The sequence below is a fragment of the Kitasatospora sp. Xyl93 genome, from assembly GCF_055383135.1.
On record NZ_AP029185.1, the window covers coordinates 3912477 to 3967198 of the forward strand.

55 protein-coding genes, 1 tRNA gene and 2 pseudogenes (1 of these 58 only partly in view) are annotated in these 54722 nt (G+C 73.2%); 37 read left to right on the top strand and 21 right to left on the bottom strand.

The genetic code is table 11. The features are described 5' to 3' along the window. Together ACZ5GH_RS17430 and ACZ5GH_RS17435 are read left to right on the top strand one after the other, a co-directional pair. Nucleotides 1-110, top strand: partial view of an STAS domain-containing protein gene (locus ACZ5GH_RS17430; RefSeq protein WP_464336840.1) — the 3' portion only. The gene continues 430 nt to the left of window position 1, outside the view; 110 of the gene's 540 nt are visible here — the last part of the coding sequence; its start codon lies beyond the left edge, outside the window; its stop codon occupies nt 108-110. A gap of 132 nt (nt 111-242) precedes the next feature. Continuing rightward, nucleotides 243-353 (top strand): annotated as a pseudogene (locus ACZ5GH_RS17435) (DUF6296 family protein); the annotation flags it as partial. A 100-nt stretch (nt 354-453) separates the two neighbouring features. On the opposite strand, the gene ACZ5GH_RS17440 reads toward ACZ5GH_RS17435, so the two are convergent. Next, a complete protein-coding gene (locus tag ACZ5GH_RS17440) occupies nt 454-879 on the bottom strand; it encodes a CBS domain-containing protein (RefSeq protein ID WP_387752406.1) in 426 nt (141 codons plus the stop codon). Between the two features lie 257 nt (nt 880-1136). Between ACZ5GH_RS17440 and ACZ5GH_RS17445 the strand changes: the two genes are divergently transcribed. Further along, nucleotides 1137-1583, top strand: a complete 447-nt coding sequence (locus ACZ5GH_RS17445; protein WP_464336841.1) for a DUF5994 family protein — start codon at nt 1137-1139, stop codon at nt 1581-1583. A 215-nt stretch (nt 1584-1798) separates the two neighbouring features. Further along, nucleotides 1799-2377, top strand: coding sequence for a DUF5994 family protein (locus ACZ5GH_RS17450; RefSeq protein WP_464334697.1), 579 nt, complete (start codon nt 1799-1801; stop codon nt 2375-2377). Between the two features lie 39 nt (nt 2378-2416). Here ACZ5GH_RS17450 and ACZ5GH_RS17455 read toward each other — a convergent pair whose 3' ends face one another. Then, entirely contained in the window at nt 2417-2668 is a 252-nt protein-coding gene (locus ACZ5GH_RS17455; protein WP_387752398.1) for a hypothetical protein, read from the bottom strand. 126 nt (nt 2669-2794) lie between these two features. Here ACZ5GH_RS17455 and ACZ5GH_RS17460 point away from each other — a divergent pair, with 126 nt between their 5' ends. From ACZ5GH_RS17460 to ACZ5GH_RS17470, 3 genes are all read left to right on the top strand, one after another. Next, complete coding sequence (locus ACZ5GH_RS17460; RefSeq protein ID WP_387752395.1) at nt 2795-3151, top strand: PRC-barrel domain-containing protein; 357 nt, start codon at nt 2795-2797, stop codon at nt 3149-3151. 30 nt (nt 3152-3181) lie between these two features. Continuing rightward, a complete protein-coding gene (locus tag ACZ5GH_RS17465; protein ID WP_167352938.1) occupies nt 3182-3349 on the top strand; it encodes a hypothetical protein in 168 nt (55 codons plus the stop codon). 146 nt (nt 3350-3495) lie between these two features. Then, nucleotides 3496-4104, top strand: a complete 609-nt coding sequence (locus tag ACZ5GH_RS17470; protein ID WP_387752393.1) for a DUF5994 family protein — start codon at nt 3496-3498, stop codon at nt 4102-4104. 69 nt (nt 4105-4173) lie between these two features. On the opposite strand, the gene ACZ5GH_RS17475 is transcribed toward ACZ5GH_RS17470, so the two are convergent. The 5 genes from ACZ5GH_RS17475 to ACZ5GH_RS17495 all read right to left on the bottom strand — a co-directional run bounded on the left by ACZ5GH_RS17475 (nt 4174) and on the right by ACZ5GH_RS17495 (nt 8629). After that, nucleotides 4174-4419 carry a hypothetical protein gene (locus tag ACZ5GH_RS17475; protein WP_387752390.1) on the bottom strand — a complete coding sequence of 82 codons (246 nt, stop codon included), beginning with the start codon at nt 4417-4419 and terminating at the stop codon, nt 4174-4176. A gap of 55 nt (nt 4420-4474) precedes the next feature. Further along, nucleotides 4475-4966 carry a DUF5994 family protein gene (locus ACZ5GH_RS17480; RefSeq protein ID WP_464334698.1) on the bottom strand — a complete coding sequence of 164 codons (492 nt, stop codon included), beginning with the start codon at nt 4964-4966 and terminating at the stop codon, nt 4475-4477. A gap of 156 nt (nt 4967-5122) precedes the next feature. Then, nucleotides 5123-6319: a PP2C family protein-serine/threonine phosphatase gene (locus tag ACZ5GH_RS17485; protein WP_464334699.1), complete on the bottom strand. Its 1197-nt coding sequence runs from the start codon at nt 6317-6319 to the stop codon at nt 5123-5125. A gap of 436 nt (nt 6320-6755) precedes the next feature. Continuing rightward, a complete protein-coding gene (locus ACZ5GH_RS17490; RefSeq protein WP_387752382.1) occupies nt 6756-7742 on the bottom strand; it encodes an aldo/keto reductase in 987 nt (328 codons plus the stop codon). A 110-nt stretch (nt 7743-7852) separates the two neighbouring features. Beyond that, nucleotides 7853-8629 (bottom strand): SDR family oxidoreductase, encoded by a 777-nt coding sequence (locus ACZ5GH_RS17495; RefSeq protein ID WP_464334700.1) that lies wholly within the window; start codon nt 8627-8629, stop codon nt 7853-7855. A 187-nt stretch (nt 8630-8816) separates the two neighbouring features. On the opposite strand from ACZ5GH_RS17495, the gene ACZ5GH_RS17500 reads away from it, so the two are divergent. Beyond that, entirely contained in the window at nt 8817-9680 is an 864-nt protein-coding gene (locus ACZ5GH_RS17500) for a helix-turn-helix domain-containing protein (protein ID WP_464334701.1), read from the top strand. A 162-nt stretch (nt 9681-9842) separates the two neighbouring features. Continuing rightward, nucleotides 9843-11171, top strand: a complete 1329-nt coding sequence (locus tag ACZ5GH_RS17505) for a S28 family serine protease (RefSeq protein WP_464334702.1) — start codon at nt 9843-9845, stop codon at nt 11169-11171. Nucleotides 11172-11299: 128 nt separating this feature from the next. Here the strand turns inward: ACZ5GH_RS17505 and ACZ5GH_RS17510 are convergent, their stop codons facing one another. Continuing rightward, on the bottom strand, nt 11300-12814 hold the full coding sequence (locus ACZ5GH_RS17510) for an MFS transporter (protein WP_387752371.1): 1515 nt from the start codon (nt 12812-12814) through the stop codon (nt 11300-11302). 229 nt (nt 12815-13043) lie between these two features. Between ACZ5GH_RS17510 and ACZ5GH_RS17515 the strand changes: the two genes are divergently transcribed. Next, nucleotides 13044-13808: a TetR/AcrR family transcriptional regulator C-terminal domain-containing protein gene (locus tag ACZ5GH_RS17515; protein WP_387752368.1), complete on the top strand. Its 765-nt coding sequence runs from the start codon at nt 13044-13046 to the stop codon at nt 13806-13808. A gap of 106 nt (nt 13809-13914) precedes the next feature. Here ACZ5GH_RS17515 and ACZ5GH_RS17520 read toward each other — a convergent pair whose 3' ends face one another. Together ACZ5GH_RS17520 and ACZ5GH_RS17525 are read right to left on the bottom strand one after the other, a co-directional pair. Beyond that, entirely contained in the window at nt 13915-14688 is a 774-nt protein-coding gene (locus ACZ5GH_RS17520; protein WP_464334703.1) for an isocitrate lyase/PEP mutase family protein, read from the bottom strand. Continuing rightward, nucleotides 14685-16151: a cytochrome P450 family protein gene (locus ACZ5GH_RS17525; RefSeq protein ID WP_464334704.1), complete on the bottom strand. Its 1467-nt coding sequence runs from the start codon at nt 16149-16151 to the stop codon at nt 14685-14687. The genes ACZ5GH_RS17520 and ACZ5GH_RS17525 overlap by 4 nt, the downstream gene beginning before the upstream one ends. A 163-nt stretch (nt 16152-16314) precedes the next feature. On the opposite strand from ACZ5GH_RS17525, the gene ACZ5GH_RS17530 reads away from it, so the two are divergent. Continuing rightward, entirely contained in the window at nt 16315-17010 is a 696-nt protein-coding gene (locus ACZ5GH_RS17530) for an ArsR/SmtB family transcription factor (RefSeq protein WP_387752362.1), read from the top strand. A 95-nt stretch (nt 17011-17105) separates the two neighbouring features. Here ACZ5GH_RS17530 and ACZ5GH_RS17535 read toward each other — a convergent pair whose 3' ends face one another. The 4 genes from ACZ5GH_RS17535 to ACZ5GH_RS17550 form a co-directional block, all read right to left on the bottom strand. Further along, nucleotides 17106-17615 carry a DinB family protein gene (locus ACZ5GH_RS17535; RefSeq protein ID WP_387752359.1) on the bottom strand — a complete coding sequence of 170 codons (510 nt, stop codon included), beginning with the start codon at nt 17613-17615 and terminating at the stop codon, nt 17106-17108. 66 nt (nt 17616-17681) lie between these two features. Continuing rightward, on the bottom strand, nt 17682-18479 hold the full coding sequence (locus tag ACZ5GH_RS17540) for a VOC family protein (protein WP_464334705.1): 798 nt from the start codon (nt 18477-18479) through the stop codon (nt 17682-17684). Nucleotides 18480-18622: 143 nt separating this feature from the next. After that, nucleotides 18623-21136 carry a terpene synthase family protein gene (locus tag ACZ5GH_RS17545; protein ID WP_464334706.1) on the bottom strand — a complete coding sequence of 838 codons (2514 nt, stop codon included), beginning with the start codon at nt 21134-21136 and terminating at the stop codon, nt 18623-18625. A gap of 240 nt (nt 21137-21376) precedes the next feature. After that, entirely contained in the window at nt 21377-21724 is a 348-nt protein-coding gene (locus tag ACZ5GH_RS17550) for a DoxX family protein (protein WP_401105854.1), read from the bottom strand. 264 nt (nt 21725-21988) lie between these two features. Here ACZ5GH_RS17550 and ACZ5GH_RS17555 point away from each other — a divergent pair, with 264 nt between their 5' ends. Continuing rightward, nucleotides 21989-22633, top strand: a complete 645-nt coding sequence (locus ACZ5GH_RS17555; protein ID WP_464334707.1) for an HhH-GPD-type base excision DNA repair protein — start codon at nt 21989-21991, stop codon at nt 22631-22633. Between the two features lie 108 nt (nt 22634-22741). Here ACZ5GH_RS17555 and ACZ5GH_RS17560 read toward each other — a convergent pair whose 3' ends face one another. Beyond that, the gene (locus ACZ5GH_RS17560; RefSeq protein WP_464334708.1) at nt 22742-24220 is read right to left on the bottom strand and encodes an MFS transporter; all 1479 of its coding nucleotides are present in this window, start codon (nt 24218-24220) and stop codon (nt 22742-22744) included. A gap of 100 nt (nt 24221-24320) precedes the next feature. On the opposite strand from ACZ5GH_RS17560, the gene ACZ5GH_RS17565 reads away from it, so the two are divergent. Further along, nucleotides 24321-25286: a helix-turn-helix transcriptional regulator gene (locus tag ACZ5GH_RS17565; RefSeq protein ID WP_464334709.1), complete on the top strand. Its 966-nt coding sequence runs from the start codon at nt 24321-24323 to the stop codon at nt 25284-25286. A 29-nt stretch (nt 25287-25315) separates the two neighbouring features. On the opposite strand, the gene ACZ5GH_RS17570 is transcribed toward ACZ5GH_RS17565, so the two are convergent. Together ACZ5GH_RS17570 and ACZ5GH_RS17575 are read right to left on the bottom strand one after the other, a co-directional pair. Further along, entirely contained in the window at nt 25316-26206 is an 891-nt protein-coding gene (locus tag ACZ5GH_RS17570; RefSeq protein WP_464334710.1) for a hypothetical protein, read from the bottom strand. A gap of 3 nt (nt 26207-26209) precedes the next feature. Beyond that, entirely contained in the window at nt 26210-26728 is a 519-nt protein-coding gene (locus tag ACZ5GH_RS17575; RefSeq protein ID WP_387752322.1) for a YbhB/YbcL family Raf kinase inhibitor-like protein, read from the bottom strand. Nucleotides 26729-26811: 83 nt separating this feature from the next. Here ACZ5GH_RS17575 and ACZ5GH_RS17580 point away from each other — a divergent pair, with 83 nt between their 5' ends. Both ACZ5GH_RS17580 and ACZ5GH_RS17585 read left to right on the top strand, forming a co-directional pair. After that, complete coding sequence (locus ACZ5GH_RS17580) at nt 26812-27498, top strand: rhomboid family intramembrane serine protease (RefSeq protein WP_387752319.1); 687 nt, start codon at nt 26812-26814, stop codon at nt 27496-27498. Between the two features lie 98 nt (nt 27499-27596). Next, nucleotides 27597-28763, top strand: coding sequence for a hypothetical protein (locus tag ACZ5GH_RS17585; protein WP_464334711.1), 1167 nt, complete (start codon nt 27597-27599; stop codon nt 28761-28763). A 74-nt stretch (nt 28764-28837) separates the two neighbouring features. Here the strand turns inward: ACZ5GH_RS17585 and ACZ5GH_RS17590 are convergent, their stop codons facing one another. Beyond that, nucleotides 28838-30415 (bottom strand): helicase HerA-like domain-containing protein, encoded by a 1578-nt coding sequence (locus ACZ5GH_RS17590; RefSeq protein ID WP_464334712.1) that lies wholly within the window; start codon nt 30413-30415, stop codon nt 28838-28840. A 202-nt stretch (nt 30416-30617) separates the two neighbouring features. Here ACZ5GH_RS17590 and ACZ5GH_RS17595 point away from each other — a divergent pair, with 202 nt between their 5' ends. Both ACZ5GH_RS17595 and ACZ5GH_RS17600 read left to right on the top strand, forming a co-directional pair. Next, entirely contained in the window at nt 30618-30914 is a 297-nt protein-coding gene (locus ACZ5GH_RS17595) for a type II toxin-antitoxin system VapB family antitoxin (RefSeq protein ID WP_030061387.1), read from the top strand. 274 nt (nt 30915-31188) lie between these two features. Next, nucleotides 31189-31863: a LytR C-terminal domain-containing protein gene (locus tag ACZ5GH_RS17600; protein ID WP_387753172.1), complete on the top strand. Its 675-nt coding sequence runs from the start codon at nt 31189-31191 to the stop codon at nt 31861-31863. 75 nt (nt 31864-31938) lie between these two features. On the opposite strand, the gene upp is transcribed toward ACZ5GH_RS17600, so the two are convergent. Further along, nucleotides 31939-32574, bottom strand: a complete 636-nt coding sequence (gene upp / locus ACZ5GH_RS17605; protein ID WP_387752309.1) for a uracil phosphoribosyltransferase — start codon at nt 32572-32574, stop codon at nt 31939-31941. A 162-nt stretch (nt 32575-32736) separates the two neighbouring features. On the opposite strand from upp, the gene ACZ5GH_RS17610 reads away from it, so the two are divergent. The 8 genes from ACZ5GH_RS17610 (at nt 32737) to ACZ5GH_RS17645 (ending at nt 37840) form a co-directional block, all read left to right on the top strand. Further along, nucleotides 32737-32973, top strand: a complete 237-nt coding sequence (locus tag ACZ5GH_RS17610) for a hypothetical protein (RefSeq protein ID WP_387752306.1) — start codon at nt 32737-32739, stop codon at nt 32971-32973. A 335-nt stretch (nt 32974-33308) separates the two neighbouring features. Continuing rightward, nucleotides 33309-33866, top strand: coding sequence for a tRNA adenosine deaminase-associated protein (locus tag ACZ5GH_RS17615; RefSeq protein ID WP_387752303.1), 558 nt, complete (start codon nt 33309-33311; stop codon nt 33864-33866). Nucleotides 33867-33916: 50 nt separating this feature from the next. Further along, on the top strand, nt 33917-34444 hold the full coding sequence (gene tadA, locus ACZ5GH_RS17620; RefSeq protein WP_464334713.1) for a tRNA adenosine(34) deaminase TadA: 528 nt from the start codon (nt 33917-33919) through the stop codon (nt 34442-34444). Between the two features lie 66 nt (nt 34445-34510). Continuing rightward, a tRNA-Ser gene (locus tag ACZ5GH_RS17625) sits at nt 34511-34597 on the top strand. A 484-nt stretch (nt 34598-35081) separates the two neighbouring features. Further along, nucleotides 35082-35246 carry a hypothetical protein gene (locus tag ACZ5GH_RS17630; protein ID WP_199823286.1) on the top strand — a complete coding sequence of 55 codons (165 nt, stop codon included), beginning with the start codon at nt 35082-35084 and terminating at the stop codon, nt 35244-35246. Between the two features lie 88 nt (nt 35247-35334). Continuing rightward, nucleotides 35335-35628, top strand: coding sequence for a Dabb family protein (locus ACZ5GH_RS17635; protein ID WP_380699755.1), 294 nt, complete (start codon nt 35335-35337; stop codon nt 35626-35628). A 316-nt stretch (nt 35629-35944) separates the two neighbouring features. Continuing rightward, nucleotides 35945-36790 (top strand): RNA polymerase sigma factor SigF, encoded by an 846-nt coding sequence (locus ACZ5GH_RS17640; RefSeq protein WP_387752299.1) that lies wholly within the window; start codon nt 35945-35947, stop codon nt 36788-36790. A gap of 144 nt (nt 36791-36934) precedes the next feature. Beyond that, nucleotides 36935-37840 (top strand): RNA polymerase sigma factor SigF, encoded by a 906-nt coding sequence (locus ACZ5GH_RS17645; protein WP_464334714.1) that lies wholly within the window; start codon nt 36935-36937, stop codon nt 37838-37840. On the opposite strand, the gene ACZ5GH_RS17650 is transcribed toward ACZ5GH_RS17645, so the two are convergent. Further along, a complete protein-coding gene (locus tag ACZ5GH_RS17650) occupies nt 37827-38831 on the bottom strand; it encodes a tyrosine-protein phosphatase (protein WP_464334715.1) in 1005 nt (334 codons plus the stop codon). The two genes, ACZ5GH_RS17645 and ACZ5GH_RS17650, sit on opposite strands and share 14 nt — an antisense overlap. A gap of 354 nt (nt 38832-39185) precedes the next feature. Here ACZ5GH_RS17650 and ACZ5GH_RS17655 point away from each other — a divergent pair, with 354 nt between their 5' ends. From ACZ5GH_RS17655 to ACZ5GH_RS17690, 8 genes and pseudogenes are all read left to right on the top strand, one after another. Further along, entirely contained in the window at nt 39186-41552 is a 2367-nt protein-coding gene (locus ACZ5GH_RS17655; RefSeq protein WP_464334716.1) for a hypothetical protein, read from the top strand. A gap of 111 nt (nt 41553-41663) precedes the next feature. Continuing rightward, nucleotides 41664-43178 carry a GT4 family glycosyltransferase PelF gene (gene pelF / locus ACZ5GH_RS17660; RefSeq protein ID WP_387752289.1) on the top strand — a complete coding sequence of 505 codons (1515 nt, stop codon included), beginning with the start codon at nt 41664-41666 and terminating at the stop codon, nt 43176-43178. A 100-nt stretch (nt 43179-43278) separates the two neighbouring features. Next, on the top strand, nt 43279-44799 hold the full coding sequence (locus ACZ5GH_RS17665; RefSeq protein WP_464334717.1) for a hypothetical protein: 1521 nt from the start codon (nt 43279-43281) through the stop codon (nt 44797-44799). A gap of 137 nt (nt 44800-44936) precedes the next feature. Continuing rightward, on the top strand, nt 44937-45929 hold the full coding sequence (locus tag ACZ5GH_RS17670) for an SDR family NAD(P)-dependent oxidoreductase (protein ID WP_387752283.1): 993 nt from the start codon (nt 44937-44939) through the stop codon (nt 45927-45929). A gap of 75 nt (nt 45930-46004) precedes the next feature. Then, nucleotides 46005-46706: pseudogene (locus ACZ5GH_RS17675) on the top strand (nucleotidyltransferase family protein); the annotation flags it as partial. A 125-nt stretch (nt 46707-46831) separates the two neighbouring features. Next, complete coding sequence (locus ACZ5GH_RS17680) at nt 46832-47749, top strand: NAD-dependent epimerase/dehydratase family protein (RefSeq protein ID WP_464334718.1); 918 nt, start codon at nt 46832-46834, stop codon at nt 47747-47749. After that, nucleotides 47746-48441 carry a spherulation-specific family 4 protein gene (locus tag ACZ5GH_RS17685; RefSeq protein WP_387752278.1) on the top strand — a complete coding sequence of 232 codons (696 nt, stop codon included), beginning with the start codon at nt 47746-47748 and terminating at the stop codon, nt 48439-48441. Before ACZ5GH_RS17680 ends, ACZ5GH_RS17685 begins: the two co-directional genes overlap by 4 nt. 22 nt (nt 48442-48463) lie before the next feature. Next, entirely contained in the window at nt 48464-49480 is a 1017-nt protein-coding gene (locus ACZ5GH_RS17690; protein ID WP_464334719.1) for an endo alpha-1,4 polygalactosaminidase, read from the top strand. A gap of 54 nt (nt 49481-49534) precedes the next feature. On the opposite strand, the gene ACZ5GH_RS17695 is transcribed toward ACZ5GH_RS17690, so the two are convergent. Further along, nucleotides 49535-49735, bottom strand: a complete 201-nt coding sequence (locus ACZ5GH_RS17695; RefSeq protein WP_387752272.1) for a hypothetical protein — start codon at nt 49733-49735, stop codon at nt 49535-49537. Between the two features lie 154 nt (nt 49736-49889). Between ACZ5GH_RS17695 and ACZ5GH_RS17700 the strand changes: the two genes are divergently transcribed. From ACZ5GH_RS17700 to ACZ5GH_RS17715, 4 genes are all read left to right on the top strand, one after another. Then, the gene (locus tag ACZ5GH_RS17700) at nt 49890-50843 is read left to right on the top strand and encodes an aldo/keto reductase (RefSeq protein WP_387752269.1); all 954 of its coding nucleotides are present in this window, start codon (nt 49890-49892) and stop codon (nt 50841-50843) included. A gap of 194 nt (nt 50844-51037) precedes the next feature. Beyond that, the gene (locus tag ACZ5GH_RS17705) at nt 51038-51433 is read left to right on the top strand and encodes a WXG100 family type VII secretion target (RefSeq protein WP_387752267.1); all 396 of its coding nucleotides are present in this window, start codon (nt 51038-51040) and stop codon (nt 51431-51433) included. Between the two features lie 13 nt (nt 51434-51446). Then, complete coding sequence (locus tag ACZ5GH_RS17710) at nt 51447-53660, top strand: PPE domain-containing protein (protein ID WP_387752264.1); 2214 nt, start codon at nt 51447-51449, stop codon at nt 53658-53660. Beyond that, a complete protein-coding gene (locus ACZ5GH_RS17715; protein ID WP_387752261.1) occupies nt 53657-54715 on the top strand; it encodes a hypothetical protein in 1059 nt (352 codons plus the stop codon). Before ACZ5GH_RS17710 ends, ACZ5GH_RS17715 begins: the two co-directional genes overlap by 4 nt. Nucleotides 54716-54722: the final 7 nt, after the last annotated feature.

Here is a 54722-nt window from a genome sequence, read left to right on the forward strand (position 1 = left end):
CCCCGCCGCCCCAGACCATGCGATTGCTGGAGATCACCGGCACCGACGAACTCTTCACCGTTCGGAGCGATGTGCGCGTCGCCCTGGCAGGTGCCAGGGAGATCGGGTGAGGAGCTCCGGACGGACACTCCGTCTCGCTACGCGGTGACCCCTCCGGGTGTACCCGGCAGGCACAGTCCGATCGAGGTCGTCGTCGTTCATGCCACGGACGAGGTGACCGCGGACGGGGCCCTGGTTACGCGGACAAGGCCGGGACCTTCCGCGTAGGGATCATCGAGGAGACGGCCCGACCGCTCGCCGAGCCGACCGGACAGGGACGGCACACCTGCCTGCACGCCACCCCGCTGCCCTGACCTCGCCGCAGTTTCGTTCCGGGCGTGGCCCGACCTGCCACCGTGCTCGATTCCCGGCGGGCGCAAACAGCCCAGGACTCTCGACCGCGGGCACTCCGCCTCAGGCAGCCTTGCCCGCAAGGAGGCTGGTGACACGGTCGGCCATGAGGACACCGAGGATGTAGCCGTCCTCGTCGACGACGGGCCAGACCGCCAGGCGCTTGACCCGCATGGCGATCGCGGCCAGGGCCAGGCCCATGGTCGGCCAGGCGAACGGGCCGCGCTGGTGGGTGGTGGCGCTGATCGCGGTCCGTCCGGTGTACCAGGAGCGGTTCAGGAACGGATGGAGTCCGGTGCGGGTGACCAGCCCCTCGCACCGGCCGTCGTGGTCGCGGACCAGCAGGTAGTCGAGGTGGGCGCCGCGGAGGACGTCGTCGGCCTGGTCAACGGTGCTGTCGTCGGCTATCTGGTAGTCGCAGGGGTCCATGGCGTCGGCGACCGTGAGGCCGTGGCCGGGCCGCACCGACTGCGGGGAGTGGGTGGTCACGGTGCTCACCGTTCCCGTCTCCGGCCGCCCCCTGGGGGCTGCCGAGCTTTCCTTCACCCAGAACGAGGCCGGAACGGTTACCGGAATGCGTGATGCCCTGGATGCCTACGACCCTACTCCGGTGGCGAGCGGCCCGGAGCAGCCCGCTGCGGAGTAGCTTGGGAGACAACCGAGGACATATCGCACACCGGCATCAGCGTCGACGTCGCCCTGGGTCATGACGGGTCCCTCGCGGACCGGACGGGCGGCTTCGCATGATGCCGATTCCTTTCCCCACCTCTTCCTCTCCTGGGCCGTGGACGGCACCCGGCGCCCCGCTGCTGCCTCGCCTGGTGCTGGAACCGACGATGTCACGGGAGGGCGTCTTCGACGGCGCCTGGTGGCCCCGCTCGAACCACGTCCTCGCCGAACTGCCGGACCTGATCACCGCGCTCGGTGCCCACGTCGGGCGCATCGTCCGGGTCGGCCTCGACACCTCGGCCTGGGACGGCGTGCCCCGGTCCGTGGCGGCGAACGGCCTGACGGTCAGAATCAACTGGTGCACCGGCAGCGACGCGACGATCAGCGTCACCCGGGGGTTCCAGGACCACTTCCTGCTGCTGGTGGTACCGCCCGGCACCAAGTCGGCAACGGCCGCCTCGGCGATGGCCGGCGCCTCGGCGACCGGCAACCACACCCCGGCGGCAGAACTCCTGCTCGGCTGAGCGGCCCGGGCACGGTCCCGGTCTCGGCTGCCGCTTCGAGAAGGCGGCAGCCGACGCCGCGTCCAGACCGGACCGGACCGGACCGGACCGGACCGGAGTAGCCTGGACATCACCGAAGGCACTTCGCATGCCGGCACCGGATACTGGCGTCGTCTCCGGCGAACGGCAATGCCGGACCCGGTCTCTCGGCCGGGCCCGGGGACAGGTCTCTGATCATGACCACGACCCTCGATCGTGCGACGACGCCCGCCGCCACGGATTCCACGGCACGGCTCTCCCTCACGCCCGGTGGCGTGCGGCCCGGCCGTCTGGACGGAGCCTGGTGGCCGCGCTCGCGCGATCTTCTTCTCGAACTCCCCGCCCTGGCCGCCGAGATCGACGAGCGGTGGGGCCGGATCACCCGGATCACCGTGAACCCCGCGCAGTGGCCTGTCATCCCCCGGCGGATCCCGGTCACGGGTCACACCGTCCACGCGGGCTGGTTCACCATCGAACAGGACCAGCACACGATCATGGTCTGTTCCTATGCCCCCCGCCGGCTGAGCCTGCTGGTCGTGCCGCCCCAGACGGACGCCGTCGAGGCCGCCCGGCTGATGGCCGAGGCCGCCGATCCCGCGAACACCAGGACCGCGAGCGAACTACTCAGCGCCGAGCCGAGCACCGGTGCGACCGGGCCGGAACTCGGTTCCGATTTCCTGCCGTCGGCCGTCACACCCTCCACCGGGCTTGGCGAGGCCGACCGGCGAGCCGATCTCGCCCGGAGCCGGGCCGCCTCCTGGCCGGCATCCGCGTAGGCGGCCGGCGGGAGCTGCCCGGGCCGGGGTCGGGCTGTCTCACTCGCGTGACCACTCGGTCTCGGCCTGGGGTTCACCGTCGGTACCAGTCCCTTCCCAGAGCCGGACCCTGACTGCCCGAGGGCCCGGCGCGGGTCGGGAGAGGGTGCGAACGAACACGTCCCGGAGATGGTTGGCCGCCCGCTGCGGCGGACCGTCGTACTCCAGCGGATTCGACATCGTCGTGTCGTCCTGCCGGGACCAGCGGCCGTCGTCGTCCTGGGTCTCCAGAATCCACCGGTAGCGCTGCATCGTGCCCTCCTGTGACAACCCTCCTGCCCTGACACGACCGTACGAGGCGAGCGGGCGGAGGGCGACCGGGGATGTCGACCGGCAGCCCCGGTACCACAATGGAACCAGGAGCGGAGGAGGTGGCCGATGTTCGAGGCAGGCGACATCCGGGAGTGGCGCGGCCATGACGTGGTCGACGCCGACGGACACAAGATCGGCACGCTGGAGTCCGTCTACGTGGACACCGCGACCGATCAGCCGTTCTTCGCGACGGTCATGGTCGGCCTGCCCACCCGCCGCCGCCTGGTGTTCGTCCCGCTGTCCGACGCGACGGTAGGTCCCGGTTACCTGAAGGTCCCCCGGCCCAGGAGCCAGGTGAAACACGCCCCGGCCATCGACACCGACGGCGAACTCCCCGCCGAGGACGAGGCAGCCGTCTTCGCCCACTACGGGCTGGACTACGCACCGGGCACGGGCGGGGAGCGCCGCCTGGCCCGCCGCTAGGAGCCCTCCGGACCATGAAGGAGGCCGACGATGGCCCTGGTACTGTTCCTCGTCATCGTGGCGATCGTGCTCGGACTGGTCGGTGTCGTCGCCGAGGGCCTGAAGTACCTGCTGTTCATCGGCATCGCCGTACTGATCGTCGCGCTGATACTCTCCGCCGTCCGGTTCCGGCGCGGTGGCCGGTCTGTGAACCGCTGAGTACCGTGCCGGGTCCGGGCCGGACCGGGAGTAGCCTGGACATCACCGAAGGCACCCCGCATGCCGGCACCGGACACTGGCGTCGTCTCCGGCGAACGGCAATCCCGGACTTGGCACCGGCCAGGCTCGGAGACGGGTCCTTGATCATGACTGTGATCGACGGCGCGACGCTTGCCACCCCCGAACCCGCCCTGCGGCTCTCCCTGGCACCGGACGGCCCGCGAGCCGGACGGCTGGACGGGGCCTGGTGGCCCCGATCGCATGACCTTCCTTCCGAACTCCCTGCCCTGGCCGCCGAACTGGACGAGCGATGGGGTCGGATCGCCGGAATCGCCGTGAACCCCGCCCAGTGGTTGACCGTCCCCCGACGGATCCCGGTCGCGGGCCACACCGTCCATGCGAGCCACACCGTCCACGCGAGCTGGTTCACCGCCGTGCAGGACCAGCACACGATCTCGGTCCGCTCGCACCCTGCCCGTCGGCTGACCCTGCTGGTCGTCCCGCCGCGGACGGGAGCCGTCGCTGCAGCCTGGCTGATGGCCGAGGCCGCCGATCCCGGGAACACCAGGACCGCGAGCGAACTGCTCGCCGACGAGCCGTCCGCGAAGATGCCCGACCGGCGGGGGATCGTCTGGCCGGTACGCGACCCCTTGGTCTCGGCCTGGGGCTCCGCCCGGTGGGGCGGGCCGTCGTCCCCGCCCGGGCGCTCCGGCACTGGCCCCCGACCGGCCACCGGTGCCGCCGACCACCGGTGACGCCGCTCCCGATCGTTCGCCGACTCGCTCCCGGCGGCTCGCCGTCAGTACCTTCGGTGCTCGGCACCGTCAGTACTCGGCGCCGCGTCGCAGGTAGCTGCCCACGACCTGGAGCCACGCCCCCGGGCCGAAGCAGACCTCGATCCGGTACGGCGTGTCCTCGAAGACGCGCAGGACGCGCAGCGCACCGCTCGGGTGCAGGTCGTACTCGAAGGTGACGCCGTCCGCACCGTCCTCGTACTGCATGTCCAACGGCCCCTTCGACGGCTCCGCCGGCGCCCGGGCCTCGGCCGAGAGTTTCACGTAGACGGACATCTCTCCGTCCCGCCTTTCCTGTCTGCCCGAGGAACCCGGCTTGCGGGGCCGTCCCTCAGGACGCTTCGGCCGACGGCTCGGGACCGATGCCGGTGGCGACGAGGATCTGCCCTGCCGAGTCGGTTCCGCCGGCCTCGACCGCGCGTGCCATCGCGGCCAGGGCCGCCTCCCGGCTCGCCTGCGGGGGTACGACGAGCAGGCTGAAGTGATCGCGGTCACCCCGCGTGACGATCACCGTGTCGTCACCGACCGGATACCGGTCGATGTGCACCGACCGGCCGTCGACGACCAGCCGGGCCGGCACGTCGTCCCAGGCATCCGTATCCAGGCCGACGCTCGCCACGGGGCCGAGGTGTTCGGCCAACGCCCTGACCAGACCGGGGAGTTCGGCGCCGACGTCGCGTGAACGCGGCCACCACGCACCGTCGAGCGCACCCTCGCGCGACTGTGTGGTCTCCAGGCGCAGCAGCACCGTCCCCGGCTTCGCGGCCTGCCGGAACCGGCCCGGCAGGAGTCCCGGGAGCGCGGCGCCGGGTTCGTCCGACATGACTCGCCACCTGTTCCGTGGACGCGGACCGACCCCACGGGGCGAGGGCCGACCATCGGGGAACGGCCGTCGGGCCGCCCCGATATCCCCACGGTACTCCGCCCGCGCTTCGCCGACCCGGCCGGTCACGAGAGCCCGCGCGGGGTACCGGCCCTCTCAGCGCCACTCGATCAGGAACAGGGTGGCGTCGTCGCTCGTGCGACCGCCCCGCTTCTCCTTCAGGACGTGGGAGAGCGCGCGCACCACGGCCCGCACCGCGCCCTGCGAACGCTCGACGCGGTTGACCCAGTCGATGAGCTGCTCCTCCCCGAACTGCTCCCCGCCGGGCTCGCGCTCCTCGACCAGGCCGTCGGTGAAGCACAGGACCCGGTCACCGTGCCGCAGCACCCGTTCGCTGATCACCGGCTGCTCGCCGCCGAACCCGACCGGCAGGGTGGTGGCGCTCTCCAGCCGCTCGACGACGACGTGGTCGCGGATCAGCAACGGCTGGGGATGACCGGCGTTGACCCACTGCAGGTGGCCGGTAACAGTGTCCAGGCGCATCATCTGCGCGGTGACGAAGTGGTCCGGCCCGAACTGCTCCGCGACGGCCCGGTCCATGAACGCGTAGATCTCGGCCAGCCCGATGTCGGCGCGCCGGGCGTGCCGGTACGCGCCGATGGCCACGGTCGCCATGGTCGCGGCGTCCAGCCCGTGGCCCATCGCGTCGATCGTGGCCACGTACAGCACCTCGTCGTTGAGCGCGTAGTCGAAGCTGTCCCCGGCCACCTGGTAGGCGGGTTCGAGGATGCCCGCCACCGCGACCCGGGGGACGGTCATCGACAGCGGTGGCAGCAGCGACCACTGGATCTCCGCGGCGACGCTCATCGGCTGGAGGCGCCTGGCCTGGAAGATCCGGTCGGTGTAGCCGGCCTTGGTCACCAGCAGGTCCGCGACCAAGCAGGCGAACCGGCGAAGGAGCCGCCGGTCGTCGTCATCGACGCCGTCCAGCGTGAGGGCCAGCACCCCCACCTCGTCGCCACCGTCCAGCAGCGGCAGGTACACCCGCACCCCGTCGGCCAGCGGTTCCTCGACGGGTACACCACGCAGGAAGGCCGCGCCCGCAGGCGAGCCGTCGATCGGCACCGGCTCACCGCCAGCCAGTCCCCGGCCGGGCAACGGCACCAGCGCCAGCTGGCCGTAGTCCTGCAGCAGGACGGCCGGGGCACGGCCGCCGGCCCTCGTCACCGCTTCGGCGACCAACGGACCGATGAGCCACGGCGGCAGCTCATGGGCCTGATCGAGCAGCGCGCCCAGCAGGTGCTCGCCGAATCCCTCCGCCCGGCCAGGTCGGCACTCGCCACCGCTGCTCACCGCCGCGTCCTCCCTGCCTCGCGCCCGTCGACGCGGCCGCGATCAACCCCGAACAGCCCGGTGCGGTTCGCCGGACCGGTACTTCCATTACGCCCGACGGCAGCGCGTTGCGCCCCCCGGTCACGATCTCGGGCCGCCGCGGAGCACGGCCGACCCCGGTCGCGGGTCCGGCTGCGGTCACTCCCGTCCAGCCCCGTTCCGAGATCGGCCGACGGATCGCTCCGCCGCAGGCCAGGGCGGACACGGGCCTCTCCGGACAGCCGGACGAACAGGCGGAGGGCGTGTCGGAGGCACCCCCTCACGAGTTCGGATCCCGTCTCCTCCGCCTCTGTCCACCAGGGCGGGCGAAGGGCCCGACCGCACGGCGGTCGCACCCTTCGTCGTTCCGTGGGTGCGCGCGTCGGCGGACTGGGCGTCGGCAGGTGGCGGCGGCTGGTCAGGAGTCGATGAGTCGCATCTCCGCGGTGTCGTAGCGGGCACCGGTCACCCGTCGGGCGACCGCGTTCAGCTGCTCCAGGTCGGCGCTGCTCAGGCGCAGGTCGTCCGCGGCGGCGTTCTCCTCCAGCCGGCGGCGGTGCCGGGTGCCGGGGACGGGCACGACGTCGTCGCCCTGGGCCAGCAGCCAGGCCAGGGCGAGCTGGGCCGGAGTGCTGCCGGTCGTGGCGGCCAGCCGCCTGAGTTCGTCGACCAGGCGCAGGTTCGCGGTGAAGGCGTCGCCGGTGAGTCGGGGCACGTGTCCGCTGCGGCGGAAGTCGTCGGGGGCGAGCTGGGCGGGGTCGCTCAGCCGACCGGTGAGGACTCCACGGCCGAGGGGGCTGTAGGGGACCAGCGCGATGCCCAGCTCGCGCAGCACCGGCAGGACGGTGTCCTCCACGCCGCGCTCCCACACGCTGTACTCGGTCTGCACCGCGGTGATCGGGTGCACGGCGTGCGCGCGGCGGATCGTGTCGGCCGCCACCTCACTGAGACCGAGATGGCGCACCTTGCCGGCGGCCACCAGCTCGGCCATGGCGCCGACGGTGTCCTCGATCGGTACGTCCGGGTCGACACGGTGCAGGTAGTACAGGTCGATGTGTTCGACGCCGAGTCGCCGCAACGAGGCGTCCGCGGCCCGACGGACGTGGGCCGGACTTCCGTCGACGCCCCGCACGGCGCCGTCCTCGTCCCGGACGAAGCCGAACTTGGTGGCGATGAAGGCCTGCTCCCGGCGGCCGGAGAGTGCCGCGGCGAGCAGCTTCTCGTTGCCTCCGCAGGCGTACATGTCCGCGGTGTCGAACATGGTGACGCCCAGTTCCAGGGCCCGCCTGATCGTGGCGACGGCCTCGCCCTCGTCGCCGGGGCCGTAGAACTCGCTCATTCCCATGCAGCCGAGTCCCAGGCCGCCCACCTCCGGCCCGCCCGGACCCAGGGTGCGGGTACGCATGATCGCTCCTCCAATTTCGGTCGATACCGGATTCGATCGCAGCGGGCCCCGGGGCGACCGCCGCGGACGCGGGCCTGCCGGTAGGCCGGCAGGCCCGCGCCTGGTGCGGGTCAGCTGAGCTGGCCGGTGGGCATGACGGTGACCTGCTGGAGGTTCACCCGCGGCGGCAGCGAGGCCAGGAAGCCGATGGTCTCGGCGACGTCCTGCGCGGTGAGCCACTCCATGGTCGCCTTCGAACCGGCCAGCCAGTCCCGCGCACCCTGGTCGGTGACGTGGCTCTGCAGCTCGGTGCCGACGATGCCCGGCTCGATCGCGGCCACCCGCACGTTCTTCGGGCCCAGCTCCGCGCGCAGGTGGCGGGAGAAGTGGGTGACGTACGCCTTCGTGGCGGAGTAGACGGCGAAGTTGGGGAAGATGTTCTGCGCCGCGATCGACGAGGTGTTGATCAGGTCGGCCACGCCGCGCTCCCCGGCGGTTCGCACCAGCTGCGGGACGAACGCGCCGGTGACGTTCATCAGACCGGCGATGTTCAGGTCGATCTGGTGCTGCCACTGGTCGGTCGCCAGCTCCTCGACGGGGGCGGGCAGCATCACGCCGGCGTTGTTGAACAGCAGGTCGGCGCCGCCCAGTTCGGCCTCGACCCGGTCGGCCGCCGCCTGGACGGCCGCCTTGTCGGTCACGTCGGCGGCGATGGCCACGGCGCTGCCGCCGTTCTTCTCGATCCGGGCGACCAGTTCCCCGAGCCGCTCGGCCCGGCGGGCCAGCACGACGACGCGGGCCCCGAGTTCGGCCAGCCTCTCGGCGGACGCCTCGCCGATGCCGCTGGAGGCTCCGGTGACGACGGCGACGCGGCCCTGAAGTGCCTTGGTGTTGTTCAGCGTGGACATGGTGCGGGTACCTTCCGGACGAAGCAGACGGGGTGAGGGTCGGTGCCGTCGGGCTGCTCCCGGGCACAGCTCAAGCACACCAGCCCGCCGCCCCCGCCGGGGCGCCACAACAGGCCCTGGCCAGGCAGGTACTGGCAGGGCCACCCTGGGGCTCCCCGGAGCGACACCGACGATCCACACTGGGACCATGGACCGCAGCAAGGAGATCGCCGACTTCCTCCGGAGCCGTCGCGCCGCGATCAGGCCGGACCTCGCCGGGCTTCCCGCCGACGGGCGGGTCCGCCGCGTCCCGGGCCTGCGCCGGGACGAAGTCGCACGTCTGGCGGGGGTCAGCACCGAGTACTACACCCGGCTGGAACAAGGGCGCGCCCGCAACCCCTCCGCCGAGGTCGTCGCGGCCCTGGCCCAGGCCCTGCAACTCGACGCGTCCGAACGCGAGCACCTCGCCGACCTGCTGCTGCCCGACCCGCAGGCGGCACGCCGCACCCCGAACCGGCCCCAGCGGGTCCGGCCCGGCCTGTACCTGATGCTGGAGACGCTGAGCCGCGTACCGGCGTTCATCCTCGGTCGCCGCACCGACGTGCTGGCCGCCAACCACCTCGCCAGGGCCGTCCTCACCGACTTCGAAGCCCTGCCGGCCACCCGGCGCAACCTCGCCCGCTACTACCTCCTGGACCCGCAGGCCCGCGAACGCGTCGGCGACTGGGAACGGATCGCCGCGGAGACGGTGGCCATCCTGCGGCTGGAGGCCGGCCGCTACCCGGGCGACCGCCGGCTCGCCGACCTGGTCGGCGAACTCACCCTGGGCTGCCCGGAGTTCTCGACCTGGTGGAACGACCACAAGGTGCTGCGCCGCACCCACGGCGCCAAGCACTACGTCCACCAGGTCGCGGGCGAACTCCACTTCTCCTACGAGTCGTTCCAGGTCCCCGGCGACACCGAGCAGACCCTGTGCGTCTACAACGTGGAACCCGGCTCCGACACCGCCCGGGCACTGCAGCTCCTGAGCAACTGGACGGCGCCCGACCTCGCCGCCCCGTCCACCGGCTGACGCCCCACAGCTCCGCACGCGGGCCGGGCGGGGTCGTCCAGCAGCGGCCGAGGCAGGCCGTCGTGCCTCCCTCCCGGGAGGGAGGCACGGCCCCGCCCCGGCGGGATCCGCGGCGTCCGCCGTTCCGGTTGACTCGAGGCATCGACGACCGGGGAGGCGAACATGCTGCGCAGGCGAATCGGACGGGTGCTGGCTCAGGCCGGGGTGGCGGTCCTGCTGGCCTGCACGGCCGCGGTGCCCGCCGGGGCCGCGGAGGGGACGGGGCCGGCCGACATCCGGGCGGCCATCGAGGCGGTGCCGGGCCTGCGCGTCGTGGAGGAGAAGCCGGCCGCGCCCGGATTCCGGTTCTTCGTCCTGGCCCTGCACCAGCCCGCCGACCACGACCACCCGGAGAAGGGCGGCTTCGAGCAGCGCCTCACGCTCCTGCACCGGGGCACCGACCGGCCCACCGTGCTGTTCACCAGCGGATACACCGTCCCCGGCACGCAGTTCCGCTCGGAGCCCACCGAGTTGCTGGACGCCAACCAGGTGAGCACCGAGCAGCGGTTCTTCGGCGCCTCCCGGCCCGAGCCCGCGGACTGGACCGACCTCGACATCCGGCAGGCCGCGGCCGACCACCATCACGTGGTGGAGGCCCTGCGCCGGGTCTACCGGGCGGCCTGGATCTCCACCGGCGGCAGCAAGGGCGGCATGACCACCGTCTACCACCGCCGCTTCTACCCGCAGGACGTGGCCGGCTCGGTCGCCTACTCCGCGCCGAACAACGTCGACGACCACGAGGACTCCGCCTACCTCGACTTCCTGCGCACCGTCGGCACCCCCGAGTGCCGTGACGCCCTCCAGGCCGCGCAGCGGGCCCTGCTGGAACGCCGCACCGCCCTGGTCGCCGGGTACCAGGCCTGGGCGGACTCCCGGGGCGACGGCTTCCAGCTGGTCGGCAGCGCCGACAAGGCCTTCGAGATCGCCGTGCTGCGGGCCCCGTTCATGTTCTGGCAGGGCCGCGGCCAGGCCGCCTGCCCGGCCGTACCGGCCCCGGACGCCACCGACGACGCGCTGTACGCCTGGCTCTCCGACGTCGCCCAACTCCCGGTCTACGCCGACTCGGTGGCGAACCAGTTCGTCCCGTACTTCTACCAGCTGGGCACCCAGCTGGGGTACTTCCCGGTCGAGACGGCCCACCTGGCCGACCTGCTCCGACACCCCGGCGCCACCGAGCCGCGCACCTTCGTCCCCCGCGACGTCCCGCTGCGCTATCGGCCGCAGGCGATGCGCGACGTGGACCGCTGGGTCCGCACCCGCGGTGACCGGCTGATGTTCGTCAACGGCGCCGCCGACCCGTCGGTGGCCGAGCCGTTCCGGTTGGGACAGGGCACCCGGGACTCCTACCTGTACCAGGTGCCGGGCGGCACCCACGCGGCACGCATCGCCCAACTGCCCGCCGCCGACGCCGCGGTGGCGACGGCCACGCTGCGCCGCTGGGCGGCGGGGTAGCGCCCGGAGGCGGTGCGCGGGGCAGGGCGGGGCGGGAGCGGGGACGCCGACGGCCCCGGCCGCACGAGGCAGCCGGGGCGGGACAGTCGGGGCACGAGCGCCGCAGCCGTAAGCCGTAAGCGCCGGGCTCAGCCGACCGGCTCGGCCGTGGGCTCCGCCGGCACCCCGGCCTCCGCGGCGGCGGTCTTCCGTCCGTCGCGCATCAGCACCAGGGTGAGCGCCGCGGCCGCGACGACCGCGATGCCGCCCACCGTGAAGGTGGTGGAGGTGGCGGTGTTGAACGCCTCCCGGGCGGCGGCGACCAGTCCGCCGTCCCCGGTGGAGCCGGCCACCGCGAGCGCACCGGTGATGTCGTGGCGGGCGGCGTCGGGGGCGGCGTCGGGCATCGCGCCGGTGTAGGTGCTGGAGAGCACGGTGCCGAGGATGGCCACGCCGAGCGCCGCGCCGGACTGCTGGATGGTGTCGTTGAGCGCGGAGCCGACGCCGGCGTGCTCGCTGGGGATGGCGCCCATCAGGGCGTTGGCGGCGGCCGGCATGCCGAGGCCGGAGCCGACGCCGAGCACCAGCATGGCCGTGGCGACCTTGGTGAAGCCGTCGCCCACCGAGAGGGTGGCCAGCAGGCCGAAGCCGCCCGCGATGATCAGCATGCCGATCGAGGTGAGCGCCCGCGCCGGGACCTTCTTGCCGAGCACCGCGCCGAGCGCGTTGAACACCAGCGAGGCGACGGCCAGCGGGATGAAGGCGAGGCCGGTGTCGGTGGGCGAGAACTCCAGCACGAACTGGAGGTACTGGGTGAGGACCAGCATCAGCCCGCCGGTGGCGAAGGTCAGCAGGACGAGCGAGAAGCTGGCGCCGGTGAAGACCCGGTTGCGGAAGAGCTTGATCGGGACCATCGGCGAGTCGGTGCGGACCTGCCGGACGGCGAAGCCGGCCAGCGAGGCCACCGCGAGCAGGAGCGCGCCGAGGGTGCTCGCGCTGGTGAAGCCGTCCCGGGGCAGCACGATGATCGACCAGACCAGCGCCGTCATGCCGACCATCGACAGCACCATGCCCGGCAGGTCGGGGCGGCGCCACGGTCCCTTGGACTCCGGCATCAGCAGCATCGCGGCGACGATGGCGACCGCCGCGATCGGCACGTTGAGCAGGAAGACCGCGCCCCACCAGAAGTGCGCGATCAGCGCGCCGCCCAGTACCGGACCGCCGACCAGGCCGATCATGGCCACCGCGCTCCAGGCGGCGATCGCCTTCGGGCGCTCCTCGTCGTCGAAGACGGTGATCAGGATGGAGAGCGTGCTCGGCATGACCAGCGCGCCGCCGACGCCCATCAGGACGCGCCCGGCGATCAGCTCACCGGGGCTGCCGGCGTACGCGGCGACCAGTGAGGCGGCACCGAACAGCACCAGTCCGACGATCATCACCTTCCGCCGGCCGAAGCGGTCGGAGAGGCTGCCCGAGGTGAGCAGCAGGCCGGCGAAGACCAGGATGTACGAGTCGATGATCCACTGGATGTCCTGCGCCCCGGCCTTGAGGTCCTCCGCGATCGGCGGGATGGACACCGTGAGCACCATGTTGTCGATCACCAGCACCAGGCTGCTGAGGCAGAGCACGACCAGGATGAGCCAGCGCTGCGGATGCCGTTCCACGGCGTTTCCCCCTTCGGACTACGGATTCGGTGCGGGCACACCGCCCTCCGTCCCCAGGGGAACGGTGTGCGCCGCTCCGAACACTGTACGGACACCGCACACTGTTCGCAATGCCGTACGCCGTTCGATCTCCGCACAGCGTTCGCTCCGCCGTACACTGTTCGCATGAACCTGTGGCGAGCGGCGCCACGGACCGGACCCGGTCCGGACGACTGGTGAGGAGAGTCCGATGACGGCCAAATCAGAGGACGGAACGCCCCCCGGCATCCCCACGCCGTGGAACCGCCCGCAGCGACGGCGGGAACAGCCCGCCCTCAGCCGCGAGCAGATCGTCTCCGAGGCCTTCGCGCTGCTGGACTCGGACGGCATCGAGGCGCTGAGCATGCGCAAGCTCGCCGCCCGCCTGAACGCCGGCGCGACCTCGCTGTACACCCACGTCGCCAACAAGGACGAGCTGCTCGCCCTGGTCGTCGACCAGATCTTCGGCGGCCTTCCCCAGCCCAACGCCGAGGGCTGCGAGGCGTCCGAGGTCTGGCGCGCGAAGGTCATGGAGCTGGCCGAGGGCATGCGCGCGGCCGTCATGCGCCACCCCTGGATGGTCTCGGTGATCGGCGACGTCGGGATGATCTACCTCGGCCCCAACTGGATGCGGCTCTCCGAGACCTTCCTGGCCGTGATGGAGACGGCCGGCTTCGACACCGGCGAGGCCAACGACGCGATGAGCGCGGTGATGGGCTACACCATCGGGACCGCCTGCGTGGAGGCCTCCTGGGTGCGCGCGCTGGCCCGCAGCGGCCAGGACGAGCAGGAGTGGATGAACCGGCTCCTGCCCGCCGTCATCGAGGCCACCAAGGAGTTCCCGCGACTGCACCGGCTGTACACCACCGAGGTGCCGGACGAGGTCGCCGCGGGCCGGGACCAGGGCTTCGCCCGCGGGATCAACGTCATCCTGGACGGGGTCGAGGCGTCCCTGGCCGTCCGGCGCCGGGGCTGAGCGGCCGCACCCGGCTCCGTCGAGTGCGGCCGTCCGGGGCGACGCCGTACTGGCGCTCCGGTTCGCTCTCGACCGGCAGGGCGGCGTCGCCCCGGGGCGGACCCGCTCAACTCCCGCTGAGCGCCTGCACCTCCGCGTAGCCCGGCACCGGCCCGACCGGCTCGCCCGCCGCGACGGCTGCCGCCGTGGCCACCGCCGCCGCCAGCGCCGCGCGGTACAGCAGCGAGCCCAGGCTGACCCGGGCCACCCCGAGCGCGGCCAGCTCGGCGAGGCCCGGGCCGCCCGGCGTCCAGAGGATGTTGAGCGGGACGGCGACCGCGCCGACCAGCCGGCCGATGACCGCCGGATCGGCCAGGCCGGGGACGAACACACCGTCCGCGCCCGCCTGCTGGTAGGCGTCCAGGCGCCGGAGCGCCTCCGCTTCGGGGGCGTCCCGGCCGCACCAGTAGGCGTCGGTGCGGGCGTTCACGAACAGCTCCGGTACGGCCGCCTTCACCGCCGCGACCTTCGCGGCGTGCCGGGCGGACGCGGTCAGCGTGCCGTCCGCCCGGCCGTCCTCCAGGTTGATGCCGACCGCTCCGGCCCTCGCCAACTCCACGGCCAGTTCGGCAACTTCGTCCGGGTCGTCGCTGAACCCGGACTCCACGTCGACGCTGAGCAGGAAGCCGCGGCGGCCGAGCCTGCGCGCCAGCCGTACGGTCTCCGCACGGGTCGCGGCGGCACCGTCGGGCAGACCGGCGACGGCCGCCACGCCCAGGCTGGTGGTGCCGATCGCGGGGTGGCCCTGGGCGGCGAGGGCGACGGCCGAGGCGTGGTCCCAGGCGTTGGGGAGCAGCAGCGGCCGGCCGGGGCGGTGGTGCAGGGCGGCGAAGGGGGTCATCGGACCGTCTCCACCGGGTCGTTCGCGAGGTCTCCGGTCGCGCCGAGCGGGCCGCGCGTAACGTCCGTCGGGCCGCCGGTCGTGTTCGCCGCGCCGCCGGTCGTGTTCGCCGCGCCTTCGGCCGGTTCAGTCGCGCTTTCGGTCGGTTCAGTCGCGCCGCCTGCCTGGTCGGCCAGGTGCCCGAGGGAGTCCGCGTAGTAGTACCCGGCCTCGGAGACGTGGCAGACGATCTGCCGGAAGCTCCAGCCCGTCCCCGGCGAGTCGTCCAGCCGCTCGTCCGGCAGCGCGGCGACCCGCCGGGACCAGATCCCGGCCAGTCGGGTCAGCCGGCTGCGGGCCTCGTCCAGGTCGGCGATGGTGAACGGGGCGAGGTCGGCCGGGGTGGTGATGCCGGAGGCGTGCCAGCGGTCCGGCTCGGTCGGCTCGCCGGCCAGCCGGGCCTCGAACTCGGCGAGGTGGTCGATGAGATGGTCGGTGATGCGGCGAAGTGCCTTGTGCGGCGCGTAGGTCCGGCCGTCGCCGTTGACGGTCGGGCGGCCGTCCCAGGCCGTCCAGCCGGCCGCCCGAGCGAGCACGTGGTCGACCATCTCCGGTACCAGGGCGGCGAGTTCGGCCTTGCCAAGGTCCGGCGCCGGAGGCGTTTCGGTGTCCGCCGGATCGGAGGCGCCGTACTGGATGCCCTCGGCGATCGCCAGGGCCTGCGAGCGGCCCGGGCAGCTCCGGGGCGGGGCGCCGAAGGTGAGCGCGACGCCCTCCGGCGCACCGGCCTGGGCGGCCGCGATGTCCAGCAGGACCAGCGTCCCGGCCGGTACCGCGACCCCGCCGACCTCGGTCGCCCGGGCGGCGAGCCGCCGCATCGCCCGGACCGGCGGGTCCGAGCGCAGCACGCCGGCCGGCCCGTCACCGTGCCGGCGGGCGGCCTCGACCAGCGCGGCGGTGGCGTCGCAGGCCTGGACGAGCAGGCCGATCCGGTTCGCGGCCGACTCCTCGTCCCCGTCCCCCATCGCGGGCAGCAGCCGGGCCACCGCCGCGTCCGCCGAAGGGTCCGCCGCCGGGCCCCCCGCCGGGCCGGCCGGGGTGTCGGCGAAGTACGCCCGGGACACCGCCGCGACGTCCCGGGCCACGGCCTCCGGGTCGGCCAGGCCGAGCTCCGCCGCGAGCACCCGGACCACCCGCAGCCGCACGTCGGGCTCGAAGCCCCCGGCGGCGGCCACCCGCAGCCGGGCCGGGTCCAGCCGCTCCAGGTCGGCCAGCACCAGCGCCCGGCGCCGGGCGTGCGGTTCGCCGGAGCTGAACCGGGCGACGGCGGACCGCAGCCAGGCCACCGTGCCGGGGCCGGCGCCGGGCGCGAGGGGCGCGGCGGGCAGCGGGACCAGCGCCGGGTCGGCCAGGGCCGCCGTCACGTCCTCGTAGCGGGAGAAGGTCATGGTCGCGGGGTCGGAGACCACCGTGGGTTCGCTCATGCCGTCATCGTGGCCCCGGGTCGTTTCGGCGCCGGCCGAACCGTGCCGGGGCGACCCTGGAGGCATGTCCCCGGCTCCGCTCCCCCACGCGGCCCCTCATCCGCCTCCTCGTCCGCCCCTCCACCCGTCCCCCGAAACGTCCCCGTGCCCCGACCATGGAGGCATGACGCTCGCCGCCTTCGCCGCCCTGCTCGCCGACCCCACCCGCGCCGCCTTCTGCACCGCACTGCTCGACGGCCGTGCCTGGACCGCCGGCGAACTGGCCCGGCACGCGAGCGTCGCGCCGTCCACGGCCAGCGAGCACCTGTCCCGGCTGATCGCGGGCGGGCTGCTGGCCGAGGAACGGCAGGGCCGGCACCGGTACGTCCGGCTGGCCACGCCCACGGTGGCCACGCTGATCGAGGACCTCACCGTCTTCGCCGAGTCCGGCCCCCGCCCCGCGGCCGCGCCCCGCAGCCTGGGCGAGGCCACCCGGCTGAGCGCCGAGGCCCGCGCCCGTACCTGCTACGACCACCTGGCCGGGCGCCTCGGCGTGGCCGTGTCGGACGCGCTGCTCGCCCACGGCCTGGTCACCGAGGTGGGCGGGCTGGCCGTCACCGAGCGCGGCCGGGACTGGCTGGCCGCGCAGGCGATCGAGCTGCCGCCGCGCGCGGGCCGCCGGGGCGGACGCCCGGTGGTGCGCGGCTGCCTGGACTGGACGGAACGCCGCACCCACCTGGGCGGGGCGCTGGGCGCGGCGCTCTGCCGGGCCGCGCTGGACCGGGCCTGGGTGGAGCGGATCGGCTCCGGCCGGGCCCTGCGGGTCACCCCGGACGGCGGCCGGGCGCTGCGCGAACTCCTGGGCGTGGAGCTGCCTTGACGGTCGTCCGGGCGGCGGAGAGCTGTCCGACCGGCCGGCCGACCACCACCGGCGAGAGCTGCCCGGCCGGCCGGCCGACCACCACCGGAGCCCACTCAGCCCATCGACTTCGCCCCATCCAGCGACTCCCGGATGATGTCCGCGTGCCCCGCGTGCTGCGCGGTCTCGGCGATCAGGTGCAGCAGCACCCGCCGGGCCGACCAGGCCGTGCCCGGCGGGAACCAGGGCGCGGGCGGCAGCTCGTGGGCGAGGCCGAGGTCGGGCAGGGTCCGGATCAGCTCGTCCGTCCCGCGCGCCACCCGCTCGTACTCGGCGAGCAGCCCGGCCAGCGTGTCGCCCTCCACCATCCGGAACTGGGCCGCCCAGGTGTCCGCGTCGTCGGGGCCGTGCTCCCCGTTCCGGCCCCGCATCGCCTCCGCGCCGCCGGTCATGAACCGCGCCCAGCGCGCCTCGACCGCCGCCACGTGCTTGAGCAGGCCGCCGAGGCACAGCTCGCTGACCGTGGTGCGCTCGGCCGCCTGCGCGTCGGTGAGGTCCCGGACAGTACGTCGCAGCAGGTCGCGGTGCTTGTCCAGCGTCTCGGCGAGCTCCTCGCGCTCACCCACGGCCCACCGCGATCCGTCGCTCGGCAGACCGCCGCCCCGCGGCCCACCGCCCCGCAGGCCGCCCCATCAGACGTCCACCGTCTTCGGCGGCTCGCCGACCGTCCGCCCGAGGTCGATCAGCCCGAAGGCCGCACCCTGCGGGTCGCCGACCGCCGCGAACCGGCCGAACGGGCTGTCCGTCGGCCCGACGTACACCTTGCCGCCGCGCGCCGTCAGCCGCTCGATCGCGGCGTCGGTGTCGTCCACCGCGAAGTAGACGCTGATGTACGAGGGGGCCTGCGGCGGCAGGAAGTCGCCCTCCGCTCCCATCCGGCCCAGCACCGGCCGGTCGCCGACCTGGAACATCCGGTAGTCGAACTCCTCGGAGTCCATCTTCGCCACGCCGTACGGGAAGACCGCCGGGAAGAAGGCGTCCGCCTTGGCCGGTTCGCGGGTCACCAGTTCGGCCCAGCTGTACGCGCCGGGCTCGCCCTGCTTCTCGAAGCCCTCGTGCCGCCCGGCCTCCCAGACGCCGAACACCACCCCGCCCGGGTCCTTGGCGATCACCATCGTGCCGAAGTCGCCGATCTGCATCGGCCCCATGACCACCTCGCCGCCGTTGGCGCGGATCCGCGCCGCGGTGGCTCCGGCGTCCGGCGACGCCAGGTACAGGCACCAGGCGGACTCGGCCTCCGCACCGGGCATCGGCGGCACGACCGCGGCGACCGCCTTGCCGTCCGAGTACGCCTGGGTGTAGCTGCCGAACTCCGACGAGCTCTCGCCGAACGTCCAGCCGAGCACGTCGCCGTAGAAGGCCTTCGCGCCCTCCACGTCGGTGAACATCGCGTCGGCCCAACAGGGTGTGCCCTCAGGTAGCGCAGCCATCTCTCTGCCCTCGTGTGTGGCGAAGTGCGCGCGCCGGAGGACGCGCGCCGGCCCCCGGTTGGCCAGCCTAGCCACGGGGCGGCGCGCCCGCGCGGGCTGGGCTCCGCGCGGGTCGCGCCGCCCCGGTGGGGGGCCTCAGCGGCTCACGGGCGCGGCACGCCCGCCCCCGAGCGCGGTGAGGACGCGCCCAGGCGCAGCGAGGACGTGCCCAGCCCGGTCGGCCCGAGCGGCAGCGCGGGCGCCGGCACCGCCGCGGGAGCCGTCGGAACCGTGCGAGCCGTCGAGGCCGTGGGCGGCGTCGGCGCCTCGGCCGCGGCCGCCGTGGCCGCCCGCCGGGCCTGCGAGGCCTCCGCCAGGTCCCGCTCGGCACCGAAGTGCCGCTCCAGGTCGGCCGTGCCGTAGCGGAGACAGCCCTCGTGCCAGCTCAGGATCCCCGCGAGCCAGTTCTCCAGCTCTCCCACATACCCGTCGAGCAGCTCCCTGGCCTCCTGCGTCAGCCCGAAGTCCTCGTAGACGACCGGGAGTTCCTTCTGCGCGACGTGCTGGAACTGGTCCAGCCGCGAGTGCATCAGGTCGTCGACGATCCGGACCGCCGACTCGTAGCCGCAGTCGAAGAAGTTCTGCACCACCAGGACGACGTTGTGCAGCTCGCCCTCGTACTCGACCTCCTTCTGGTACGAGAAGAGGTCGTTCATCATGCACGCGTAGTCCATCGCGGAGTTCTCCAGCGCGCGCATCGAGCCGTGGTCGTACACCTCCTGCGGGACGGCCTTCCCGTGGCCGAGCCGGGAGAGGCTCGTGGTGAGCTCGGAGCCGAACGTGGAGCGGCGCATCTCCAGGTAGTCCACCGGGTCCGGGATCCGGTTCTGGATCTGGTTGGCCAGCTCCCAGATCCAGCTGTCCAGCATGGCCTCGACCGCCACCCGAAACCGGCCCCTGGCCTCGACGGTCATCGGACCGGCGGTGCGCTCCCAGAGGTCGGCGAGGCTGCGCTCCAGCGCGTTGCCCGGCTCCGGCGCGGGGGTGCCGTCCACCGGCATGAACAGCGACAGCCGCGCGTTGGCGGCCTTGGCGCCGCCCAGGTCGCGGGTGTGCCCGAAGGCCCGGGGGTAGTAGTCGTCGGCCCAGGTGCCCCAGGCCAACCAGGCGGAGGCGATGTCGAGTTGGTCGGCCGTGGCGTCCGGATGGATGCCGGCCGCGCAGAGCGGGAGGTCGTAGTCGCGCATCGACTCGGCGTCCCAGATGCCGGATGCGGGGACGCCCGGCTCCGCCGCCAGCAGCCCCATCCGCTCGGCCCACTCGATCACCCGCTCCCGGGCGCCGTCCAGGTGGGGGCTCAGCCGGAGGTCGTACGGCAGCCTGAACTCGGGCAGCAGGGACGGCCCGATGGCCTGGTACGGCACGTGGCCGTACGACCGCGCCCGCCGCCGGGCCGGGCCCGCCGCCCCCCGGGCCGCCGAGGCCGCGCCCTCCTTCGCGGAGGCCGCCTGGGCCGTCGGCGCCCCCGCGGCCGTGCTGCGCAGGATGTCCAGCGCCGAGGTGCCGATGCCACCGATCGCGTACTGGTCCCACCAGTTGCCGCCGGACGGCCCGCCCGGCAGCCCGGCCGGCCCACCACCCGAGCCCGGCGCCACCTCGCCCGACCCGCCCGAACGCGCCGCCGCCCCACCGCCGTTCATGTACCGGCTGGACCGCAGGTGCCACTCGTGCCCGCCGGACTGCCAGTCCTGGAGGCCCTTGACGTACGCCATCACCCGGGCACGGCCCGCCGGATCGAGCCCGGTCTCCGCGAACAGCACCGGCAGTTCGGTGAACACGGTGCTCTCGAACTGCTGGAGCCGCGAGGTGAGCAGGTCGTTGACCGCGTCGGCGGCCTCCTGGGTGGAGCACTCCAGGAACCGCTCCAGCACCAGGATGCCGTTGCTCAGCTCCCCCTCGTCCTCCACCTCCCGCTGGTACGAGAAGATGTCGTTGCGCAGGTGCACCCCGTCGGAGAAGGCGTCCATCAGCACCCGCAGCGACCGCGAGCCCGACACCTCCGCGGGCACCTCGGCACCGGCCGCGTACTCGACCAGCTGCGCCGACCAGGGGGCGCCGCCGACCTTGCGGCGCATCTCGATGTACTCGACCGGGTTGGCCACCCGGCCCTCGTTGATGTTGGCGAGCTCCCACAGGGACTCGTCGAGCAGGTTGCGGGTGCTCTCCGCGAACCGGATCCGCCAGTCCTCGCCCATCGCCGGCACGGTGCGCCGCCACAGGTCGGCCAGCCCCGCCTCGACCGGGTTCTCCGGCTCGGGCAGCGCGGCGGCCGGATCGGTCGGCATGAACAGCGGCAGCCGGTCGAGGTGGGCCTTGCCCGCCTCGCGGTCGTTGGTGCGCTTGTACATGTCGAGGAAGTGGTCGTCGAAGAAGAAGACCCACACGTACCAGTCGGTGACCAGCGACAGCGCCTCGGCGGAGGCGTCGGGATGGGTGTACGCGCAGAGCAGGCCGTAGTCGTGGGCCTCCAGATCGGCCTGGTCCCAGATCCCGGAGCCCTCCAGCATCCCCATCTCCCGGGCCCAGCCGGTGGAATGGGACCGCGCCTCCTCCAGATGGGGATTGAGACGTGCCGGGTGTGGCACGTAGAAGGACGGCAGTTCGAACGGCTGGGTCACGGCTGCGAGCCTTTCTGGACACGTCGAGTGGACCAAGGATGACCCGCCGTCAGCTCACCGCACCGGCACAACAGAAACAGTCATATGAAATGACTCGCTCCCCCCACGCAAATCCACTCCCCCGGCCGAGCGCTCCCCGATCCCCCACACACCCCCCGTACGCCACGATCCGCCGGGGCGGGCCGTGGTCGGCCCGCCCCGGCGGGGCGGAGGCGGGGGCGCGGGCAGGGGCCCTCCGGCTCAGGCCGCGAGGGCGAGGACGAGGGAGGCGGCGACGGGCGCCATGTAGACGAGGGGGAAGGGGACGTGGGCGTAGGCGCGGGCGCGGAGGACGGTGACGACGGCGCCGAGGAAGTAGAGGACGACGCCGACCGCGGCCGCGTAGCCGACGGCCGGGACGGCGAGGCCGACCAGCAGGCCGAGGGCGCCGGCCGCCTTGGCGACGCCGAGCCAGGTCCACCAGGCGCGCGGGACGCCGTAGTCGGCGAGGGGCTTCACTACGTACTCGGCGCCGGCGAAGACGGAGTAGGCCGAGAAGCCGACCATGAGGGCGCCGAGGACGGTGACGACGGTGTGGGCGATGGACATCGGAGGGCTCCCCATTCGACGGCTGTTCGGTTCGACACTCCCCTGACCCGGGGCACCCGACGGATGTGACAGAGGCGGGCAAAAAATTGTCCGCACCACCCCCATGCCCTGCCCGGAAACCGCTCCGCCAACGAACAATGCCGCTCTGACAAGGCCTTGAACAGACAAGACTTCCCCGGATACGGGCGTGTTGACCGCGTACGCCAACGCCGCTTCCACCAGACTGGGCGCCGACCCGACGTCAACTCCGAGGAGGGCAAGCCCATGAACGTCACCGTCCGGCTCGCACAGCAGCCCGAGGCCGACGAGCTGCTCGGACGCAGTGCGCTCGCCGCGCTCGTCGGCATGCTGCTGGACCAGCAGGTCCCGATGGAGTGGGCGTTCACCGGCCCGCTGACCATCGCCCAGCGCCTCGGCCACGACGACCTGGACGCCCACGAGATCGCCACCTACAACCCGGAGGAGTTCGTCGCGCTCCTCTCCGCGAAGCCCGCGGTCCACCGCTACCCGGCCGCGATGGCCAAGCGGGTGCAGCAGCTCTGCCAGTTCCTCGTCGCCCAGTACGACGGCGACGCCGCCGCGCTGTGGAAGGACGTCCGCACCGGCAAGGAGCTGCTCAGCCGGCTCAACGCCCTGCCCGGCTTCGGCAAGCAGAAGTCGCAGATCTTCCTGGCCCTGCTCGGCAAGCAGTACGGGGTGCGGCCCGAGGGCTGGCGGGAGGCGGCCGGGGCGTACGGCGAGGAGGGCGCGCACCGCTCGGTGGCCGACATCACCGGCCCCGAATCCCTGACCCTGGTACGGGAGTTCAAGCAGGAGACGAAGCGCGCCGCGAAGGAGGCCAAGGCCGCCGCCAAGCCGCGCACCACCACCCGTACGGCCGCCGCCCCCGCCCCGTCCGGTGCGCGCTGACCGACGGTCGGCCCGCCCGCCCGGCGGCACCGCGGCCGGGCCTTCCCAGAGCGCGACGCGGGCCCCGGCCGCGCCGCGCGACCGGGGCCCGCGAACGGGAGTGCTCCGTCAGGCCGGGACGGGCTCGCGCTCCTCCGCGGAGGAACCGGCCACCGGCCCGACCGCCTTGCGCCGCCGCGGCAGCGCGAACATCAGCAGGAACACGGCGAGCAGCACCCCGGCGACCCACCACATGGCGTGCACGAAGGCCCCACCGAACGCCGTACCGACCGCCTCCGGCACGACCACGTCGTCCATCGCCCCGAAGAAGGCCACCGACACCAGGCCGAGCCCGAGCGCGTTGCCGACCTGCTGCACGGTGTTGATCAGCCCGGACGCCGAACCGGCGTGCTCGCGCGGCACCTCCGCCAGCACCGCGTCGGTGATCGGCGCGACGATCAGCCCCATCCCGAGGCCCATCACCACCAGCGGCAGCGCCATCTGCCAGGCCGCGATCGCCGTCCCGTACCGGTCCGCCTCCCAGATGTAGACGAGCACGCCCGCCGCCATCACCAGCGCGCCGGTCTGCAGCACCTTGCGCCCGAACCGCGGCACCAGCTTCTGCACCGACAGGCCCGCCGCCGTGGAGACCGCGATCGAGAACGGGATGCCGGTCGCACCGGCCTTGAGCGGGCTCCAGCCCAGCCCCACCTGCATGTAGAGGGTCCAGACCAGGAAGAAGATGCCGAGCGCCACCCCGAAGGCCAGCTGCACGCAGATCCCGGCCGCGAAGGACTTCACCCGGAACAGCGCCAGCTCCACCAGCGGCGAGCCGTCCCGCCGCGTCTTGACCTTCTCGTACACCACGAACAGGACGAACACCGGCAGGCTCCCGGCCATCGACAGGTAGCCCCACAGCGGCCAGCCGGCCTCCCGGCCGTGCGTCAGCGGGTAGATCAGCATCAGCAGACCGAGGCTGGCCAGCGCCACGCCCACCAGGTCCAGCTTCAGCGCCTGGTCGGCCTTCGACTCGTCGATGAAGCGGCGGCCGAGCAGCAGCCCGGCGATGCCGACCGGCAGGTTGATCAGGAAGATCGGCCGCCAGGCCAGGCCGAACAGGTCCCACTCGGTGAGCAGCGCGCCGATCATCGGACCGGAGACCGCGCCCAGCCCGACCACCGCGCCGAACAGGCCGAACACCTTGCCGCGCTCCTCCGCCGGGAAGGTCGCGTGGATGATCGACAGCACCTGCGGGACCATCAGCGCCGCCGTCCCGCCCTGCAGCAGCCGGGTCGCGACCAGCATCTCCGGGTTGGCCGCCAGCCCGCACAGCGCCGAGGCCAGCGTGAATCCGCCGATCCCGATCAGGAACACCCGCTTGCGGCCGTGGATGTCGCCCAGCCGGCCGCCGGTGATCAGCCCGATCGCGAAGGCCAGCGCGTAGCCGCCGGTGACCCACTGGAGGGTGCTGAAGGAGGCACCGGTGTCCTGCTGGATGCTCGGGATGGCGATGTTGACGATGGTGACGTCCACCAGGTCCATGAAGGAGGCGACCATCACGATCGTCAGCGCGATCCACCTCCGCCGATCCGCTGCCGCGGTGCTCATTCCGCCGTCCTCTTTCCTCACGTCCGCCTTTTTCACGTCCGTGACGGTAACGACCATGTAGGTCAGAACCTGTCCTAGTCGTTACGGCATGCTGAAGAACATGAGCGATACCCCGGCCCGGCTGCTGAACCTGCTGTCCCTGCTCCAGACCCCGCGCGAGTGGCCGGGCAGCGAGCTGGCCGAGCGGCTCGGCGTCAGCCCCCGCACGATCCGGCGCGACATCGACCGGCTGCGCGAACTCGGCTACCCGGTGCGGGCCAGCATGGGCGCGGTCGGCGGCTACCGGCTGGTCGCGGGCACCGCGATGCCCCCGCTGCTGCTGGACGACGAGGAGGCGGTGGCCATCGCGGTCGGGCTCCGCGCGGCGGCCGGGCACGCCGTGGTGGGCATCGAGGAGGCCTCGGTGCGGGCGCTCGGCAAGCTGCTCCAGGTGCTGCCGGGCCGGCTGCGGCAGCGGGTCGGGACGCTCAACTCCGCGACCGTGCCGCTGCTCACCGGGGACGGCCCGACCGTCGACCCGGAGGACCTCACCGTGCTCGCCCGGGCCGTCACCGCCCGGGAGCGGCTGCGCTTCGGCTACCGGGCGTACGACGGCGCCGAGACCAGGCGGCAGGTCGAGCCCGAGCGGCTGGTCTCGGTCGGCCGGCGCTGGTACCTGGTCGGCTACGACCTGGACCGCGCGGACTGGCGGCTCTTCCGGGTCGACCGGCTGACCGGCCCGGCCGCCACCGGCGTCCGCTTCACCCCGCGCCAGCTCCCCGCCGAGGACGCCGCCGCCTACGTGGCGGGCAAACTGCACCGCCCGTCACCGAGCGGCACCGTGGTCGCCACCGTGCACGCCCCGGCCGACCGGGTCCGGCACATCCTCCGGTCGGGCGACTCCGAGGTCGAGCCGATCGACGGGCACAGCTGCCGGCTGCGCTCGCACTCGGACTCGCTGGAGTGGACGGCGATGCGGCTGCTGTCGCTGGACTGCGCCTTCGAGGTGCACGAGCCGCCGGCACTCCGCGACCACCTGCGCCGGCTCGCCGCCCGCGCCCGGCACGCGGCGGGCCCGGAGGGCTAGGAAGGCCAGGACGCCGGAACGGCCGAGGGTCAGGCCGCCACCCGGAACCAGCCGTCGCCGGAGCGGAACCACAGCACCCCGTCCCGCCCGTAGGCGCAGCGCCGGTCGAGCTCCCCGGGGACGTCCACCCGCTCACGGCGCACCTCCCGCCAGCCCTTCCGGCTCTCCCGCTCGCACCGGACCAGCTGACCGTCGGGCTGGAGGAACACGGCCCGATCCCCGGCGATCGCGAAGCCGACCGGCTGCCGGGCCGGCAGCCGCAGGACGACCGGCTCGCCCCCGGCGGGGTCGATCCCGGTGAGGTGGCTCCGGTCCCCGTACCAGGCGAGCCAGGCCCGCCGTCCCTCGGTGGCGGCGGCGAGACCCTCCAGGGGTTCGTCGCCCAGCGCCTCGAAGTCCGGCCGCCAGACGGTCCGCCCGGCGGTGTCCAGCCCGAGCAGGCCGCACCGGCCGAGCGGGTCGTCGCCGTGGTTGCCCTCGTCGCCGAAGGCCAGCCAGATCCGGCCGTCCCGGTCGGTGATCAACGCCTGGATGTCGTCGCCGAGTCGCAGCTCCCGGGCCGGTCGGCCGTCCGGGCCGAACACCTGGCCGTTGTGCTCCCGGCCGTCCGCCGTCTCCTCGGCCCGGCCCCCGGCCAGCAGCACCCGCCCGCCCGGCAGCAGCGCCAGCAGGTCCGGCGACACCCCGGCCCCGGCGATCGGCACCCGCCACCCGCCGTGCGGGCCGTGCACCACCACTTCGCCGTCGAACGGCAGCCGGGCGGCCGGCCACGAGCCGGCCGGCGCCAGGCACCGCTCCGGCACCAGCAGGACGGCGAGTTCCCCCTGCGGCCCGACCGTCCAGGCCGGGGCCCGGCGGCCGGCCCGTACGTCCTCCTCGGGCAGCCGCCAGACCTCGACCGGACGGTCGGGCATCGCCATTGCTCAGACCCCGTACTCGGCGGTCAGCAGCGCCCGGCCCAGGGTGTGGAAGGTGAGGTTGAAGCCCACCTGGGCCGGCGGGGTGTCGGCGGCGACGTCCAGCTTCTCCACGTCCAGCGCGTGCACGGCGAAGACGTAGCGGTGCGGGGCGCCGGGCGGCGGGGCGGCACCGTCGTACCGGTTGCCCGGGAAGTCGTTGCGGCCGTGGAAGGAGGCCTCGCCGGGCAGGTCGGCGTCCGAGGACCCGGCGCCGCGCGGCAGTTCGGTGGTGTCGGCGGGCAGGTTGAGGGCGAGCCAGTGCCACCAGCCGGAGCCGGTCGGCGCGTCCGGGTCGTAGCAGGTGACCGCGATGCTCCGGGTGCCCTCCGGCAGGCCCGACCAGGCCAGCTGCGGCGAGAGGTTGCCGCCCGCGTGGACGAACTCCTGGCCCAGCGTGCCGCCTTCGGTGAGGTCCTGGCTGCTGAGCCGGAAGGACGGCACCTGCGGCAGGAACTCGTACGGCAGCGGCGGACGAACACTCATGGGTGGTCACCTCTCACGGTCGGAATGACACGAGTCACTGTAATGGGGTGCACGTCCGATCCCGGCGCCCCTACAGTCGGGGCATGGCCGCCAAATTCGCCCAGTTGTTCGCCGACTCGCGTCGCGCGCTGTTCACCATGCTCGGCATCCAGGCCGTCATCTGGTCGGTGCAGGTGGTCAACTGGCTGGACGACTACGGGCTGTCGCGGGACTTCGGCCTGCGCACCGAGCAGGTCGGGGACCTCCCCGAGATGTTCACCATGCCGTTCCTGCATTTCAGTTGGAGCCACATCGAGGCCAACTCCTGGCCGCTGTTCGTGCTCGGCTTCCTGTCCGCGTACCGCGGCATGAAGAAGTTCCTGCTGGCCAGCCTGGTGATCCTGGTGTCCGGCGGGCTGCTGGTCTGGCTGCTGGAGGGCCCGAACACGGTGACCGCCGGGGCGAGCGGCATGGTCTACGGCTATCTGGGCTACGTGGTGCTGCGCGGCGTCCTGGACCGCAACGTGCTGGACGCGGCGGTCGGCATCGTCATCGCGGCGGTCTACTCGACCATCCTGATCGGGGTGCTGCCGGTCACCCCGGGCGTCAGCTGGCTGGGCCACCTCGGCGGGCTGATCGGCGGACTGGCCGCCGCCGTGCTGCTGCGCGAGCGACCGGCCGCCCGGCAGGCCCGGCAGTCGGCCGCACCGCAGGGGACCGCAGCGCAGGGGACGGCGCCGAACAGCCCCGGATCCGCCCTGCTCAAGCAGCTGGACGAGCTCGGCCTGTGAGGCCGGGCGGCGTACGCCGCCCGGGGCATCAGGTATAGACCAATCCCACCGCTGGGGCTAGCGTGGACCGCTCACCTCCCCAGCTCCGGAGCCGCACCGTGCAGTCGTCCGTCCTCGCCTTCGCCACTGACCTGCTCGACGAGGGCGCCGACACCTTCTTCGGCAACCTCGCCGACCGCGCCGGGGTCGGCGGCGTCACCCTCGCCTCGGTCTACCACCAGGCCCGCGACGTCTTCCCGCACAACCCCCGCCGGGTGGTCCGCTACCTGGAGCCGGGCGCGGCCTACTTCCGCCCCGACCCGACCCGCTGGGCGGGCCGCCGCCTGGCCCCCGTCCCGTCCACCGCGCTGGACGGGCGCGACCCCTTCGCCGAGGCCGCCGAGGAGACCCGCCGCCGCGGCCTGAAGCTGCACGCCTGGACGGTCTTCTGCCACAACGACCGGCTCGGCTTCGCCCACCCCGACTGCGCCCCGGCCAACGCCTTCGGCGACCGCCACCTCACCGAGCTCTGCCCGGCGAACCCGGAGGTCCGGGAGTACGCGCTGACCCTGGTCGCCGAACTGGCCCGGTACGGCGTGGACGCGATCCGCGCCGAGTCCCTGCACTTCCACGGCCTGCGCCACGGCTACCACCACGAGCGCTACTTCGAGGAGCTGGGCCCGAGCGCCGAGGCGCTGCTCGGGGTCTGCTTCTGCCCGCACTGCCGCGCCGCCGCCACCGGCGCCGGCGTCCCGGCCAACGAGGTGGCCGAGGCGGTCCGCACCGAGCTGCGCCGCCGGCTGGCCGACGAGTCCGCGGCCGCCGAGCCCGCCGACCTGAGCGCCCTCGCCGACGGCGCCTTCGCCGCCTACGTGGACGCCTCCGCCGCCACGGTCACCTCGCTCGCCGCCGAACTCACCGAACAGGCCCGCCGGCACGGCATGCGGCTGAGCTTCATGGACGGCGGCGGCCCGGGCACCGGCTGGCTCTCCGGCATCGACCTCCCGGCCCTCGCGCAGGCCACCGACCAGATCGAGACCCTCGGCTACGCGAAGACCCCGGAGGCGGTCCGGGAGAAGATCGCCGCCTTCGCCCTGCACGGCGTCCACCCGCGGTCCATGGCGGTGATCCTGCGCCCGATGTCCTCCGACTGCGACGGCCCGGAGAACCTCGCCGCCAAGATCGCCGTGCTGCGCCGACTCGGCGTCCCCGAGGTGGAGTTCTACAACTACGGCCTGATGCGGCTGTCCTCCCTGGACCGGATCGGCGCCGCGCTCGCCGGCTGACCGGCCGGCGCCGCGCCCCACCGCCTCACCGCCCCACCGGCCGACCGGCCGGCGCCGCACTCGCCGACCCCCCGTCAGCGCCGCCGCTTGGACGTCCCGAACAGGCTGCGCGAGATCTCCTGCCCGAGCTGCCGCCCGGCCGAGCGCGCGAAGGACTTCACGGCCGGGTTGTTCAGCAGCGAGCCGAGCAGCCCGCCCGCACCCGAGTGCTCCCTCGCCCGCTCCCCCGACTCCCCCCGCTCCTCCCGCCGCGGCGCGGGCTGCTCGGGCTGCCCGGCCGGCGCCGCCTCCGGCCGGGGCGCGCGCGCCGCCAGCTTCTCGTACGCCGACTCCCGGTCGACGGCGTCCCGGTAGCGCGCCGTCAGCGGCGAGGCGTCCACCACCGCCCGCAGGTCCGCCGCCCCGAGCGGCCCCATCAGCGACTGCGGCGCCCGCAGCCTGGTCGCCGCGACCGGCGTCGGCGCGCCCTTCTCGGAGAGGACGGTGACCACCGCCTCGCCGGTGCCCAGCGAGGTCAGCACCGCGCCGAGGTCGTACGAGGACCGTGGGAAGGTCGAGACGGTGGCCTTCAGCGCCTTGGCGTCGTCCGGGGTGAAGGCGCGCAGCGCGTGCTGCACCCGGTTGCCCAACTGCGCCAGCACGTCGGACGGGACGTCCCGCGGTGTCTGGGTCACGAAGAAGATGCCGACGCCCTTGGAGCGGATCAGCCGCACGGTCTGGGTGATCGCCTCCAGGAACGCCTTGGAGGCACCCTTGAACAGCAGGTGCGCCTCGTCGAAGAAGAACACCAGCTTGGGCCGGTCCAGGTCGCCCACCTCGGGCAGCTCCTGGTAGAGGTCGGCGAGCAGCCACATCAGGAAGGTGGAGAACAGCCGCGGCCGGTCCTGCACCGCGGGCAGCTCCAGCACCGAGACCACGCCCCCGCCGTCCGGGGTGGTCCGCAGCAGCTCGGCGGTGTCGAACTCGGGCTCGCCGAAGAACGCCCCGGCGCCCTCGTTCTCCAGCACGGTGAGCGCCCGCAGGATCACCCCGGCGGTGGCCGCCGAGAGCCCGCCGATGGTCCGCAGTTCCTCCCTGCCCTCCGGCGAGGCGAGGAAGGCGATCACCGCGGTGAGGTCCTTGAGGTCGTAGAGCTCCAGGCCCTTGCCGTCGGCGTAGTGGAACACCAGGCTGAGCGAGGACTCCTGGGTCTCGTTCAGGTCGAGCACCTTGGCAAGCAGCAGCGGCCCGAAGCTGGTGACGGTGGCCCGGATCGGGATGCCCGCGCCCTGCCCGCCGAGTGAGTAGAACTCGGCCGGGCAGCCCCGGGGCGTCCACTGCTGCCCCACCTCGGCGGCCCGGGCGGTGGTCCGCTCGCTCGGCGTCCCGGGCGCGGCGACGCCGGAGACGTCCCCCTTGACGTCGGCCAGGAACACCGGCACGCCCTGCCCGGAGAGCTGTTCGGCGATCAGCTGGAGGGTCTTGGTCTTCCCGGTGCCGGTGGCCCCGGCGACCAGCCCGTGCCGGTTGAGCACGCCCAGCGGGACGCGCACCCGGGCGTCCGGGTACGCGGTGCCGTCCAGCAGCACCGCGCCGAGGTCGAGCGCGGGGCCGGTGAAGGCGTACCCGTCGGCGATCTCCCGGACGGCCTGCGGGGTGGGGTCGGAGGACATCGGTGCACACTCCTGAGCGGATCGGAACGCTTCGGAACGCTTCGGCATCGGCTTTCATCGACTCGGAACCCGATCGGCACCGGGCGATGTTCGCGACATTTCCCATCAAACAGCCGCATTCGTCCACGCGCAGTTCACACCGGCGCGCGCGGCGGCGCCGCGGCTGCTGCGCCATCCGCCGCCCAAACGGTAGGCTTTCCGTGTGATCTTCAAGCGCATCGGCAATGGGCGGCCGTACCCGGATCACGGCCGGACGAGCACCCGCCAGTGGGCTGACGTCGCCCCGCGCCCGGTGCGACTCGACCAGCTGGTGACCACCAAGGGGCAACTCGACCTCGAAACCCTCCTGGCCGAGGACTCGACGTTCTACGGGGACCTCTTCGCCCACGTGGTGAAGTGGCACGGCGACCTCTACCTGGAGGACGGCCTGCACCGGGCCGTCCGGGCCGCGTTGCAGCAGCGCCAGGTGCTGCACGCCCGCGTCCTCGAGATGGAGTGACGGCCCCCGCCACGGGGACCGCCGGGCCGCCACGGGCTCTTCCGGACCGCCCCCTCGCCACCCGGCGGAGGGCGGTCCGCGCGTACCCCGGTACCCCCGTTCGGGTACCGGGGTACGCCAGATGATGATCGTTTAGTACCTTCGAGGCCGTACGGCACTACGCTGCTGACTACGGCCGCGACCAGGGGATTCCGCCCGCAGCGGGGGAAGTCCCCACCCGGCCGATCCGTCATCCCGACCCCGCCCCGGCACGAGGGGGAGACAAACCGTGAGCATGTTGACTCCCCGAGGCCTCAAGGGGAAGCAGTACCGGGTCACCGGCAACACCTACCCGCGGTTGGGCCGCCCCCCGAAGAAGAGCCGCAAGGTGATCGCCGCGCTCGCGGGCCTGCTCGCCCTGGCCCTGATCGGCCTGGGCGGCCTGCAGCTGTACGACATCTTCACCGGCAGGAACAAGAGCGCCTCGGCCCAGGCCTGCGCGACCCCGTCCGGCAAGGCGCTGGCCGCCCCGACCCCGGGGGCCACCCCGGGCGCCTCCGGCGCGCCCGCCGCCGCGCAGGGCGACCCGCACGCCGTCCCGCAGCCCGCCGCCGTCACCGTGAACATCTACAACGCCACCACCAAGGCCGGTCTGGCCGGCCGGACGGCCGAGGAGTTCAAGAAGCGCGGCTTCGTCATCGGCAAGGTCGGCAACGCCCCGGCCGAGCTGGACAAGAAGGTGCCCGGCACCGCCCAGGTGATCGCCGGGCCGGCCGGCGCCGGCGCGGGCACCCTGGTCGGCTCGCAGATCGCCGGGGCCGCCGTCACCGCCGACGCCCGCACCGACGCCACCGTGGACTTCGTGATCGGCGACAGCTACAACGCCCTGCTGGACGAGACCCAGGCCGCCGCCGCCCTCGCGCTGGCCACCAAGCCCTCCCCCACCCCGACCGCCACCGGCAGCTGCTGAGGCGCCGAACACCGAGAGCCCCCGGCAGACACAGTGCCGGGGGCTCTCGGTGTTCGGTGGTTCGGGTGGGGAGGCTCAGCCGGCCGTGCCGTACAGGCGGTCGCCCGCGTCGCCGAGGCCGGGGACGATGTAGCCGTTCTCGTTGAGCCGCTCGTCCAGGGCGGCGGTGACCACGGTGACCGGCAGGCCCGCCAGCTCCCGCTGCATCACCTCGACGCCCTCGGGGGACGCCAGCAGCACCACGGCGGTGACGTCGGTGGCCCCGCGCTCGATCAGCATCCTGAGCGCGGCGACCAGGGTGCCGCCGGTGGCCAGCATCGGGTCGAGCACGTAGACCTGGCGGCCGGAGAGGTCGTCCGGCATCCGGGTGGCGTAGGTGGAGGCCTCCAGGGTCTCCTCGTTGCGGACCATGCCGAGGAAGCCCACCTCGGCGGTCGGCAGCAGGCGGGTCATCCCGTCCAGCATGCCGAGGCCGGCCCGCAGGATCGGGACCACCAGCGGTCGCGGGTAGCTGAGCCGGGTACCCGTCGTGACCGCCACGGGGGTGGTGATCTCCACCTCGTCGGTGCGGACGTCCCGGGTGGCCTCGTAGGCGAGGAGGGTCACCAGTTCGTCCGTCAGGCGACGGAAGGTCGGCGAGTCGGTGCGCTCGTCGCGCAGGGTGGAGAGCTTGTGGGCGACCAGGGGGTGGTCGACGACGTGGAGACGCATGTACCGAGGTTAGCCCGGTCCTGGACGGGTGTACGACCGCCGTGCCCCACCCGCGTGCCGGACCGGGTGACGTTCCGGTGACACGCCGTGACCCGCCGCGGATGTCCGGACGGAACTGCCCCCTGTGGTATCAACCGGGCCGTTCGGGGAATGTCACGTCTTATGACGAGCAACCCGAACGCCGGGGACGGCTCGAAGGACGAGCCCGTCGACGGGGCGGGCCGCAGCCCGGGCCCGCCGTACGACCATCCGGAGACCGAGGCGGAGCGCCGCAAGCGGCGGGCCGTCTTCCTGCGCGAGCTCACCGAGGCCCGCGAGCTGCGGGAGCGGGTGCAGCCCCGACGGACCAAGGAGCGGCGGATGCGCGAGGCGATGCGGATGCGGACCTTCCGGATCTGACCGGCCCGGACGACGCCCGGACACGGCCCCCGCACCGCCCTGGCAGGCCCCTGCCGCAGGCCCCGCCCGCCCCCGGACGGCCCGCGAAACGGCCCGCCCCGATCCCGACGGGCGTTCGGAGCAATTTTCGACCGGCCCCGGACCGCCCCGGCCCGACTTCACCGCCCGCCACCCGGTCCTTCCGACACGACCTGCGAAGACGCGCTGCCGAACACCCCCCGCGAGGGCGGGCTTTCTGTCACGATTCCGATGGGACGGTCCGAACAAGCGGACCGCCTCTGGCGCGGGGGCGGCCAGAATTCCGCGTCGCCCGTGCGCGCCGACAGCCGAGACCGATGATCTTGGGAGTGTCCCTGGTGGCGTACTTCGCTGCAGTGCTTGCTCGCACCGAGGACGGGTGGGATGTGAGCGAGACGGAGCTCGACGACGTCGAAACCCTGGCCGATCTGACCGATCTGGCCCGCGACTCCGCCCAGGACGACGACAGCGTCCTGATCTTCATCGAACAGGAGGACGCCTGGTTCGCCGTCGTCCGCGTGGACGGCGAGGAGGACCCGCGGATCTTCGTGTCGGACGGTGCCGCGGCCGCCCGCAGCTCCTACGGCGCCGTCCTCACCGACGAGTTGGTCGACCAGGCCGGCGAGAGCGAGTTCGGCGACCTGGACCACCTGCTGGACGAGGCCGAGGAGGCCGAGGAGCAGGACGAGGAGGACGCCGACGCCCGCGGCGGCGTCCCGGTCGGCCCGCTCGGCGACGCCCACCTGCTCACCGAGTTCGGCCTCGCCTCCGACGCGCTGCTCGCGCTCAGCGGCGAGGGCGCGGTGCCGGGCGACGCCCTGGAGGAGATCGCCGAGGCCCTGGGCTGCGGCGAGGTCCTGGAGGCCGTCCGGTAGCGGGGTCGGTCATGCCGGTGTCCGCCACCGGATACCCGACACTGGATGCCATGCAGCCCGCATCCACCCCGCTCACCGTCCCGCTCGTCCCCCCGCTGCCCGCCCCCGTCCGCCCCGACCCGGTCCGCGACCGCTGGGCGGCGCCGATGCGCCTCGCGATGGCCGAGGCCGCGCTGGCGCCGGCCACCGGCGACGTACCGGTCGGGGCGCTCGTCCTGGACCGGCACGGCGAGGTGATCGGACGCGGCCACAACGAGCGCGAGGCGGTCGGCGACCCGACCGGGCACGCCGAGGTGGTCGCGATCCGGCAGGCGGCCGAGAAGACCGGGGAGTGGCGGCTGAGCGGCTGCACGCTGGTCGTCACGCTGGAGCCGTGCACCATGTGCGCCGGCGCCATCGTGCTGTCCCGGATCGACCGGGTGGTCTACGGCGCCCTCGACGAGAAGGCCGGCGCGGCCGGCTCGCTCTTCGACGTGATGCGCGACCGCCGGCTCAACCACCGCCCCGAGGTGATCTGGGGCGTGCTCGCCGACGAGTGCGGCGAGCAGCTGCGCGCCTTCTTCGACACCCACCGCTGAGGCCCGCCGACCGCGGTGGCGATACGGATTTCGTGACTGCGCCACACCTCCGGTAGAGTTCCTCTCGGTAGCGTGTCCGAGCGGCCAAAGGAGCACGCCTCGAAAGCGTGTGTGGGGGCAACTCCACCGTGGGTTCGAATCCCACCGCTACCGCTCGAAAGCCCGAGGGCCCGTCCGATCCGGACGGGCCCTCGGCGTTCGTCCGGCGCGGGCCTGCCGTCCGGTGCCGGGGAGCAGGCCCGCGCGGGCACGAGGAGCGGCTCCGCACCCCGGGCCGATGACCACCGGTGCCCGGTCCGTACGGAGCCTGGAGGGGGAGCGGCTCGGGGGGACTGACCGCTCCCCCGACGGAGTCCCACAACCGGCGCCGCGTCGGGGGGAGCCGCGGCGACCGGTCCCACAGCGGGGAGCTCCGGATCCACGTACCGGGGGATTCCTGCCAGATCCCCGGCACGTCCTCCATCCTGCCGCCCGGGCCTCGGCCGGGCACCCGGAGAAAGGCCCCACTCGCGGGGACCTTCGTCCCGGCGGCCGAACGCGTCGCACACTTGATAGCCCGTCCGGGTGGATAAGCTGCCCCTGCAGGCCGCTCGGGGACCGGATGACGGCGGCGCACAGCTCGGAGGAAGGTCACCCGATGGCGCAGGCGAAGAAGATCGGCATGGTCCTCCTGCTCGTCTTCGTGCTCTACTCGATCATCACCTCGCCCTCCCGGTCCGCCGAGCTGGTCCAGCTCGGGTTCGAGGGGATCTCGAACGCGGCCAAGGCGGTCGGCACCTTCATGACCGGTCTGATCAAGTGACGGACGGCCTCCTCCGGATGACGGCCGGCCCCGCGCACCGGCTACGGTGAGCGCGACCCTCTGTCCCCGTCCGCGAGGAGCGGCAATCGTGATCCGGCACCTGGTCCTGTTCAAGCTCAACGAAGGCGTCAGCAAGGACGAAGAGCGCGTGCTCGCCGGCGCCAAGGCCTTCGACGCGCTCGGCGCGGTGATCCCCGAGCTGCGCGAGTGGGAGTGCGGCTGGAACACCACCGAGCGCGACATCGCGTACGACTACGCGATCAACAGCCTGGTCGAGGACCGCGACGCCCTCCAGGCCTACCTCACCCACCCGGACCACCAGGCCGCGGCCGGCCTCTGGCGCGAGTTCGCCACCTGGGTGATCGCCGACGTCGAGGTCTGAGCGGCCGTCCGGCTCCACCCCGTCCGACCCAGCCCGTCCGGAGCCAGCCCCAGCGCCCTTCCCCCGGACGGACCGCGGCGCCCCGTCCGGCCTCCGGACGGGGCGCCTCGCTCTGCCCCGGAACGACCCTTGCGGCGCTTCGCCGGCCGGCCCGGGAAAGGTTGAACGCCCCACCAACACACCTCCGTCGGGTGCTTGCCCGACGTGTGCCCACCTTGTGATGCTATGACCGGTTTTGCCGGACATGGCGAGGTAGTGAACCAGCCGCGACACCCGCTCCGCAGGGACCGCCGTTGACGACTTTGGGAGGGGTGAGATGTCCGTGGACGAAGTGCTGGCCGCGATCACCAGCCCGGCCGGCGAGCTCCGCCCGGACCGGCTGCGCGGCCCCGGCGGCCGCCCCGCCGTGGACGTCCGGACGCTGACCCGGGTGCTGTTCGAGCGGCTCGCCGAGCTGCCCCCGGACGCCCCCGAGCGGGAACGGGTCCGGGCCGCCCTGATCGAGGTGAACATCCCGCTGGTCCGCTACGCGGCCACCCGCTTCCGCAGCCGCAGCGAGCCGATGGAGGACGTCGTCCAGGTCGGCACCATCGGCCTGATCAACGCGATCGACCGCTTCGACCCCGGCCGCGGCGTCCAGTTCCCCACCTACGCGCTGCCGACCATCCTGGGCGAGATCAAGCGCTACTTCCGGGACAACGTCCGCACCATGCACGTCCCGCGCCGGCTCCAGGAGCTCTGGGTCCAGGTCAGCGGCGCCATGGAGGAGCTGACGGTGCTGCACGGGCGGGCCCCCAAGGTGCCCGAGATCGCCGCCAGCCTGCGGATCCCCGAGGAGGACGTACGGGCCTGCCTGGACGCCGGACGGGCCTACAACGCGGCGTCCCTGGAGGCCGCGCAGGAGCACGAGGGCGGGCTGGCGCTGCTCGACCGGCTCGGCTACGAGGACTCCGCGCTGGCCGAGGTCGAGCACCGGGACATGGTCCGCCACCTGCTGGTCCAGCTCCCCGAGCGGGAGCGGCGGATCGTGATGCTGCGGTTCTTCGCCAACCTGACCCAGTCCCAGATCAGCACCGAGCTGGGGATGTCCCAGATGCACGTGTCCCGGCTGCTCTCCCGGATCCTGACCAGGCTTCGGACCGGCAACTCCTGGGAAGAGTGACATTGCAGCCAGTTACCCCGACGTGACATCTTGCGACGTTCGGGTTTGCCGTAGACCGTGTTCCGGTATGGAGGGGGAAGGCCCTCGCCGGGAACCTCCGCGCGACGGCCCCCGTTCAGCTGACAGTCACAAGGGGGTGGGTGCATGTCCGGAGAGCCGGCCACTGCGGAGATCCACGCTGGACAGGCCAACGGCACGGCCGTCGTCGAGGACCTGGTCCCGCGGCAGCGGGTCGAACCGGTCCGGCCGCCCGGCCCCGAGGCGGCGCCGGAGACGCCGCCCGGCTCCGCGCTGGACACCCGGACGCTCTCCCGCTCGCTGTTCCTGCGGCTGGCCGCGCTGGAGCCCGGCAGCGCCGAGCACACCTACGTCCGCGACACCCTGATCGAGCTCAACCTGCCGCTGGTCCGGTACGCCTCGGCGCGCTTCCGCAGCCGCAACGAGCCGATGGAGGACATCGTCCAGGTCGGCACCATCGGCCTGATCAAGGCGATCGACCGGTTCGACCCGGAGCGCGGGGTGGAGTTCCCCACCTTCGCGATGCCCACCGTGGTGGGCGAGATCAAGCGCTTCTTCCGGGACACCAGCTGGTCGGTCCGGGTGCCCCGGCGGCTCCAGGAGCTGCGGCTGGCGCTCACCAAGGCCGGTGACGATCTCTCCCAGCGACTGGACCGCTCCCCCACCGTCGCCGAGCTGGCGGTCTGCCTGGGCGTCAGCGAGGAGGACGTGGTCGAGGGCCTCGCCGTCGGCAACGCGTACACCGCCAGCTCGCTCGACTCCAGCACCGGCGAGGAGGACAGCGACGGGCCGCTGGCCGACCGGCTCGGCTACGAGGACCTCGCGCTGGAGGGCGTCGAGTACCGGGAGTCGCTCAAGCCGCTGCTGGCCAAGCTGCCGCCGCGCGAGCGCCGGATCATCATGCTGCGGTTCTTCGGCAACCTGACCCAGTCGCAGATCGGCGAGGAGATCGGGATCTCCCAGATGCACGTCTCCCGGCTGCTCACCCGGACGCTCACCCAGCTGCGCGAGGGGCTGATCAACGAGGGCTGAGCCGGCCGCCGGTGGCCGGGCCGCCGCCCGGCCCGGCCACCGGGTCCGCCACCGGGTCGTCCAGCAGGTTGGCGCGCAGCCCGGCCAGCACCTCGTCGTCCAGCCCGAGCCCGTCCCGCCAGAACGCGTCGAAGCCGCCCCAGCCGGCCTCGACCTCGGCGAAAGCCGCGTCCAGGTAGCCGCCGTCGGCCCGGAAGACCGGCAGCAGCAGCTCGGGCTCGCGCATCAGGCCGCGGCCGCCGAGGTCGTCCAGCACCCGCCGCACCACTGGGGCGGAGCGCTCGTTGGTGAGCAGGTAGTCCGTCCGGACGGTCCCGCGGTCCACCCCGAGGGCGGTCAGCAGCAGCGCGGCGGCCCAGCCGGTGCGGTCCTTGCCCGCGGTGCAGTGGAACAGCAGCGGCGGGCCCTCCGGGGCCGCCAGCAGGCGCAGCAGGGCCGCGAAGCGCTCGCGCGCCACCCGCTCCGTGACGAACCAGCGGTAGAGGCCGGTCATCAGCGCGGCCGCCCGGCCGTCGCCGAGCAGCGCCCGCTGGCGCTGCGGACTGTGGTCGGCCAGCGCGTCGCGGACCAGCACGAAGACGTCGAAGTCCGTTGGCAGCAGCGGGAGGTGGTGGAGGGTCACGCCGGCCGGCAGGCGGTCCAGGCCGGCCTCGCGGACCTCGCCCATGCTCCGCAGGTCCACCACGCTGCGCAGGCCGAGCGCGCCGAGCGGGCCGATGTCCTCGGCGGTGACATGGTTCAGGCCATCGCTGCGCAGTGCCACCCCGCGCCGGAGAATCCGCCCGTCAGCCGCCCGGTAGCCGCCCAGATCGCGGGCATTCAGCGCACCCCGCAAACCGAGACTGCGCCCGACCAGCGGCGTTCCGTACGGCTCCGGTGACGCATTCCGTACGCTCCGGAATCCCGCCGGCTCGGTATGCTGATCGACCACGCGAGCGCCTCCATTGCATATTCGGACTGTCACATGGCACAGCGGTGCCCGATATTGCATGAACCTGCCCGACCGGGCGGTGGGATGTGCAAGAGTGTCATGCGCAACGACGACAGTGTAGGTGTCCCGCCCGACCCGCCGAGCCACACCGTCGGTTACCGCTTGTAGCACTCAGCTTCCGGTTTTTCATTTTCAATTCATTATTTGCGCCGCCGGTACGGTTCCGGTCACAATCAGCGCCTTCATGGCTTCGCCATGAACGTTGGTAACAGGTTCGCTGCACTCTCGCCCGATTGGTCCCTCGCACTGCCGTCCCTCGACCAGGATGGGCCCGGGCAGCCTGCTGCCCGCGAACAGCTACACGGGCAGGCGAGCGCGGAGCAGCGCGACGCCTGTACCAAGGGGAGGATCACCATGGGTCGAGCGACCCGAAGAGTCGCCGCGTGCGCGGCGGCAGTCCTGCTGGCCAGCGGCTTGCAGACCACCCTGGCCCACGGCGACACCGCGCCGCCCAGGATCGACCTCACCGTCCTGGTCATCGACGACGGCGGCCCGTCCGTCGCGGCCATCACCGCCGAGCTGAAGAGCCAGGGCACGCCTTACAAGGTCGTCAGCCTCAATGACCCCAACCGCCCCGTCATCAACTCCGCTTTCCTGAGCGACACGGTGAACGGCCAGTCCCGGGGGAAGTTCCAGGGCATCGTGCTGCCCAACGAAAACCCCTTCCCCAACAGTGCCGCCGAGATGACGGCGATCGCGAGCTACGAAGCCGCATTCAACGTCCGCCAGATCGACGCGTACACGTGGGCCAGTCCCGCGGTGGGGCTGAACTACGCCCAGAATCCCGGATTCGCGGGCACCCTCGACGGATTCCAGGGCGCCACCACCGCGGCCGGAACTTCGGGACCGTTCGGGTACCTCAAGGGCAGCGTCCCCTTCGAGGACAACGACGCGAACGTCAGCGAGAGCTACGGCTACCTGGCCACCCCGCTCGCCGCTCTGCCGGCCGGCGCCTCCTTCGTCCCGCTCGTCGACGCGCCGATACCCGGCGCGACCGCCCGCGGTTCACTGGTCGGCGAGTACACCCACGACGGCCGCAAGGAACTGGTCGTCACGTTCGTCTACAACCAGTACCAGCAGCAGTACCGGCTGCTGGCCCGCGGCATGGTCGACTGGCTCACCCAGGGCGTCCACCTCGGCTACGACCGCAACTACTTCGCCACCCACGTGGACGACGTCTTCCTGGCCGACGACCGCTGGGACACCGTCCTCAAGTGCACCCCCGGCGACGTCACCTGCCCGCCCGGCACCCCGGACTCCGCCAACCCGATCCGGATGACCCAGGCCGAGGGCCAGCGCCTCAAGCAGTGGCAGACCGCCAACGGCTTCACCCTGGACATGGTGTTCAACGGTGGCGGCAGCGAGGACTGGAAGGCCGACCACGAGACCACCGTGGACGCCGCGGCGGACCAGCTGATCACCGACCAGAACAGCTACCGCTGGATCAACCACACCTACACCCACCCGTACCTGGGCTGCGTCCAGGACGTCTCGGTGGTGCCGTGGCGCTGCTCCAAGGACGCCGCCGGCAAGACGGTCTGGGTCGACCAGAACACCGTCTCCACCCAGATCAGGAACAACTCGGACTGGGCCACCGCCCGCGGCCTCCGGTTCGACCCGCAGACCCTGGTCACCGGCGAGCACTCCGGGCTGCTGACCGCGCCGCAGGAGACCAGCGACAACCCGAACCTGGCGCCGGCGCTGGCCGCCAACGGCATCAAGTTCACCGCCAGCGACGCCTCCCGCGAGGCCGCCCAGCGCGCCGTCGGCACCTCCACGCTGACCGTGCCGCGGTACCCGATGAACGTCTTCTACAACGCCGGCACGGCGAAGGAGGAGACCGACGAGTACAACTGGATCTACACCAGCAAGGCCAACGGCGGCAGCGGCGTCTGCGAGAACAACGCCAACTCGACCTGCCTGCCGCAGCCGCTGGACGTCAACACCGGCTACCAGTCGTACATCGTGCCGCTGGAGGCCCGGATCGACCTCGGCCACGTGCTGAGCAACGACCCCCGGCCGCACTTCGTGCACCAGTCGAACCTCGCCGAGGACGGCATCCTGTACCCGGTGCTGGAGAAGATCCTCGGCACCTACCGCTCGCTGCACGCGGACAGCGCCCCGATCGTGAACCTGAGCCAGCGCGAGATCGGTCTGGAGTTCCAGCGCCGCGCGGCCTGGAACACGGCGCTCGCCTCCGGCCAGGTCACCGCCTACCGGGTCGGCAACACCGTCACCGTGAACGCGCCGTCCGGCGTTCAGGTCCAGGCCACCATGCCGACCGGAACCGCTCAGAAGCTGGCCATCGGAACGACCGGGTTCGGTTCGTCCTACGCCGGTACCCTCTCGGGTTGGGTGGCCCCGGGCGCGCTGCAGAGCAGCGTCACCCTGCAGCTGCCGTCCGCGCCGACCGCCCCGGCCGCCGTCGCGCCGAGCGTCGCGGCCAAGTCCGTCCCGGCCCCGGCGCCGGCGGACAAGACGGTCGTCCCGCAGGGCGTCGCCATCCCGGTCCCGGCGGGCCCGAGCGACACCACCCGCCAGCCCGCTCCGTCCCTGGTCCCCGGTAGCGGAACCCCGGTGCCCGGTAAGGACGTCGCCGCTGGCAACATCGGGCAGGGCGGCAACGGCCACCACGGCGACAAGGCCGCGGCGAAGAACGGCAAGGCCTCCGGGGGGACGGCCACGCCGAGCAGCACCACCGGACGCCCCGGCAACCGGTAACCGGTACCACCCGCTGGTGGGGTCGGGCCGGGCGCCCGGCCCGGCCCCGCCACGGCTCCCGTTCCGGTCATCCAGACCGGAACCGACGCAAGAACAGGAGGGGGGACAGGAATGCGCGTCACCCTGCTCACCGAGGGGACGTATCCGCACCAGCACGGCGGCGTGAGCGTCTGGTGCGACCAGCTCGTTCAAGGCATGCCGGACGTCGAGTTCGACGTCATCGCCGTCACCGGAACCGGCCACGAACCACTGGCATGGGAGCTGCCCGCCAACGTGCGGTCGGTCACCACCGCACCGCTGTGGGGGCCGGCCTCGGAAGGCCGGCCGCCCCGCGGCAAGGAGATGCGGCGCTTCCTCAACGCGTACGAGCGCTTCCTGCACTCCATCCTCGACCCGGTCTACACCACCCACTTCGGCACCGAGCTGTACGGCTTCGCCGACCTCGCCCGGCGCGGGCTGCTCAGCCCGGCGCTGCGCAGCGAGCGGGCGCTGCGCACCCTCCAGCAGGTCTGGACCCGCGACTACCTGCCGACCGCCGTGTCCCGGCCCACCCTGCACGACGCCCTGAACGCCACCGACCTGCTGGAGCACGCCCTGCGGCCGCTCTCGGTCGAGCCGCCCAAGGACGGCGTCGCCCACGCGGCCAGCGGCGGGCTCGCCACCCTGCCCGGGCTGATCGCCGCCCAGCAGTACGGCGTACCGTTTCTGCTCACCGAGCACGGCATCTACCTGCGCGAGCGCTACCTCGGCTACCGCACCGGCCCGTACCGCTGGCCGGTCAAGGCGCTGCTGCTCGGCTTCTACCGGATGCTCGCCGAGGAGAGCTACCGGCAGGCCGCGCTGGTCACCCCCGGCAACCGGTACAACCGGCGCTGGGAGGAGCGCGGCGGCACGCCGTCCTCGCACATCCGCACCGTCTACAACGGGGTGGACCCGGCGGCCTTCCCGCCGGCCGGCCCCGAACCCGAGACGCCCACCCTCAGCTGGGCCGGCCGGGTCGACCCGATCAAGGACCTGGAGACGCTGATCCGGGCCTTCGCCATCGTCCGGCGCGAGATACCCGAGGCGCGGCTGCGGCTCTTCGGCGGCACGCCCAAGGGCGGCGAGGCGTACCGGGACGGCTGCATAGCCCTGGCCGCCGAGCTCGGCATAGCCGACTCGGTGGCCTTCGAGGGCCGCGTCGCCGACATCACCGACGCCTACGCGGCGGGCAACGTGGTCATGCTCTCCAGCATCAGCGAGGGCTTCCCGTTCACCCTGATCGAGGCGATGTCCTGCGGCCGCGCGACCGTCTCCACCGACGTCGGCGGCGTCCGGGAGGCCGTCGGCGACACCGGACTGGTCGTCCCCCCGCGCGAACCCGAACCGATGGCGGCCGCCGCGATCGAGCTGCTGCGCGACGCCGAACGGCGCGCCCGGCTCGGCGAGGGCGCCCGGCTGCGGGTGATCGAGCAGTTCACCCTCCGCCAGAACATCGACGGCTTCCGCGGCATCTACACCGAACTCCTGGGCACCGCCCGCTGGATGCCCGGCGGCGTGGTCGCCGTCACCGACCAGGTCCCCAGCCCCGACTGGAGCCAGCGGCCGGCCGCCGCCCGTCCCGAGCCGAGCGAGGTCGGGGCGTGAACGGGCGTCGGGGGTACCCCCTGCCGGAGGCCGGGGAAGAGCGAACCGTCGAAGGGCGCGTCCGCCGAGAGGCGGCCGCCGAGCACAGCGAGGTGGACGCATGAGCGGTCCTCTGCGTCTGGTCCCGGGCGAAGGCGGCCCCGAGCACACCATGCAGCTGCGCACGCTGCCGCTCAAGCGCCGTCGCCCCGCCCCGCCGGAGCCGGAGCCCGAGGAGTCGCTCTACCTCCCCGCGGACCCGCTGGACGAACTCGCCGAGCGCCTGCGCGACGTCTGCGCCGACGCCGTCCACCCGTACGAGATCGCGGCCTTCCTGGAGTCCGACGGCCTCTCGGACGAGCAGGCCGCCCTGCTGTACGGCCGCCCCGACGCGTTCACCGTCGCCGAGGAGCTGTTCGAGAAGGTCGAGCGCCGCTACCCCGGACCGAGCTCCGAGTTCGCCAACCCCTGGCGGGCCGACCCCTGGCGCTGCGTGGTGCGCGGCCTGGTGTTCGCCCTGCCGGGGCTCGGCTACCTGCTCGGCGCCAACCTGTTCGCGACCACCCGGATGCGCTTCGGCCTGCCCTCGGGCATGCTCGCGCTGTCCGTCGCCACGCTGGTCAGCTGGGGCTTCAACCAGGCGCTGGCGCACCGCTCCTACCGCTGGCTGGGCCGGCTGCGCCGCCGCGAGGCGGCGGTCTGCCTGGCCGTCGGCGCCCCGCTCGGCGCGCTGGTCGCGGCAGCCTCCGCCTACCTGGTCGGCGGGCCGCTCGGCGCGCTGTCCTTCGCCGCCGGGCAGTCCTGCTACCTGGGCGCGGCCACCGTGCTGCTGGTCCTGGGGCGGGAGAAGTTCCTGCTGCTGGCGCTGGCCCCGGCCTCGGTCGGCGCGGGCGTGGTGCTGGCGGTGGACGTCCCGCAGGTGGTCCGTACGGTCGTGCTGCTCGCCTCGCTGGCGCTGGCGGTCGGACTGGCCGTCCGCGAACTGCTGGTCTGCATCCGCGGCGGCGAACGCGAGTCCGTGGTGATGAGGCTGCCGGCCCGCCAGGAGGTCCCGCACCTGCTGTTCGGCCTGGCCTGCGGCGCGCTCACGCTGATCGCCGGCCTCGGCGGGACCATCCACCAGGCCGTGCAGACCGGCGGCCACCCCGCGCAGGAGACCTCGACCACCCCGACCGGCCCGGCCATGATCGCGCTGACGCTCAGCCTGGGCCTCGCCGAGTGGCTGCTCTTCCGCTACCGGGCCCTGGCGGTGGCCGCCCTGCGCACCAGCCACACCAGCGGCCAGTTCTCCCGCCGCACCGGCGCGATCCTGCTCGGCTGCCTGTTCATCTACCTCACCACCGTGGCCGCGCTGGACGCCGCCGCGACCGTGCTGTGGCCCGGCGCCCCCGCGCTCGGCGTGCCGCAGCTCGGCGCGATGCTGCTCCTCGGCGGCTCGCTCTGGCTGGCGCTGCTGCTGAACGCCTTCGGGTTCAGCTGGAGCACCGCCCTCGTCTGTCTGGCCGCCGCGGTCGCCGAGAGCGCCGGGCTGCTGGCAGGTGCGGACCCGATCGTCCTGCAGCTGATCGGCTGCGGGACGGCCGCCGTCGTCCTCACCGCACTCGCCGGGCCCGCGCTCGGCCGCACCACCCAGCACCGCTGAACACAACGAATGTCCCGCACGCCTCCTTTCGCGTGCACCGTCGTACCCGCTCCACCTGAGACACCCACCGGGCCACGGCGGCCGGCCGCACCACAGCGCGTCGGACCGCCCCGGCAGATCGAGAAAGCGAAATCCGCATGAGCAGCGTCGCGGTTACCGGAGCCGAGGGCTTCATCGGCTCCCACCTCGTCGAGACCCTGGTCGCCGACGGGCACCACGTCCGCGCGATGGTCCAGTACAACTCGTTCTCGTCCTTCGGCTGGCTGGAGACCCTGTCCGAGGACGTGCTGGACTCGGTCGAGATCGTCCTCGGCGACGTCCGGGACCCGGGCTCGGTCAACGGCCTGGTCAAGGGCACCGAGGCGGTCTACCACCTGGCCGCCCTGATCGCGATCCCCTACTCCTACCGCGCCCCCCACTCGTACGTGGACACCAACGTCACCGGCACCCTGAACGTGCTGGAGGCGGTGCGCCACCTGGAGATCCCCCGCCTGGTGCACACCTCCACCAGTGAGACCTACGGCACCGCGCAGACCGTGCCGATCACCGAGGACCACCCGATCAACACCCAGTCCCCGTACGCGGCCTCCAAGGCCGGCGGGGACCGGCTGGCCGACAGCTACCACGCCAGCTTCGAGACCCCGGTCGTCACCCTGCGCCCGTTCAACACCTTCGGCCCGCGCCAGTCGATGCGCGCCGTCATCCCGACCGTGATCGCCCAGGTCGCGGCCGGCCAGACCGAGATCACCCTCGGCGACCTGCGCCCGACCCGCGACTTCATGTTCGTCAAGGACACCGCCAACGCCTTCCGCACGGTGGGCACCGCGCCCGCCGAGGCCGTGGTCGGCCGGACCTTCAACGCCGGCACCGGCGGCGAGATCTCGGTCGGCGACCTGGTCACCCTGGTCGGCAAGCTGATGGGCGTCGACCTGGTGGTGAAGGAGGACGAGCAGCGCATCCGTCCGACCAACTCCGAGGTCATGCGCCTGGTCGCGGACGCGACCCGGCTGCGCGGGGCCACCGGCTGGGCCCCCGCCTTCAGCCTGGAGCAGGGCCTGGAGCAGACCATCGAGTTCTTCCGCGACCCGGCCAACCTGGCCCGGTACAAGACCGACATCTACAACGTCTGATCCGCCGCGACCGAGCTTGCTCGTCCTGGTAACCAAGGTTCGTGTCCTGCACATCCTTTCCGTGGGGGAAACACCATGCACGCAGTGATCCTGGCCGGCGGTAAGGGCGTCCGTCTCCGCCCGTACACCACCGCGCTTCCCAAGCCGCTCGTCCCGATCGGCGACCAGCACGCGATCCTGGAGATCGTGATGCGCCAGCTCGCCGCCGCGGGCTTCCAGAGCGTCACCCTGGCCATCGGCCACCTCGGCCACATCATCCGCGCCTACGTCGGCAACGGCTCCCAGTGGGGCCTGCGGGTCGGCTACGCCGTCGAGGACAGCCCGCTGGGCACCATGGGCCCGTTGCTCACCATGCAGGACCGCCTGCCCGAGCACTTCCTGGTGATGAACGGCGACATCCTGACCGACCTGGACTTCGCCGGGGTGCTCAAGCACCACGAGGCGTCCGACGCACCGCTGACCATCGCCACCTACGCCCGGCAGGTCAAGATCGACTTCGGTGTGCTGACCACCGCCGAGGGCAGCATCACCGGCTTCCAGGAGAAGCCCAGCATCGACTACCGCGTCTCGATGGGCGTGTACGGCGTCTCCCGCTCGGCGCTCGCCAAGTACACCCCCGGCCTGCCACTGGGCTTCGACGAGCTGGTGCTGGACCTGCTGGCCGCCGGGACCCCGCCGTCCGCGTACGAGTTCGGCGGCTACTGGCTGGACATCGGCCGGCCCGACGACTACGACCGGGCCAACGCCGAGTTCAACACCATCCGCCCGGTCCTGATGCCCTTCGAGTCGACCGGCATCACGTCCGGCGTCGCGGAGCTGCCGATCCCGGCCGCCCGCACCGCGCCGGACGACCAGGACGCCGAGCCCGCCGCCGCGGGCGTCGAGAGCGACGGACGGGCCGCGTGAGAATACTGCTCCTCGGCGGCGACGGCTTCCTCGGCCGTCACGCCGCCGCCGTCCTGCGGTCACTGCCCGGTGCCACCGTGCTGACCGCGGGCCGGCGGCCCGCCCACGACCTCCGGCTGGACCTGGCCACCACCCAGGCCGGCCCGCTCGGCGAGGAACTGTCCGCGCTGGCCCCCGACGCGGTGGTCAACTTCGCCGGCGCGGTGGCCGGCAGCGCGGTGAAGCTCGCCGAGGTCAATGCCCGCGGCCCGGCGGTGCTCTGCGAGGCGCTCTCCCTCGGCGCCCCGAAGGCCCGTCTGGTGCACATCGGTTCGGCCGGCGAGTACGGCGTCTGCGCGCAGGGCGAGTCGCTCTCCGAGGACGCCGACGCCCGCCCGGTCGGCGTGTACGGCGCGACCAAGCTGGCCGGCTCGCTCGCGGTGGCCGGCTCGCCGCTGGACGCCGTGGTGCTGCGGGTGTTCAACCCGGTCGGCCCCGGCGCCCCGGCGGGCTCGCTGCCCGGCCGGCTGGCCGCCGAGCTGCGCCGGGTGGCGCCCGAGGGCGCCGACGGCGTGGTCACGGTCGGCGACCTCTCCGCCTACCGCGACTTCGTCGACGCCCGGGACGTGGCGAAGGCGGTCGGCCTGGCCGTCACCGCCGACCGTCCGCTCCCCCGGGTGCTCAACCTGGCCTCCGGGCACGCCCGGCAGGTCCGGGCGATCGCCGACGGGCTGGTCGCCGCGGCCGGCTTCACCGGCCGGATCGACGAGAGCGGGGCGGGCTCCGAACGCTCGGCCGCGGTCTCCTGGCAGCAGGCCGACGTGTCGGCCGCCGCCCGGGAGCTCGGCTGGCGGCCGGAGACGGACCTCGCCGACACCCTGCGCGACCTGTGGCTCGGCACCGCCGCCCCCACCCCCGACCCGGTGGTCGCATGACCGCCGGGCAGACCCCCGACGGCCGCCTGCTGGTGCCGCTGTACGTCCACCCCGCGGTGGACCCGGCGGCCTGGCGGGCGGTCGCCGCCGCCGACCCCGCCCGGATCGCCGCCGTCGTGCTCAACCTCGCCGACGGCCCGGGCGAGGTCCCGGACCACGTCTTCGCCGAGGCGGCGGACGAACTCCGCGCCGCCGGCCTGCCGTTGGTCGGCTACACCGACACCGACTACGGCCGCAGACCGCACGCGGCCGTGGTGGCGGACATCCTGACGTACCGCCAGCGGCACGGCATCACCGGCGTCTACCTCGACCAGGTCAGCACCCACCCGGGCGCGTTGGCGCACTACCGGCGGCTGGCCACGGCCGCCCGCGCGGCCGGCTGCGGCACCGTGGTGTTCGGCCACGGCGAGCACCCGGACCCGGGCTACGCCGAGGTCGGCCTGGCCGACCTGCTGGTCACCTTCGAGGGCGACTGGGACGCCTACCGCACCATGACGCTGCCGCTGTGGACCGGTCGGCACGCGGCCTCCCGCTTCTGCCACCTGGTCTACGACGTCCCCGCCGAGCACGCCCCGGACGCCGCCGCCCTGATCGCCGCCCGGCGAGCCGGCGTCGGCTGCGCCGTACCGGGAGCCGGGGAGAACCCCTGGCGCACCCTGCCGTACGGCCTGAACGCCGCCGAACTGACCTGACCCGATCCGGAGTCCGACTACCGTGAACCGCCGCAACCGGCTACTTCCGGCCGCCCTGGCCCTCGCCACCGCCACCGCCCTGCTGGTCAGCTCGTGCAGCAGCTCGGGATCGGAGGACGACCAGGACCCGGCCGACGGCACCCCGAGCAACTCCCCCGCGGCCACCGCGCCGAGCACCCCCGGCACCCCGGACGCGACCACCGCCGCCCCGGGCACCCCGGCCCCCGCGCCCGCCACCCCGGGCACCACCGCCCCGGGCACGCCCGGCGGCGGCCCGCCGCCCGCCACCCCGCCGGGAACCGGCACCCCGCCGGGCAACCCGGCACCGCCGCCGGCCGGCGCCCGCTGGCAGCCCACCCCGGGCCTGGCCTGGCAGTGGCAGCTCGGCGGCGGCGTCGACCAGTCGGTGGACGTCCCGGTCTACGACATCGACGGCTTCGAGAACGACGCCTCGGTGGTGGCCGCGCTGCACGCCAAGGGCCGCAAGGTGATCTGCTACATCAACGCCGGCTCCTGGGAGGACTTCCGCCCCGACTCCGCCGCCTTCGCCAAGTCCCTCCAGGGCTCGGACACCGGCTGGAAGGGCGAGAAGTGGTTCGACATCCGCAAGCTCGACCAGCTGAGGCCGCTGATGGCCGCCCGCTTCGACATGTGCAGGAGCAAGGGCTTCGACGCCGTCGAGCCGGACACCATCGAGGCCTACAACCAGAACAGCGGCTTCCCGCTGACCCCGGACGACCAGCTCAGGTACAACCGGATGCTGGCCCAGCTCGCCCACGAACGCGGCCTGGCCATCGGCCTGAAGAACGACCTGGACCAGATCCCGGCGCTGCTCGCGGACTTCGACTTCGCGGTCAACGAGGAGTGCGCGCAGTTCGACGAGTGCGAGCGGGTCGCCCCCTTCGTGAAGGCGGGCAAGGCGGTCTTCCACGTCGAGTACAAGCTCGACACGGGCCAGTTCTGCGGCAAGGCCAAGTCGCTGGGCTTCAGTTCGATGCAGAAGAAGCTCGAACTGAACGCCTGGCGCAAGCCCTGCTGACGCGCCGCGCGTCCGTCGCGCGGGTGACCCTCGTCCGGGTCACCCGCGCGAGGGTCACTTGACCGCCAGCCAGATGACGCCGCCCAGGACGACCAGCGCGACGACGGCGACCAGCGCGATCACGCCGGTGCGGCTGCCGCCCTTGCTGCTGCCGTAGGTGGAGACGGAGCCCGGTGCCTGGGGCGCCGGGCTCTCGTCGACGAACGCCCGGAACATCTGGGTGCTGCCGGCGGGGTCGTAGTCGTTGTCAGCCATGGCACGGACTCTAACGAATCGGCCCACCTCGGGCACACCCCGGACCCCCGTCGCGCGGGACACACCACCCCCACGTGCGACAGCGGTACGACAGCCTCGTGAAGACCTCGCGGTTCACGGAATGCCCGGCCGCGCGATCGGGTTGACTGCCACCATGACCGGAACCCACAGCCGGGTGAGCCTCGGCACCTCCGACCTGTCCGTCTTCCCGCTCTCCCTCGGCGGGAACGTCTTCGGCTGGACGGCCGACGAGCAGCAGTCCTTCGCCGTCCTGGACGCCTACGCGGCGGCCGGCGGCAACTTCGTCGACACCGCCGACGTCTACTCCTCCTGGGCCCCGGGCAACACCGGCGGCGAGTCCGAGACGGTCCTCGGCAACTGGCTGCGCAGCCGCGGCAACCGCGAGGACGTCGTGATCGCCACCAAGGTCGGCATGCTCGCCGGGCGCAGCGGCCTGGGCGCGGCCAACATCAAGGCCGCGGCCGAGGACTCGCTGCGCCGCCTGGGCGTCGAGCGGATCGACCTCTACTACACCCACCGGGACGACGACACCCCGGTCGAGGAGTTCGTCACCGCGCTGGACGAGCTGGTCCGCGAGGGCAAGGTCCGGGCGGTCGCCGCCTCCAACATCTCCGCCGAGCGGCTCACCGAGGCGCTGGCCTTCGCCGAGCGCGAGGGCCTGGCGAAGTACGTCGCCGTCCAGCCGCACTACAACCTGGTCTCCCGCGACACCTTCGAGGGCCCGCTGGCGGACGTGGTCGCCGAGCACGGCCTGGCCACCGTCCCGTACTACGCGCTGGCGTCCGGCTTCCTGACCGGCAAGTACCGCCCGGGCGCCGAGGGCGTGGACAGCGCCCGCGCCGAGGGCGCCGCCCGCTACCTGGCCGAGCCGCGCGGGCCCAAGGTGCTGGAGGCGCTGGACACCGTCGCCGCCGAGCTGGAGGTGGAGCCCGCCTCCGTCGCCCTGGCCTGGCTCGCCGCCCGGCCGACGGTCGCCGCCCCGATCGCCAGCGCCCGCACCGTCGAGCAGCTCCCGCCGCTGCTGGCCGGCGCCACCCTGGAGCTCACCCCGGAGCAGACCGCCCTGCTGGACGCCGCCTCCGCCTGAGCCCGACCGGCACCACACCGTGCCGTGCACCGCAGGCCGCGAACCCGCCCCGCCCGGGGCCCGGTTCGCGGCCTGCGGCGGTCCGGACGCGTCCGCCCGTCCGGGAACCATCGGGCACGGTGACAAGTCATGGTCAATGAACCATCAAGCACGCATCAAGACTTCACTCGCACAACGCCGACACGGGGGACGCTTTGGCCGACAATCCTGCCTGGGACGGTCTGTTCGACGACGAGGACCGGAAACGGTACGCGGGCCTGCAACTCAACTCCGCGGGCGGCAGCGGGGGCGGCGGCAAGGTGACCGTCAGCCCCGCCGACCTCAAGGCGCGCGCCGGCACCGTCGACGAGATCAAGGGCAACTTCCACACCGTCGACGACACCGCCGACGAGAAGACCACCGCCGCCTACGGCGCGCTGACCAGCTGGCAGACCGGCCCGGAACTGCGCAACCGCTCCATCCGCTGGGACAGCCAGGTCTCCACGCTCGGCAACCTCCTCTACGACATCGCCGAGCGGCTGCGGAAGACCGCCGACCAGTACACGGCGACCGAGAACGCCAACAAGCAGAACCTGTCCGGCGGGAACTGAGGGGGCCACCACCGTGCTGAGCTACGAGATCGTCCGCAACGCCAAGATCGAGCCGCTGCACGCGGCCGCCGAGGAGTGGAAGACGCTCCAGGCCCGCTACGTCGGCCTGAAGGACCGGCTGACCAGCGAGGTCGCCAACAAGCTGGCCGCCGGCTGGGAGGGCGAGGCCGCCACCCAGGCCCGTACCCAGATCCAGAAGGCCGCCGAGCAGCTCGACGCCGCGGGCAAGGAGTCCGCCGACATCGCCGGGCTTCTCGCCGACGCCGCCCAGCAGTTCACCGCCGCGCAGAACCTGCTCAAGAAGATCGCCGACGAGGACGGCCCGGCCGACCACCTCAAGGTGGACGGCACCGGAAAGGTCACCGACGTCCACCCGCTGCTCACCGACAGGACCGCCCAGCACGACCCGGACTACCAGACGGTCTTCCTGCCCCAGCGCAAGCGCGCGGTGGAGAACCTGGTCCACAGCCTCGAAGCGGCGCTCCAGCAGGCCGCCGACGCGGACCAGGCCGCCGCCTGGGCGCTGCGCTCGGACCCGAACGGCGCGAACGACCACTCGTTCAACGCCAACGGCTACCACAGCCTCAAGGAGGCCACCGAGGCCCGCAAGGACCTCTCCGACGCGCTCGCCCTGGCCGGAAAGGGCGGCGACCTCTCGGTCGAGGAGCTGACCAGGCTCAACTCCCTGCTGGAGAAGCGCAAGAGCGATCCGGCGTTCGCCGAGCAGTTCGCCACCACGCTCGGCCCGCGCGGCACCCTGGACTTCTGGCGGGACGTCAACGACCCGACGAAGTTCCCCGGGGGGTACAGCAAGGAACGCAACGAGGCCATGAAGAAGCTCCAGACCTCGCTGGGCGTGACCCTGGGCACCGCCACCCAGAGCCACTCCAAGGCCATGCAGGACTGGGAGAACGAGATGATCAAGCTCGGTCCCCAGCTCGTGGCGCGCGAGCACGGCGGCCCGCTGCCGCGGGGCTACCAGCTGATGAGCAGCCTGATGCGCTCCGGCGAGTACGACACCGACTTCCTCAACTCCTACGGCGACAGTCTGCTCAAGTTCGAGCGCAGCGCCCAGACGACCCCGCAGGGGCTCTGGTCGCCCGACTCCACCCAGCCGAGGTGGGACTACCTCTCCGAGGGCCGCGGCGGCGATGCCGTGGGCGGCTTCCTGGAGTCCCTCAGCCACAACCCGCAGGCCTCCACCCGCTTCCTGGACCCGGGCGACCCCCGGACCAACGACAACCTGAAGTACCTGGTGGACGACCGCCGTTGGCCGGAGGAGATCGACCGCCACGCCAAGTACGTCCAGGACAAGCACTCGCTGGGCCTGGCCATCGAGGCCGCCGCCACCGGCGACCGGGCGGGCCAGGAGGACGGCGTCCGGCACCACACCGAGGCCCAGGCCCGGGTGATGCGCGACTCCATCAACATGCTGGACGGCGGCATCAAGGACGAGGGGCTCCCGGCCGGCATGCAGCGCCCGATCGCCAACGCGCTCGCCGACTACGCCGCCGACACCCACGACATCCTGTCCGGCTCCAACCGCGCCGCCAAGGACCACTCGGGCGAGGACGCCAGCGGCGTCTGGGTCGACCCGGTCACCGGGGAGACCAGGATGGCCACCGACAAGGGCTCCCTGATCCGGGTCCTGCGCGGCGTCGCCGACGACCCCGAGTCCCACCACATCGTCCAGCAGGCCGAGATGGTGCACGTCGCCCAGCAGCTCGCCGAGCTCCCGCCGAACGTGAGCGAGAAGGAGTGGAAGGGCGTGATGGCCAACTCCTCGGTCGCCCTCGGCGTGTACGACGCCGTCCAGGCGGACGCCATCCTCGACCAGCGCGACGACGACACCAAGGTCGCGGCCTGGCGGGCCAAGGGCATGTACCAGGGCATCGGCACCCCCCTGAAGCTGGTCCCGGTCCCCGGCGTGGCGGACGTGGCACAGAGCCTGCTCGGCAGCGGGATCATGGGGTGGCAGATGAACGCCACCGAGGAGATCAACGCGACCGCGGCCGGCAAGATCGAGGAGAACACCCTCACCGGTGCCAACGGCCGCAGCGGACACGAGGGGATCAGCGCCATGGTCGAGAAGTGGCAGCAGCAGCGGGCCGGCCTCAACCCGGACGCCCCCGCCGTCGACTGGGACGAGCAGCAGATGCGGACGATCTACAACACCGGTCGCAGCGACGCCGCCTCCGCCCTCGGCCGCGGCGGCGAGAACAAGTGACGCCCGAGCCCGCGGAACCGCGCGGGGCCCGTCGGCGGTGGCGGCTCCCGGTCGCCGCCGCCGTCGGGCTGGTCCTCGCCGCCGGCGCGGTGTTCTACCTGGGCGGCGGGTACGACCGCTGGCAGGACGGCCGCTCGCTGGCCGGGCTCTGCCACGGCAGCGTGGACACCGCCGAGGTCAGGGCCCTGCTCGGGGCGGACCGGGTGCGCGGCAAGGACGCCGGGGCGCCCGAGGGCCTGGCCGCCTGCTCCGTGGACGACGCCGGGAGTCCCGGCAACGGCTACCTGGACGTCCGGATCGACCGGGGCGCGGAGGGGGTCGGCACGGCGCTGCACACGCTGGGCCGGGACCGCCCGAGCCTCGCCACCAGCATGGTGATGCCGCTCGGCCACGGCCGCCGGGGCGTGCTGGACCTCCAGGGCCGGGCCGGCGCGACCGCCGTGACCGCCCTGGACTGCCCGGGCCAGGGCAAGGAAGGACTGCTGGTCACCGTCCACACCGTCCCCGCCGGCGGCGACCGCCTCCTCGACGACCCGGCCCAGCGCGCCCGGTTCGCCCGGATCGCCGCCCGCGCCGCGGACGGTGCCGCCCGGGTCTGGGGCTGCACCGCCCCCTCCGGCCCGGAGATCACCGACGTCCCCGCGGACACCCGGTACGTCAAGGTCCCGGACGGCGCGGCGAGCGGCACCTGCGCCGGGCTGTCCGGCACCGTCAACGAGTCGCCGGCCGATCCGGACGCCCCCGTCGAGGACTGCTTCCTGTACGCCGGCCAGGACGCCCCGCGCTTCCGCCTCGGCGCGTACTACCCGCCGTTCGCGAACCGCCTCCCCGCCGTCGCCGACTACCCGGTCACCGGCCCGGCCGGCGGCAGGGACGGCCTGGCCTGGGCCACCGCCGCCTGCCCCGGCGGCGGCACCGCCCTCTTCACGGTGGACACCGTGTTCGACGGGAACCGGGCCGCCGCGCCCGACCCGGCGCTGGAGAAGGACGCCCTGCGCACCTTCGCCACCCGCTCCGCCCAGCGCCACGGCTGCTCGGCGCCGCAACTGCCCTGAGGCCGCG

What these genes read in the sequence shown, in the direction of transcription:
- ACZ5GH_RS17445 (WP_464336841.1), top strand. Translation starts at nt 1,137, where the DNA reads ATGCCGATTCCTTTCCCCACCTCTTCCTCTCCTGGGCCGTGGACGGCA.
- ACZ5GH_RS17450 (WP_464334697.1), top strand. Translation starts at nt 1,799, where the DNA reads ATGACCACGACCCTCGATCGTGCGACGACGCCCGCCGCCACGGATTCC.
- ACZ5GH_RS17455 (WP_387752398.1), bottom strand. Translation starts at nt 2,668, where the DNA reads ATGCAGCGCTACCGGTGGATTCTGGAGACCCAGGACGACGACGGCCGC.
- ACZ5GH_RS17460 (WP_387752395.1), top strand. Translation starts at nt 2,795, where the DNA reads ATGTTCGAGGCAGGCGACATCCGGGAGTGGCGCGGCCATGACGTGGTC.
- ACZ5GH_RS17465 (WP_167352938.1), top strand. Translation starts at nt 3,182, where the DNA reads ATGGCCCTGGTACTGTTCCTCGTCATCGTGGCGATCGTGCTCGGACTG.
- ACZ5GH_RS17470 (WP_387752393.1), top strand. Translation starts at nt 3,496, where the DNA reads ATGACTGTGATCGACGGCGCGACGCTTGCCACCCCCGAACCCGCCCTG.
- ACZ5GH_RS17475 (WP_387752390.1), bottom strand. Translation starts at nt 4,419, where the DNA reads ATGTCCGTCTACGTGAAACTCTCGGCCGAGGCCCGGGCGCCGGCGGAG.
- ACZ5GH_RS17480 (WP_464334698.1), bottom strand. Translation starts at nt 4,966, where the DNA reads ATGTCGGACGAACCCGGCGCCGCGCTCCCGGGACTCCTGCCGGGCCGG.
- ACZ5GH_RS17490 (WP_387752382.1), bottom strand. Translation starts at nt 7,742, where the DNA reads ATGCGTACCCGCACCCTGGGTCCGGGCGGGCCGGAGGTGGGCGGCCTG.
- ACZ5GH_RS17495 (WP_464334700.1), bottom strand. Translation starts at nt 8,629, where the DNA reads ATGTCCACGCTGAACAACACCAAGGCACTTCAGGGCCGCGTCGCCGTC.
- ACZ5GH_RS17500 (WP_464334701.1), top strand. Translation starts at nt 8,817, where the DNA reads ATGGACCGCAGCAAGGAGATCGCCGACTTCCTCCGGAGCCGTCGCGCC.
- ACZ5GH_RS17505 (WP_464334702.1), top strand. Translation starts at nt 9,843, where the DNA reads ATGCTGCGCAGGCGAATCGGACGGGTGCTGGCTCAGGCCGGGGTGGCG.
- ACZ5GH_RS17515 (WP_387752368.1), top strand. Translation starts at nt 13,044, where the DNA reads ATGACGGCCAAATCAGAGGACGGAACGCCCCCCGGCATCCCCACGCCG.
- ACZ5GH_RS17520 (WP_464334703.1), bottom strand. Translation starts at nt 14,688, where the DNA reads ATGACCCCCTTCGCCGCCCTGCACCACCGCCCCGGCCGGCCGCTGCTG.
- ACZ5GH_RS17525 (WP_464334704.1), bottom strand. Translation starts at nt 16,151, where the DNA reads ATGAGCGAACCCACGGTGGTCTCCGACCCCGCGACCATGACCTTCTCC.
- ACZ5GH_RS17530 (WP_387752362.1), top strand. Translation starts at nt 16,315, where the DNA reads ATGACGCTCGCCGCCTTCGCCGCCCTGCTCGCCGACCCCACCCGCGCC.
- ACZ5GH_RS17540 (WP_464334705.1), bottom strand. Translation starts at nt 18,479, where the DNA reads ATGGCTGCGCTACCTGAGGGCACACCCTGTTGGGCCGACGCGATGTTC.
- ACZ5GH_RS17550 (WP_401105854.1), bottom strand. Translation starts at nt 21,724, where the DNA reads ATGTCCATCGCCCACACCGTCGTCACCGTCCTCGGCGCCCTCATGGTC.
- ACZ5GH_RS17555 (WP_464334707.1), top strand. Translation starts at nt 21,989, where the DNA reads ATGAACGTCACCGTCCGGCTCGCACAGCAGCCCGAGGCCGACGAGCTG.
- ACZ5GH_RS17560 (WP_464334708.1), bottom strand. Translation starts at nt 24,220, where the DNA reads ATGAGCACCGCGGCAGCGGATCGGCGGAGGTGGATCGCGCTGACGATC.
- ACZ5GH_RS17565 (WP_464334709.1), top strand. Translation starts at nt 24,321, where the DNA reads ATGAGCGATACCCCGGCCCGGCTGCTGAACCTGCTGTCCCTGCTCCAG.
- ACZ5GH_RS17570 (WP_464334710.1), bottom strand. Translation starts at nt 26,206, where the DNA reads ATGGCGATGCCCGACCGTCCGGTCGAGGTCTGGCGGCTGCCCGAGGAG.
- ACZ5GH_RS17575 (WP_387752322.1), bottom strand. Translation starts at nt 26,728, where the DNA reads ATGAGTGTTCGTCCGCCGCTGCCGTACGAGTTCCTGCCGCAGGTGCCG.
- ACZ5GH_RS17580 (WP_387752319.1), top strand. Translation starts at nt 26,812, where the DNA reads ATGGCCGCCAAATTCGCCCAGTTGTTCGCCGACTCGCGTCGCGCGCTG.
- ACZ5GH_RS17590 (WP_464334712.1), bottom strand. Translation starts at nt 30,415, where the DNA reads ATGTCCTCCGACCCCACCCCGCAGGCCGTCCGGGAGATCGCCGACGGG.
- ACZ5GH_RS17600 (WP_387753172.1), top strand. Translation starts at nt 31,189, where the DNA reads ATGTTGACTCCCCGAGGCCTCAAGGGGAAGCAGTACCGGGTCACCGGC.
- upp (WP_387752309.1), bottom strand. Translation starts at nt 32,574, where the DNA reads ATGCGTCTCCACGTCGTCGACCACCCCCTGGTCGCCCACAAGCTCTCC.
- ACZ5GH_RS17610 (WP_387752306.1), top strand. Translation starts at nt 32,737, where the DNA reads ATGACGAGCAACCCGAACGCCGGGGACGGCTCGAAGGACGAGCCCGTC.
- ACZ5GH_RS17615 (WP_387752303.1), top strand. Translation starts at nt 33,309, where the DNA reads ATGATCTTGGGAGTGTCCCTGGTGGCGTACTTCGCTGCAGTGCTTGCT.
- tadA (WP_464334713.1), top strand. Translation starts at nt 33,917, where the DNA reads ATGCAGCCCGCATCCACCCCGCTCACCGTCCCGCTCGTCCCCCCGCTG.
- ACZ5GH_RS17630 (WP_199823286.1), top strand. Translation starts at nt 35,082, where the DNA reads ATGGCGCAGGCGAAGAAGATCGGCATGGTCCTCCTGCTCGTCTTCGTG.
- ACZ5GH_RS17640 (WP_387752299.1), top strand. Translation starts at nt 35,945, where the DNA reads ATGTCCGTGGACGAAGTGCTGGCCGCGATCACCAGCCCGGCCGGCGAG.
- ACZ5GH_RS17645 (WP_464334714.1), top strand. Translation starts at nt 36,935, where the DNA reads ATGTCCGGAGAGCCGGCCACTGCGGAGATCCACGCTGGACAGGCCAAC.
- ACZ5GH_RS17650 (WP_464334715.1), bottom strand. Translation starts at nt 38,831, where the DNA reads ATGCAATATCGGGCACCGCTGTGCCATGTGACAGTCCGAATATGCAAT.
- ACZ5GH_RS17655 (WP_464334716.1), top strand. Translation starts at nt 39,186, where the DNA reads ATGGGTCGAGCGACCCGAAGAGTCGCCGCGTGCGCGGCGGCAGTCCTG.
- pelF (WP_387752289.1), top strand. Translation starts at nt 41,664, where the DNA reads ATGCGCGTCACCCTGCTCACCGAGGGGACGTATCCGCACCAGCACGGC.
- ACZ5GH_RS17665 (WP_464334717.1), top strand. Translation starts at nt 43,279, where the DNA reads ATGAGCGGTCCTCTGCGTCTGGTCCCGGGCGAAGGCGGCCCCGAGCAC.
- ACZ5GH_RS17670 (WP_387752283.1), top strand. Translation starts at nt 44,937, where the DNA reads ATGAGCAGCGTCGCGGTTACCGGAGCCGAGGGCTTCATCGGCTCCCAC.
- ACZ5GH_RS17685 (WP_387752278.1), top strand. Translation starts at nt 47,746, where the DNA reads ATGACCGCCGGGCAGACCCCCGACGGCCGCCTGCTGGTGCCGCTGTAC.
- ACZ5GH_RS17695 (WP_387752272.1), bottom strand. Translation starts at nt 49,735, where the DNA reads ATGGCTGACAACGACTACGACCCCGCCGGCAGCACCCAGATGTTCCGG.
- ACZ5GH_RS17700 (WP_387752269.1), top strand. Translation starts at nt 49,890, where the DNA reads ATGACCGGAACCCACAGCCGGGTGAGCCTCGGCACCTCCGACCTGTCC.